The 56657-nt window shown below is 69.0% G+C and carries 51 protein-coding genes and 1 riboswitch (1 of these 52 only partly in view); of the genes, 20 read left to right on the forward strand and 31 right to left on the reverse strand.

Features of this window, described 5'->3' with window-relative positions:
* Window positions 1-96: 96 nt before the first annotated feature.
* Complete coding sequence (locus tag ABT313_RS29750) at window positions 97-2955, forward strand: ribonucleoside-diphosphate reductase subunit alpha (RefSeq protein ID WP_350860646.1); 2859 nt, start codon at window positions 97-99, stop codon at window positions 2953-2955.
* Window positions 2952-4004, forward strand: coding sequence for a ribonucleotide-diphosphate reductase subunit beta (locus ABT313_RS29755; protein ID WP_502884034.1), 1053 nt, complete (start codon window positions 2952-2954; stop codon window positions 4002-4004). The genes ABT313_RS29750 and ABT313_RS29755 overlap by 4 nt, the downstream gene beginning before the upstream one ends.
* Before the next feature lie 113 nt (window positions 4005-4117).
* On the opposite strand, the gene ABT313_RS29760 is transcribed toward ABT313_RS29755, so the two are convergent.
* The 4 genes from ABT313_RS29760 to ABT313_RS29775 all read right to left on the reverse strand — a co-directional run bounded on the left by ABT313_RS29760 (window position 4118) and on the right by ABT313_RS29775 (window position 8077).
* Complete coding sequence (locus tag ABT313_RS29760; RefSeq protein ID WP_350860648.1) at window positions 4118-4963, reverse strand: alpha/beta hydrolase; 846 nt, start codon at window positions 4961-4963, stop codon at window positions 4118-4120.
* A 79-nt stretch (window positions 4964-5042) separates the two neighbouring features.
* Complete coding sequence (locus ABT313_RS29765; protein ID WP_350860651.1) at window positions 5043-6230, reverse strand: alginate lyase family protein; 1188 nt, start codon at window positions 6228-6230, stop codon at window positions 5043-5045.
* A 75-nt stretch (window positions 6231-6305) separates the two neighbouring features.
* A complete protein-coding gene (locus ABT313_RS29770) occupies window positions 6306-7637 on the reverse strand; it encodes an MFS transporter (RefSeq protein WP_350860653.1) in 1332 nt (443 codons plus the stop codon).
* Window positions 7634-8077 (reverse strand): MarR family winged helix-turn-helix transcriptional regulator, encoded by a 444-nt coding sequence (locus tag ABT313_RS29775; protein ID WP_350860655.1) that lies wholly within the window; start codon window positions 8075-8077, stop codon window positions 7634-7636. Before ABT313_RS29775 ends, ABT313_RS29770 begins: the two co-directional genes overlap by 4 nt.
* A 112-nt stretch (window positions 8078-8189) precedes the next feature.
* On the opposite strand from ABT313_RS29775, the gene ABT313_RS29780 reads away from it, so the two are divergent.
* Genes ABT313_RS29780 through nagA form a run of 6 tightly spaced genes read left to right on the forward strand, consistent with a single transcriptional unit; the run spans window position 8190 to window position 15130 of the window.
* Window positions 8190-9407 carry an ROK family transcriptional regulator gene (locus tag ABT313_RS29780; RefSeq protein WP_350860657.1) on the forward strand — a complete coding sequence of 406 codons (1218 nt, stop codon included), beginning with the start codon at window positions 8190-8192 and terminating at the stop codon, window positions 9405-9407.
* A gap of 11 nt (window positions 9408-9418) precedes the next feature.
* Window positions 9419-10711, forward strand: a complete 1293-nt coding sequence (locus tag ABT313_RS29785; RefSeq protein WP_350860659.1) for an extracellular solute-binding protein — start codon at window positions 9419-9421, stop codon at window positions 10709-10711.
* 6 nt (window positions 10712-10717) lie between these two features.
* Window positions 10718-11698, forward strand: a complete 981-nt coding sequence (locus tag ABT313_RS29790) for a carbohydrate ABC transporter permease (RefSeq protein WP_350860661.1) — start codon at window positions 10718-10720, stop codon at window positions 11696-11698.
* Complete coding sequence (locus tag ABT313_RS29795; protein ID WP_350860663.1) at window positions 11695-12516, forward strand: carbohydrate ABC transporter permease; 822 nt, start codon at window positions 11695-11697, stop codon at window positions 12514-12516. The genes ABT313_RS29790 and ABT313_RS29795 overlap by 4 nt, the downstream gene beginning before the upstream one ends.
* 20 nt (window positions 12517-12536) lie before the next feature.
* Window positions 12537-14006 (forward strand): glycoside hydrolase family 3 protein, encoded by a 1470-nt coding sequence (locus tag ABT313_RS29800; protein WP_350860665.1) that lies wholly within the window; start codon window positions 12537-12539, stop codon window positions 14004-14006.
* Window positions 14003-15130 (forward strand): N-acetylglucosamine-6-phosphate deacetylase, encoded by a 1128-nt coding sequence (nagA, locus tag ABT313_RS29805; RefSeq protein ID WP_350860667.1) that lies wholly within the window; start codon window positions 14003-14005, stop codon window positions 15128-15130. Before ABT313_RS29800 ends, nagA begins: the two co-directional genes overlap by 4 nt.
* Here the strand turns inward: nagA and ABT313_RS29810 are convergent.
* The 3 genes from ABT313_RS29810 to ABT313_RS29820 all read right to left on the reverse strand — a co-directional run bounded on the left by ABT313_RS29810 (window position 15123) and on the right by ABT313_RS29820 (window position 17585).
* Window positions 15123-15359, reverse strand: coding sequence for a hypothetical protein (locus ABT313_RS29810; protein ID WP_350860669.1), 237 nt, complete (start codon window positions 15357-15359; stop codon window positions 15123-15125). The two genes, nagA and ABT313_RS29810, sit on opposite strands and share 8 nt — an antisense overlap.
* Window positions 15356-16945: a citramalate synthase gene (cimA, locus tag ABT313_RS29815; RefSeq protein ID WP_350860671.1), complete on the reverse strand. Its 1590-nt coding sequence runs from the start codon at window positions 16943-16945 to the stop codon at window positions 15356-15358. Before cimA ends, ABT313_RS29810 begins: the two co-directional genes overlap by 4 nt.
* A gap of 241 nt (window positions 16946-17186) precedes the next feature.
* Entirely contained in the window at window positions 17187-17585 is a 399-nt protein-coding gene (locus tag ABT313_RS29820; RefSeq protein WP_350860673.1) for a hypothetical protein, read from the reverse strand.
* A 107-nt stretch (window positions 17586-17692) separates the two neighbouring features.
* Here ABT313_RS29820 and ABT313_RS29825 point away from each other — a divergent pair, with 107 nt between their 5' ends.
* Window positions 17693-18184 (forward strand): hypothetical protein, encoded by a 492-nt coding sequence (locus tag ABT313_RS29825; RefSeq protein ID WP_350860675.1) that lies wholly within the window; start codon window positions 17693-17695, stop codon window positions 18182-18184.
* A 53-nt stretch (window positions 18185-18237) separates the two neighbouring features.
* Here the strand turns inward: ABT313_RS29825 and ABT313_RS29830 are convergent, their stop codons facing one another.
* The 3 genes from ABT313_RS29830 to ABT313_RS29840 form a co-directional block, all read right to left on the reverse strand.
* Window positions 18238-19326, reverse strand: a complete 1089-nt coding sequence (locus tag ABT313_RS29830) for a branched-chain amino acid aminotransferase (RefSeq protein WP_350860677.1) — start codon at window positions 19324-19326, stop codon at window positions 18238-18240.
* A gap of 80 nt (window positions 19327-19406) precedes the next feature.
* Window positions 19407-20456, reverse strand: coding sequence for a 3-isopropylmalate dehydrogenase (locus ABT313_RS29835; protein ID WP_350860679.1), 1050 nt, complete (start codon window positions 20454-20456; stop codon window positions 19407-19409).
* The gene (locus ABT313_RS29840) at window positions 20453-20608 is read right to left on the reverse strand and encodes a hypothetical protein (protein ID WP_350860681.1); all 156 of its coding nucleotides are present in this window, start codon (window positions 20606-20608) and stop codon (window positions 20453-20455) included. Before ABT313_RS29840 ends, ABT313_RS29835 begins: the two co-directional genes overlap by 4 nt.
* Before the next feature lie 146 nt (window positions 20609-20754).
* On the opposite strand from ABT313_RS29840, the gene ABT313_RS29845 reads away from it, so the two are divergent.
* Complete coding sequence (locus tag ABT313_RS29845; RefSeq protein ID WP_134111478.1) at window positions 20755-21321, forward strand: O-methyltransferase; 567 nt, start codon at window positions 20755-20757, stop codon at window positions 21319-21321.
* Window positions 21322-21434: 113 nt separating this feature from the next.
* On the opposite strand, the gene serA is transcribed toward ABT313_RS29845, so the two are convergent.
* From serA to ilvD, 6 genes are all read right to left on the reverse strand, one after another.
* Window positions 21435-23042 (reverse strand): phosphoglycerate dehydrogenase, encoded by a 1608-nt coding sequence (serA, locus tag ABT313_RS29850; RefSeq protein ID WP_350860683.1) that lies wholly within the window; start codon window positions 23040-23042, stop codon window positions 21435-21437.
* 127 nt (window positions 23043-23169) lie between these two features.
* Window positions 23170-24357 (reverse strand): S1 family peptidase, encoded by a 1188-nt coding sequence (locus tag ABT313_RS29855; protein ID WP_350860685.1) that lies wholly within the window; start codon window positions 24355-24357, stop codon window positions 23170-23172.
* Between the two features lie 115 nt (window positions 24358-24472).
* Window positions 24473-25492, reverse strand: coding sequence for a ketol-acid reductoisomerase (ilvC, locus tag ABT313_RS29860; protein WP_350861337.1), 1020 nt, complete (start codon window positions 25490-25492; stop codon window positions 24473-24475).
* Window positions 25493-25519: 27 nt separating this feature from the next.
* On the reverse strand, window positions 25520-26176 hold the full coding sequence (gene ilvN / locus ABT313_RS29865) for an acetolactate synthase small subunit (protein WP_502884035.1): 657 nt from the start codon (window positions 26174-26176) through the stop codon (window positions 25520-25522).
* On the reverse strand, window positions 26177-27928 hold the full coding sequence (locus ABT313_RS29870; RefSeq protein ID WP_350860687.1) for an acetolactate synthase large subunit: 1752 nt from the start codon (window positions 27926-27928) through the stop codon (window positions 26177-26179). It lies immediately after the preceding gene.
* Window positions 27929-28213: 285 nt separating this feature from the next.
* The gene (gene ilvD, locus ABT313_RS29875) at window positions 28214-29881 is read right to left on the reverse strand and encodes a dihydroxy-acid dehydratase (RefSeq protein ID WP_350860689.1); all 1668 of its coding nucleotides are present in this window, start codon (window positions 29879-29881) and stop codon (window positions 28214-28216) included.
* A gap of 124 nt (window positions 29882-30005) precedes the next feature.
* Here ilvD and ABT313_RS29880 point away from each other — a divergent pair, with 124 nt between their 5' ends.
* The 4 genes from ABT313_RS29880 (at window position 30006) to ABT313_RS29895 (ending at window position 32702) form a co-directional block, all read left to right on the forward strand.
* Entirely contained in the window at window positions 30006-30527 is a 522-nt protein-coding gene (locus ABT313_RS29880) for a CHAP domain-containing protein (protein ID WP_350860690.1), read from the forward strand.
* Window positions 30528-30567: 40 nt separating this feature from the next.
* The gene (locus tag ABT313_RS29885; protein ID WP_350860691.1) at window positions 30568-31305 is read left to right on the forward strand and encodes a class I SAM-dependent methyltransferase; all 738 of its coding nucleotides are present in this window, start codon (window positions 30568-30570) and stop codon (window positions 31303-31305) included.
* Window positions 31306-31323: 18 nt separating this feature from the next.
* Window positions 31324-31695 carry a nuclear transport factor 2 family protein gene (locus ABT313_RS29890; RefSeq protein ID WP_350860692.1) on the forward strand — a complete coding sequence of 124 codons (372 nt, stop codon included), beginning with the start codon at window positions 31324-31326 and terminating at the stop codon, window positions 31693-31695.
* Window positions 31696-31697: 2 nt separating this feature from the next.
* Window positions 31698-31774, forward strand: a riboswitch (ZMP/ZTP riboswitch).
* A 1-nt stretch (window position 31775) separates the two neighbouring features.
* A complete protein-coding gene (locus tag ABT313_RS29895) occupies window positions 31776-32702 on the forward strand; it encodes a 5-aminoimidazole-4-carboxamide ribonucleotide transformylase (protein WP_350861339.1) in 927 nt (308 codons plus the stop codon).
* On the opposite strand, the gene ABT313_RS29900 is transcribed toward ABT313_RS29895, so the two are convergent.
* The 5 genes from ABT313_RS29900 to ABT313_RS29920 all read right to left on the reverse strand — a co-directional run bounded on the left by ABT313_RS29900 (window position 32692) and on the right by ABT313_RS29920 (window position 38069).
* Entirely contained in the window at window positions 32692-33225 is a 534-nt protein-coding gene (locus tag ABT313_RS29900; protein WP_350860694.1) for a phosphotransferase-like protein, read from the reverse strand. The two genes, ABT313_RS29895 and ABT313_RS29900, sit on opposite strands and share 11 nt — an antisense overlap.
* A gap of 78 nt (window positions 33226-33303) precedes the next feature.
* Window positions 33304-35589 (reverse strand): MMPL family transporter, encoded by a 2286-nt coding sequence (locus ABT313_RS29905; RefSeq protein WP_350860696.1) that lies wholly within the window; start codon window positions 35587-35589, stop codon window positions 33304-33306.
* 174 nt (window positions 35590-35763) lie between these two features.
* Window positions 35764-36027, reverse strand: coding sequence for a MoaD/ThiS family protein (locus ABT313_RS29910; protein WP_350860698.1), 264 nt, complete (start codon window positions 36025-36027; stop codon window positions 35764-35766).
* A gap of 7 nt (window positions 36028-36034) precedes the next feature.
* A complete protein-coding gene (locus ABT313_RS29915) occupies window positions 36035-37129 on the reverse strand; it encodes a WD40/YVTN/BNR-like repeat-containing protein (RefSeq protein ID WP_350860700.1) in 1095 nt (364 codons plus the stop codon).
* A gap of 10 nt (window positions 37130-37139) precedes the next feature.
* Window positions 37140-38069, reverse strand: coding sequence for a 2-hydroxyacid dehydrogenase (locus ABT313_RS29920; RefSeq protein WP_350860702.1), 930 nt, complete (start codon window positions 38067-38069; stop codon window positions 37140-37142).
* A gap of 66 nt (window positions 38070-38135) precedes the next feature.
* Here ABT313_RS29920 and ABT313_RS29925 point away from each other — a divergent pair, with 66 nt between their 5' ends.
* From ABT313_RS29925 to ABT313_RS29940, 4 genes are read left to right on the forward strand one after another with little or no spacing between them, the layout of a single operon-like run.
* Window positions 38136-39515 (forward strand): FAD-binding oxidoreductase, encoded by a 1380-nt coding sequence (locus ABT313_RS29925; protein ID WP_350860704.1) that lies wholly within the window; start codon window positions 38136-38138, stop codon window positions 39513-39515.
* On the forward strand, window positions 39512-40798 hold the full coding sequence (locus ABT313_RS29930) for a class I SAM-dependent methyltransferase (RefSeq protein WP_350860706.1): 1287 nt from the start codon (window positions 39512-39514) through the stop codon (window positions 40796-40798). Before ABT313_RS29925 ends, ABT313_RS29930 begins: the two co-directional genes overlap by 4 nt.
* A gap of 55 nt (window positions 40799-40853) precedes the next feature.
* Window positions 40854-41972 (forward strand): PQQ-dependent sugar dehydrogenase, encoded by a 1119-nt coding sequence (locus ABT313_RS29935; protein WP_350860708.1) that lies wholly within the window; start codon window positions 40854-40856, stop codon window positions 41970-41972.
* Window positions 41973-42014: 42 nt separating this feature from the next.
* On the forward strand, window positions 42015-42569 hold the full coding sequence (locus ABT313_RS29940) for a hypothetical protein (protein ID WP_350860710.1): 555 nt from the start codon (window positions 42015-42017) through the stop codon (window positions 42567-42569).
* Window positions 42570-42759: 190 nt separating this feature from the next.
* Here ABT313_RS29940 and gatB read toward each other — a convergent pair whose 3' ends face one another.
* From gatB to gatC, 3 genes are read right to left on the reverse strand one after another with little or no spacing between them, the layout of a single operon-like run.
* The gene (gene gatB / locus ABT313_RS29945; protein WP_350860712.1) at window positions 42760-44262 is read right to left on the reverse strand and encodes an Asp-tRNA(Asn)/Glu-tRNA(Gln) amidotransferase subunit GatB; all 1503 of its coding nucleotides are present in this window, start codon (window positions 44260-44262) and stop codon (window positions 42760-42762) included.
* The gene (gene gatA / locus ABT313_RS29950; RefSeq protein WP_350860714.1) at window positions 44259-45764 is read right to left on the reverse strand and encodes an Asp-tRNA(Asn)/Glu-tRNA(Gln) amidotransferase subunit GatA; all 1506 of its coding nucleotides are present in this window, start codon (window positions 45762-45764) and stop codon (window positions 44259-44261) included. Before gatA ends, gatB begins: the two co-directional genes overlap by 4 nt.
* A gap of 1 nt (window position 45765) precedes the next feature.
* On the reverse strand, window positions 45766-46062 hold the full coding sequence (gene gatC / locus ABT313_RS29955; RefSeq protein ID WP_350860716.1) for an Asp-tRNA(Asn)/Glu-tRNA(Gln) amidotransferase subunit GatC: 297 nt from the start codon (window positions 46060-46062) through the stop codon (window positions 45766-45768).
* Window positions 46063-46272: 210 nt separating this feature from the next.
* On the opposite strand from gatC, the gene ABT313_RS29960 reads away from it, so the two are divergent.
* Entirely contained in the window at window positions 46273-46917 is a 645-nt protein-coding gene (locus ABT313_RS29960; RefSeq protein ID WP_350860718.1) for an ACT domain-containing protein, read from the forward strand.
* Window positions 46918-46982: 65 nt separating this feature from the next.
* On the opposite strand, the gene ABT313_RS29965 is transcribed toward ABT313_RS29960, so the two are convergent.
* The 7 genes from ABT313_RS29965 to ABT313_RS29995 all read right to left on the reverse strand — a co-directional run bounded on the left by ABT313_RS29965 (window position 46983) and on the right by ABT313_RS29995 (window position 55281).
* Window positions 46983-47207: a hypothetical protein gene (locus ABT313_RS29965; protein WP_350860720.1), complete on the reverse strand. Its 225-nt coding sequence runs from the start codon at window positions 47205-47207 to the stop codon at window positions 46983-46985.
* A gap of 28 nt (window positions 47208-47235) precedes the next feature.
* A complete protein-coding gene (locus ABT313_RS29970) occupies window positions 47236-48933 on the reverse strand; it encodes a proline-rich domain-containing protein (protein WP_350860722.1) in 1698 nt (565 codons plus the stop codon).
* Window positions 48934-49044: 111 nt separating this feature from the next.
* Window positions 49045-51153 (reverse strand): NAD-dependent DNA ligase LigA, encoded by a 2109-nt coding sequence (gene ligA / locus ABT313_RS29975; protein ID WP_350860724.1) that lies wholly within the window; start codon window positions 51151-51153, stop codon window positions 49045-49047.
* Window positions 51154-51304: 151 nt separating this feature from the next.
* A complete protein-coding gene (locus ABT313_RS29980; RefSeq protein ID WP_350860726.1) occupies window positions 51305-52282 on the reverse strand; it encodes a uroporphyrinogen decarboxylase/cobalamine-independent methonine synthase family protein in 978 nt (325 codons plus the stop codon).
* Window positions 52279-53367 carry a tRNA 2-thiouridine(34) synthase MnmA gene (gene mnmA / locus ABT313_RS29985; RefSeq protein ID WP_350860728.1) on the reverse strand — a complete coding sequence of 363 codons (1089 nt, stop codon included), beginning with the start codon at window positions 53365-53367 and terminating at the stop codon, window positions 52279-52281. The genes ABT313_RS29980 and mnmA overlap by 4 nt, the downstream gene beginning before the upstream one ends.
* Complete coding sequence (locus tag ABT313_RS29990) at window positions 53367-54569, reverse strand: cysteine desulfurase family protein (RefSeq protein WP_350860730.1); 1203 nt, start codon at window positions 54567-54569, stop codon at window positions 53367-53369. Before ABT313_RS29990 ends, mnmA begins: the two co-directional genes overlap by 1 nt.
* A gap of 73 nt (window positions 54570-54642) precedes the next feature.
* Complete coding sequence (locus ABT313_RS29995) at window positions 54643-55281, reverse strand: nucleotidyltransferase domain-containing protein (protein ID WP_350860732.1); 639 nt, start codon at window positions 55279-55281, stop codon at window positions 54643-54645.
* 106 nt (window positions 55282-55387) lie between these two features.
* On the opposite strand from ABT313_RS29995, the gene ABT313_RS30000 reads away from it, so the two are divergent.
* Window positions 55388-56657, forward strand: the 5' portion of a protein-coding gene (locus ABT313_RS30000; protein WP_350860734.1) for a serine hydrolase domain-containing protein. It continues 119 nt past the right edge of the window; 1270 of the gene's 1389 nt are visible here — the first part of the coding sequence; the start codon lies at window positions 55388-55390; its stop codon lies off the right edge, out of view.

The raw sequence follows: 56657 nt of genomic DNA on the forward strand, positions 1-56657 counted from the left end.
AGAGACCCTGGCCATGTTCCGGGCCGGTGCTGCCGGTCCCGTCGTGCGCCTGTCCGCCTCGCCGCGGGCTTCCGAACTCTTGTGGAGAGCACACCTGTGACTTTTGCTTCCTCAACGGCTTCCTCAACGGCTGCGGCCGCGTCTCCGTCCTCAGGGATCGCGGTCGACCAGCCGATCGAGCTCACCGTCATCCGTCGCGACGGCAGCAGCACGCCGTTCGACGCCACCAAGATCTCCGTCGCCGTGACGAAGGCCTTCCTTGCCGTCGAGGGCGCCGACGCCGGCGCCACCCACCGCGTCCGCGACCTGGTCACCGACCTGACCGGCCGGGTCGTCGGAGCCCTGACCAGCCGCGGTGATTCTCGCCGCAGCGTGCAGGTCGAGGACATCCAGGACCAGGTCGAGCTGGCGCTGATGCGCGCCGGCGAGCACCAGGTCGCCCGCGCGTACGTGCTGTACCGCGAGGAGCGGACCAAGGCGCGCACGCCTGCCGACGCTGCCGGCGTCACCGAGAAGCCGGCGCTGACCGTCCGCGCGGCCGACGGCAGCCGGTCCCCGCTCGACGTCGACCGGCTGCGGGTGATCGTCGCGGAGGCGGCGGCCGGGCTCGACGCGGTCGATCCCGAGCTGATCCTCAACGAAACCCTCGGCGCCTGCTACGACGGCATCGCCCAGCACGAGGTCGAGCTCGCGCTGGTGATGGCCGCACGCGGCTTCGTCGAGACCGAGCCGCAGTACAGCTTCACCGCGTCCCGGCTGCTGCTGGACCAGATCCGGCGTGAGGCGCTGGGGCGGGTCCATGGCGAGCCGCGGCAGGCCAGCCAGGCCGAGATGGCGCCCGCCTACGCGACGTACTTCCCGCAGTACATCCGGACCGGGATCGAGGCCGGCCAGCTCGACCCCGAGCTCGGCACCTTCGACCTCGAGCGGCTCGCCGCGGCCATCAGACCCGAGGCCGATCTGGACTTCACGTTCCTCAGCCTGCAGACGCTGTACGACCGGTATCTTCTGCACCTCGACAAGATTCGCTACGAGCTGCCGCAGGCCTTCTTCCTGCGGGTCGCGATGGGGATGGCGCTGCGCGAGGACGACCGCGAGGCGCGGGCGATCCAGTTCTACGAGTTGCTCAGCTCGTTCCGCTTCATGTCGTCGACGCCGACGCTGTTCAATTCCGGCACGACCCGCCCGCAGCTCTCGTCCTGCTTCCTGACCACGGTCGAGGACGACCTGGCCGGCATCTTCACCGGCATCCGCAACAACGCCCTCCTCGCCAAGTACTCCGGCGGCCTCGGCAACGATTGGACCCCCGTCCGCGGCATCGGCGCCAAGATCCGAGGCACCAACGGCGAATCCCAGGGCGTCGTCCCCTTCCTGAAGGTCGCGAACGACACGGCAGTAGCTGTGAATCAGGGTGGCCGTCGCAAAGGGGCGGTCTGTGCGTATCTGGAGAGCTGGCATATCGATGTCGAGGAGTTTCTCGAGCTTCGGAAGAACACCGGGGACGAGCGGCGGCGGACGCATGACATGAACACGGCGAACTGGGTGCCGGATCTGTTCCTGCAGCGGGTCGAGGCCGGGGGTGAGTGGACGTTGTTCTCGCCCAACGAGGTGACTGACCTGCACGACCTGTACGGCGCGGCGTTCGCGGAGGCGTATGTCTCGTACGAGGCGGCGGCGGATCGTGGTGAGATCCGGGTGTTCAAGCGGGTCAAGGCGGTCGACCTGTGGCGGCGGATGCTGACGGTGTTGTTCGAGACCGGGCACCCGTGGATCACGTTCAAGGACGCCTGCAACCTGCGTTCGCCGCAGCAGCACGACGGCGTCGTGCACTCGTCGAACCTGTGCACCGAGATCACCCTCAACACCACGGTCAACGAGACCGCGGTCTGCAACCTGGGCTCGGTCAACCTCGTCGCGCACCTGACCGAAGACGGTCTGGATGCCGACCTGCTCAGGGACACGGTGAAGACCGCGGTCCGGATGCTCGACAACGTGATCGACGTGAACTTCTACACGACCCCGGAGTCGGAGCGCGCCAATCAGCGTCACCGTCCGGTCGGCCTCGGGCTGATGGGGTTCGCGGACGCACTGTTCGCGCTGCGGATCCCGTACTCGTCGGACGCCGCGGTCGAGTTCGCGGACAGCTCGATGGAGCAGATCAGCTATCACGCAATCGAGGCGTCGAGCGACCTCGCCGCCGAGCGCGGGCGGTACTCGACGTACGACGGATCGCTGTGGAGCAAGGGGGTCCTGCCGATCGACTCGCTCGAGCTGCTGACGTCGGCCCGCGGCGGTGACGTGGTCGTCGACGAGAGTGAGCGGCTGGACTGGGACGCGCTGCGTGCGAAGGTGCTGCGCGACGGCATGCGGAACTCGAACGTCATGGCGATCGCGCCGACCGCGACGATCTCGAACATCTGCGGCGTGAGCCAGTCGATCGAGCCGACGTACAGCAACCTGTTCGTGAAGTCGAACATGTCCGGTGAGTTCACGGTCGCCAACCCGTACCTGGTCGCCGACCTGAAGGCACGCGGGCTGTGGGACCAGGTGATGGTGTCGGACCTGAAGTACCACGACGGCGTACTTACCGGCATCGAGCGTGTCCCGGCCGACCTGCGTGAGCTGTACGCGACGGCGTTCGAGATCGACCCGATGTGGCTGGTGAAGGCGGCGTCGCGCCGGCAGAAGTGGATCGACCAGGCGCAGTCGCTGAACCTCTACATGGCCCAGCCGTCCGGGCGCGCGCTGGACGAGCTTTACCGGTCAGCGTGGCGCTATGGACTCAAGACGACTTATTACCTGCGTTCCCAGTCGGCAACCCACGTGGAGAAGTCGACGTTGAAGGGAACCGACGGCCGACTCAACGCAGTACCAGTAGGAGTACCAGTAGCGATCCCAGAACCGACCGGAGCTGTCTGTTCCATCGAAGACCCCGACTGCGAGGCCTGCCAGTGAGCACCATTTCCGTTGGAGCAGCACGAGTCGAGGTCGCCGACAAGGCGATGATCAACTCACGGGCCGACGTCAACCAGCTGCTGCCGCTGAAGTACACGTGGGCCTGGGAGAAGTACCTTGCCGCCTGCAACAACCACTGGATGCCGACCGAGGTGTCCATGCAGGCGGACATCTCCCTGTGGCGGCGTCCACCTGGCGCCAAGGACGGCCTCACGGACGACGAGCGGCTGATGCTCAAGCGCAACCTCGGCTTCTTCGCCACCGCCGAGTCCCTGGTCGCGAACAACATCGTCCTCGCCGTCTACCGCCAGCTCAGCAACCCCGAATGCCGGCAGTACCTGCTGCGCCAGGCGTTCGAGGAGGCCGTGCACACGCACACCTTCCAGTACATCTGCACGTCGCTCGGGCTCGACGAGGGTGAGCTGTTCAACATGTACCGCGAGGTGCCGTCGATCTCCGACAAGGACGCGTGGGCGCTCAAGTACACCCAGCACCTCGAGGACCCGGACTTCCGCACCGGCACACCCGAGGCCGACACCGCGTTCCTGCGCGACCTGATCGCGTTCTACGTGGTGTTCGAGGGGATGTGGTTCTACACCGGGTTCGCGCAGATCCTGTCGCTCGGCCGGCGGAACAAGATGGTCGGCATCGCCGAGCAGTACCAGTACATCCTGCGCGACGAGTCGATCCACCTGAACTTCGGCATCGACTGCATCAACCAGATCAAACAGGAGAACCCGCACCTGTGGACGGCCGCGTTCCAGGCCGAGGTCCGCCAGATGCTGACCGAGGCGTGTGAGCTCGAGGTCGCCTACGGCCGGGCCACGATGCCGAACGGGATGCTCGGTCTCACGGCGGAGCTGTGCGAGCAGTACATGCACTTCATCACCGACCGCCGTGCAGAACAGATTGGTATCGATCCGATCTTCGGTGAAACGCGGAACCCCTTCGGCTGGATGTCAGAGGTGATGGATCTGAAGAAGGAGAAGAACTTCTTCGAGACCCGAGTGATCGAGTACCAGTCCTCCACCGGACTCAGCTGGGACTGAGCTCGGACTGAGCTGGAACTGAGCTGGAACTGGCACCGGATCACCCCGGATCGGGAGGCCCGCGGAGCTACTCGCCGCCCCGCGGGCCTTCCTTCAGCAGCCGGGCCGTGCGGTCACGCCGGACCGTGTTTGCCGATGAAGTCGAGCGCCGTCCGAGCCACCTCTTCCCACCCGTGGTCGATCACCAGCGAGTGCCCGCGCCCGGGGATCTCGACGAACTCGGTGACACCCGCGTTCTTCGTGTGCTGCTTGTACGCCGCGTGCGTGATCGCGTGCGGAACCGTGTGGTCCTTCTCGCCCGACACCAGCAGGATCGGCCCGCGGTCCTCCGCCTTGTACTCGACCTTGGTCTCGCTGAACGGGTTGAGGTTCGCGACCGCCGCCTGGAAGATCGGTACGCCGGACGCCGCCACGTGGAACTCGTCGTACAGCTGCCGGGCCTCGTCCTCGTCGAGGTTGTTCGCCCAGCCGTACTTGAACTCGTCGAATGTCAACGTGACCGCGCGCCGCGCGTTCGCCGGGTTGCCCAGCACCGGCGAGCCCGCCTTCAACGCCGACGCCGGCAGCGGCAGCACGCCACGCCCCGGCGCCGGATCGATCGCCACGGTCACCGCGGCCGCGCCCTCCCCCGCGATCTTCTGCGCGATCAGCCCGCCGAACGAGTGCCCGACAACGGCCGGCTTGCGGTCCAGTCCGCGGATCGCTTCGAGGTAGTGGTCCGTGACTGCCTGCACCATCTTGTGCGCGAACACCTCGGGGTGCTCCCGCGCCTCCGCCACGGTCTCCGGGTCGTCCGGCCAACCGGGCGCGATCGTGCTGTACCCGTTCTCCTCGAACAGCCGGCGCCACCGGTCCCAACTGCTCGACAGCAGCCACAACCCGTGGATGAACGCCACGGGTTGTTTGCCGGACGTGTTGGCCTGCTCGATCTCCGACTGTTCGCGGTCGGTCAGCGACATAAGTCCCCCTCCTCGGACTCGGATGCTCGCGATGCTATCCGCGCGACCTCGTCGGCAACCAGTGATCCGGGGAGATCGGTCAACGCCGGTTGTTGGCGTGGGTCAGGGTTTCCCAGGCGAAGAAGTAGTTCGCGCCGGCCGGACGTTTGGCCTCGGTGTAGGCGAGGGTTGTCGGCATCTGCTGGCCGAGGCGGTTGTGGTAGTGGTTGTAGACCACCTCGGTGACCGCGCCGAGCCCCTTCTTCACCGTGCCGCCGCAGAGGTTCGACGGGACCGCTGCGCCGTTCTCCAGGCGGGTGTGGAAGTAGTAGCCGTCGGTCAGCCGCTTGCCCGCTTCGGCGTACAGGTTGACGCCCTGGTGGTAGGCGGTCTCGGCGACGTGCGTCGCAGCGGTGAGGCCCCAGCCGGTGTGGCCGAAGTCGCGGCAGGTCTCCTGGGCGAGGCCGTTCGTGAAGGTCGACTGGCCTTGCCAGTAGTCGATGATCTCGTCCCGGGTGTCCTTCGAGGAGCAGGTCGACGGCGCCTTCGGGTACGCGCCGTCGGTCGTCTCGTAGACGTAGCCGGGCAGCCGACCGCGCCAAATGCTCAACGCCTTGTCAAATGCCGCGTGGTCGTCGAGGAACACCGCGATGCCGATCGCGGCGTCGGTCATGATCAGCTCCCAGTTGCCGTTCTTGCAGCCGGCGCCATTGCGTACTTCGGGCAGGTAGACGTCGCGGAGCATCTTCTCGAACCGCCCGCGCTGGGCCCACTGGCCGCCGTTCGTGTGCTTGATCAGTTCGCCGGCGCGTGAGAACGAGGCGCCCGACCAGCCGGTCTGTAACGGCGCGTTGGAGTTGGTGTGGTCCTTCAGTACGGCGGACCACGCATCCATGATCTGGATCGCCTTCTTGGCGTACCGGTCGTCGCGGGTGATGTACCAGAGCAAGGCGTGCGTGTACGCCGCGAGCGCGTCGTCACGCTCGTCCGAACACCCGTTGTTCGGGTTGGAGCTCGAGCCGCATTCGACGATCGCACGCGGCTTCGGGGTGTACGACAACGCGGCGTACGAGCTGGCCTTCATCGCGTCGTACGCCGCCTTCTGCGGCTGGGCTCCGGCGAGGACCTGCTGCCGGGCGAAGTCGAGCTGCGCCTTGTCGACAAGGACACCGGGATGCTGGAAGGCGGTGGGTGCGGCCTGGCTGGGACGTGCCGCGACGAGTACAGCGGAGGCCGCGACGAGGGTCATGGTCAGGATCAGAAACAGGGGGCGGTGCAGTCGGAGCATGGCTGTCTCCTGGGACGGGGGCGGAGACAGCAAGCTACCCGGTCCACCGACTATTAGTAAACCTTCCTAACCAAATTATCGAGGAAGTTTCCAGAGGGTGACCACGAGGTGCAGCCCGGCGACGACCAGCAGGAAGACCGCCAATTGGTGCAGGCCGGCCGTGGTCGCGCCGTGCCGGAAGAACCGGGCCTGCGCGGCCGCGGAGATCAGCGCGCCGACGTACACGCAGGTGCTCAGCAGCCCGGCGGACGCGCCGATGCGCGCGGGGTCGGCCTGCTGGTACAGCGCGGTCTGGTTGGCCAGTCCGTTGAGGCCCTGCGGCAGCCCGGCGATGACACCGAGCCCGGCGAGCATCCAGATCGGCGTACTGCGGCCGACCAGGAGCTGAGCGCCTGCGGCCACCAGCAACAAGATGCTGCCAGCAACCAGCTTGCCGCGGATCCGGGCGCTCCGGCCGGTCACGAGCGTGACCAGCACCGCCGCCAGCGACAACGGCAGCAGGAGTAGACCGGCGTGTGACGCGCTCAGGCCGCGGCCCTCTTCGAGCCACTGCGTGAAGCCGTAGAGGAACGAGTACGCACCGATGAAGGCGAGCACCTGACGGGTGTACGTCGCGATCAGCGCCCGGCTGCCGGCCAGGATCCGCAGGTCGATGAACGGCTCCAGAACGCGCAACTCCACGACGACGAACGCCGCACCGAGCAGCACCGCCAGGACCGGCAGGTACCACCGCGACACCTGCGGCGCCATCAGGAACAGCATCGACGCGACCAGCGTGCCGGTGAACAGCGCGATGCCGGGATAGTCCAGCCCGCCGGCGCCGCGGGTACGGCTGCTGCGGGGCAGCCAGAGCACCCCGAGAACGATGCAGATCAACGCCAGCGGCACGTTGATCGTGAAGATCAGGTGCCAGCCGCCGATCCCGATCAGCAATCCCCCGAGGGTCGGACCGATCACCGCAATCACCTGCCGCGACAGCGAGAGCCCGCTGAGGACACCTGCCGGGGTCTCCGTCCCGGTCCGATCGGCCTCGCTGCGGACGACGGACATCGCCGCGGGATACGCCGCCGACGTACCGATCCCGAGCAGGATCCGCGCCACCACGAGGACGCCCAGCGTCGGGGCGAACGCCGCCAGCAGGCCGGCGGCGCCGACCAGCGCGGCGCCCAGCAGGAAGAGGGTGCGCGGGCCGAAGATGTCGACCAGCCACCCGAGCACGGGCTGGCCGACGGCGGTCGCCAGGTACAACCCGGTGATCAGCCAGGCCGTCTGCGACGGCGGCACCCCGAAGGCGGTCCCGATCGGCACCAGCGCGACCGCCAGCATCGAGGAGTTGATCGGGTTCAGAGTCGAGCCGAGCAGCAGCGGCGTGATCAGCCGCCGGTCGAAGCGTTCAGGGCTGCTCAACGGGTCGTCGCCGCTTCGATCGCCTTGTCGAGAAGGGTGAGCGCCTCGAGGATGGTCCGCCGTTCGGCCTCGGTGCAGTGCTGGTCGAGGGCGTCGGCGAGCCACTCCTGGCGGGCCTTACGGTCTCCGTGGATCAGATGCCGGCCGGCGGTGGTCAGCGAGACCACCTGACGGCGGCCGTCGTCCGGGTCGGGGTGGCGCTCGATCAGGTCCGCCTCGCGGAGCGCGCCGAGGATCTTCGCCATCGACTGCGGGCGGACCCGCTCGGCGGTGGCCAGGTCGCTCGCCGAGGCCGGGCCGTCCTTGTCCAGACGGCTGATCACGACCGCCTGCGACGGCGTCAGATCGTGCCGGTCCGCCACCTCCCGCAGCCGGCGGGTGACCCGCCCGATGACCACCCGGACCTGACTCGCTGCCTGAACCGCCGACGCCGCAACCATATAGACAGCCTAGGCTGATCAGTTTCGGCTGTCCATCTCGGAATCCCTGGACATGGCCTGATGGCGTGGCTATTGTATGCAACTCAGCTAATTCTATTCACCGTGAGAATAAATGACGAAGCTGGTACGAGGCGGCACCCGTCCCGCGAACCGCGGTGCGGTCATCGCCGCCCTCCTGTCCGGACCCGAGAGCGACCGCAAACAGCTGGTCGAGCGGACCGGCCTGAGCTGGGCGACCGTCGCCCGGATCGTGGACGACCTGCTCGGCGACGGCCTGGTGCTCGAGCAACGCAAGATCGTCCGCGAGGGCCGCGGCCGCCAGGCCACCGCGCTCGGGTTCAACCCGCGGGCCGGCCTGGTCTGCGGGATCGACCTCGGCGGCAGCAACTGCCGGATGGTGGTTGCCGACGGCATCGGTTCGGCGGTCGTCCGGTGCCGGGACCGGACCCCGCGCACCCTCGACGCGCCGCAGCTCGCCCGCTGGATCGCCACCCGGGTCCGCGACCTGGTCGAGCGGTACGGCGACGGCGTACCGCTCACGTCCGTGGCGATCGGGCTGCCCGGTGTGGTTGCCTCCAGCAAGGACCGGGTGGTCGGCTCGGTCAACCTCCCGCAGATCCTCGGGACGACGTTCGCCGACGCGCTCCGCGCCGAGCTCGGCGTGCCGACGATCCTCGACAACGACTCGAACCTCGCCCTGCTCGGTGAGCTGCACTACGGCGCCTCACCGCAGGACGAGACCGTGGTCCTGCTCAGCCTCGGCACCGGCCTCGGCTCGGCGGTCGCGGTCAACCGGCAAGTGCTCGCCGGACCCGAGGGACTGCTCGGCGAGTTCGGCCGGCTCCGTCTGCCCGGCCGACCGGAGCGTCTCCGCGATCTGCTCTCCGGCGCCGGCCTGCTCGCGCTGGCCGCGGCGGCCGGGCATCAACTGGACTCGGCGGACGAAGTGTTCGCCGATCCGAAGCGGTTCGGCGCGCTCCTCGACGACATCCACGAGGCGCTGCTGCACCTGGTCTCTATCGTCGCGCTCGCCTACGAGCCCACCACAGTGGTCTTCACCGGCGGATTCTCCGGCGCGTTCAGCGACACCGTGCTGAAGTCCGCCGCCGAATCGACCTTCGAGACCGTCGGCGTCCGCAGCAACCTGCAACGCTCCGCCCTCGGCGACAACGGCGGTCTGCTCGGCGCCATGGCCGCCGCGCTCAGCGGCTATTACAGCTCGATCGGCGTGGCCCGCGACCAGGTCGCCTCGATCACGACGTCCACCCCCGGGGTCGCGGCTCAGCTGGACGGCTGCGCTGTCGACCCATCTACCGCTCCCATGAGATAAGGGGAACTGGCATGAAGCCCTGGAAGACCTTGGCTCTGCTCGCATCGCTGTCGCTCAGCCTGGCCGCCTGCGGCGGTTCCGGCCCGGGCAACAAGGCCGCGCCCACGAACAAACTGACGGTCTGGATGATGACCGGCGGTCCCGGTGACAACAAGATCATCGGCGACGTCACCAAGCAGTTCAACCAGAAGCACCCCGACGTGAAGGTGACCGTCGAGGTCCAGCAGTGGGACAACATCGTCACGAAGCTGACCACGGCGCTCGCCTCCGACAACCCGCCCGACATCGTCGAGATGGGCAACACCCAGACCCCGATGCTGACCGCCTCCGGCGCACTGGCCGAGCTCACCGACAAGAAGGGTGAGTTCGAGTCGTCCGACCAGTGGCTGGCCGGCCTGGCCGGACCGTCGACGTACCAGGACAAGCTCTACGCCACTCCCCTGTACGGCGGGACCAAGGTCGTCATGTACAGCAAGAAGATGTTCGCCGCCGCGGGCATCGCCAAGCCGCCGGCCACCGTCGACGACCTGATCGCGGACTGCGGGAAGCTCGCCAAGGCGCACACGGCGACGCCGAACTTCTCCGCGTTCTACATGCCCGGCCAGTACTGGTTCGCCGGGATGCCGTTCCTGTTCGGCAAGGGCGGAACCATCGCCACCAGCACGGACAACAAGTGGACCGCGCAGATGAGCAGCCCGGAGAACCAGGCCGGCCTGGCCGAGTGGAAGAAGTTCCAGAACGGCTGCTCGACCCCGTCATCGATCGGTGCCAACACCGACAGCCCCGACCAGGACCAGATCTTCGCCGACCAGAAGGCGGCGATGATCTACGTCAAGGCGTGGGAACCGGGCGCGGTCGCCGAGAAGAACGCCAAGGCCGCGGCGGACGCCGGGTACTTCATCATGCCCGGCTACGAGGCGGGCAAGCCGCTGCCGGTGATCGTGGCCGGCTCGACGATCGGTATCGCCCAGAACAGCCCGAACAAGGACATGGCCGTCGACTGGCTGAAGATCATCACCGGCAAGGCGTTCCAGCAGACGATGACCCGGACCATCCACCAGCTCCCCGTCGTGGCCGCGTTCCTGCCGACGGGCAACGTTCCCGAGGTGCTGAAGCTCGGCGCGCAGGCAGCCACTGTCAGCCAGGCGCTGCCGTCCACGCCGGGCGAGGCGACGCTGGAGACCGAGAGCTACAACGAGCAGTTCTTCTCGAAGATCGCCAAGGGCGCGGATATCGCCGGCGCCGCGAAGGACTACGACAAACACGCGACCGAGGCCTTCAACGCCCAGTCCGGACAGCGCTGACGGCCGATGACCTCGCTCACCCAGGCCCCGGGCACAACACCGGACACAACACCGGTCACGCCGCCGCGCACCGATCAGGCGGTGCGCGGGAACCGGCTTGCGCGGTTCACGCCGTACGGCTTGATCGGGCCGGCACTGGTCGCGTTCGCGGCCGTGCTCGGCTATCCGATCGTGCGGCTGATCTGGCTGTCGCTGCAGGACTTCGGGCCGCGGTCGCTGTTCACCGGCGAGGCGCCGTTCGTCGGGCTGGACAACTTCACCCGGGTGCTCGGCGACAGCGACTTCTGGTTCACGCTGCTGCGCACCCTGATCGTCAGCGTCGCCTGCGTGAGCAGCCTGATGGTGATCGGCTTCCTGCTGGCATCGCTGCTGATGCAGGTGTCGGCGTGGGCGCGGGTGATGCTGTCGGTCTGCCTGGTGCTGGTCTGGGCGATGCCGATGGTGTCGGCCACGATGATCTGGCGGTGGTTGTTCGAGCCGCAGTACGGCGTTCTGAACTGGGTGATCACGCAGCTCAAGGTGTTCGGGGACTTCTCGGCCCACGACTGGTTCTCGTCGCCGAGTCAGGCGTTGTTCCTGATCATCGCGCTGATCGTCTGGAAGGGCCTGCCGTTCGTGGCGCTCACGCTGTACGCCGCGATGGGCCAGATCCCGGGTGATCTGTACGAAGCGGCCGCGCTGGACGGCGCCGGGCGGTGGAACGTGGCGCGGCACGTCACGATGCCGATCCTCGCGCCGGTTCTCGCCGTACTCGTTCTGCTCGAAGTGATCTGGTCGGTCAACTCGTTCACGCCGATCTGGGTGCTGACACAAGGCGGTCCCGACGGCGGTACGACGACGCTCGGCGTCTACTCGTACCTCGAGGCGTTCACCCGCAACGACTACAGCGGCGGCGCGGCGATCGCGATCATCACGGTGCTGCTGCTCGCCGTTCTGTCCGTCCTGTACGTACGCCGCCTGTTCGCGCAGGACGAGGTGATCGCATGAGGAGGAAGCGCGCGGTCCCGAACACGATCGCCGTACTGGTCTCGCTGGTGGTGATCTTCCCCGTCTACTGGATGTTCGCGACCGCGCTGAAGCAGCCGGGCAAGATCCTCTCGGCGACACCCGAGTTCGTCCCGTGGCCGTTGAGCCTCGACAACTTCCGTACGGCGCTCACGCACGGGCCGTTCCTGCACTACGTCCGCAACTCGCTGCTGGTCTCGGTGTCGACCGTGCTGATCGCGTTGGTCGTTGCCCTGGGCGCCTCGATCGCGCTGGCGCGGTTCCGGTTCGTCGGCCGGCGGGCGTTCCTCGTCGGGCTGGTGCTGGTGCAGATGGTGCCCGGCTCGGCGATGGTGATCCCGCTGTACCTGATGCTGCGATCGGTCGGCGCGATCGACTTCGTCCCCGGACTGATCGTCACCTACATGACGTTCGTCCTGCCGTTCACGATCTGGACCTTGCGCGGGTTCGTCGCCGGGATCCCGCTCGAACTCGAAGAGGCCGCGATGGTCGACGGCTGCGGCCGGTTCGGCGCGTTCTGGCACATCCAGCTCCCGCTGCTCGCGCCGGGCATCGTCGCCACCTCGATCTTCGCCTTCATCAGCGCGTGGGACGACTACCTGTTCGCCTACGTGTTCCTGAAATCCCAGCACAACTACACGCTGCCGGTCTGGCTGGTCTCCTTCCAGACCTCCGACGGTATCGACAACGGCGCCACGATCGCGGCGTCGGCGATCTTCTCGCTCCCGGTGCTGATCGTCTTCCTGCTGATCCAGCGCCGGCTGGTCGGCGGGATGACGGCCGGCGCGGTCAAAGGCTGACATCTCTCCTGGAGGACTTAGTGAACGCAGAGCTCAATCGCCTGGCGCACGGTGTGTTGTTCCCGGCGCTCGGCCGGCCGACGGTGCCGAACTGGGTCCCGGCCCGGATCGAGGCCGGCCTCGGCGGCTTCGTGATCTTCGGCAAGGACATCGTCGACGGGCCGCAGTTCCAGGACTTGGCGGCGCAGCTGCACGGCCTGCGCGACCACGTGCTGCTCTCGATCGACGAGGAGGGCGGCGACGTCAGCCGGCTGGCGAGCCTCGGCGGCTTCTCGATGCCCGGCAACCGCGCGCTCGGTGAGCTGAACGACGTCGAGCTGACGCGGCAGGCGGCGTACCAGATCGGGCTTTCGCTGGTCGAGGCCGGTATCGACTGGGATCTCGCGCCGGCGGTCGACACGGCCGTCAATCCGCTCAGCCCGAACGGGATTCGCTGCTTCGGCGCGGACCGTTCGCTCGTCAGCCGGCATACGGCTGCTTGGGTCGAGGGGTTGCAGGCGGCTGGGGTGAGTGCGTGCGCCAAGCATTACCCCGGGCACGGTCTCAGCGGCACCGATGCTCACCTTGCGACACCGCTCGTCGACGTTTCGCGGGAGGAGTTGCTGGCGAGCTACCTCGATCCGTTCCGGGCGGCGATCGAGGCCGGCGTCGACAGCATCATGGTGTCGCACGACCTCGTGCCGCAGGTGGACGACGTGCCGGCGACGATCAGCAAGGTGCTGCTGACCGACATCCTGCGCGGGGAGCTCGGGTACGACGGGGTGGTGATCACCGACGCGCTCGAGATGTACGGGATCGCGGACGTGGCGCCGCTGCCGGAGGCCGCCGTACGGGCGATCGAGGCCGGGGCCGACGCGCTGTGTCTGGGATCGTGGGCGTTCCTGGACGACGTGGATGTGGCAGCCGCTGCTCTGGTCGAGGCGGTCGAGAGTGGACGGTTGCCGTTGGAGCGGCTGGAGAGTGCGAACGAGCGGCTGGCTCGACTCGGGACGCGGGCCAAGGCGGATGTGGCGGAGCGGGACAACGAGCTGGGGTCGCGGTTGGCCGAGCAGGTTGTCGTGACGCACGGGGATCCGCGGGTGCGGAGTGACGCCGTACTGATCATCCGGCTGGAGCCGACGCACTCGCCTGCTGCCGGGTCGTCGGGGTGGGGTGTGGAGGAGTTGCTGCGCGACGCCGGGAAGGTTGTCGAGAGCATCGGGTTGTCGGGGCAGACGTACAACGGGCCGGGGATGGCGCGGGCCGGGGTGGGCGAGTTCCGCTCGCAGTACGGCGCCGACAGCCAGGTGATCCTGCTGGTCCGTGGCGCGCATCGCTTCGACTGGCAGGAGAAACTGATCGGCGAACTGCAGACCCAGCATCCCGACATGATCGTCGTCGACATGGGCCTCCCCGGCGTCGACTACTCCGGCTTCGCCGGCTGGCTCCAAACCTTCGGCAGCGCCCGAGTCTGCGCGCAAGCAGCCGCCGCCCACCTACTCGCCCCGTGACCACCTTCGTCAACGCACACCTCTGCACACCAGAGCCGGTCCACGGCTGGCTCCGGGTCGAGCACGGCCGCATAGTCGCCCTAGGCCCCGGCACACCACCAGAAACCCCCGCCGGTCCGGCGGGGGTTGATGTTGGGGGGCGGTGGGTGGTGCCGGGGTTTGTGGATACGCATTGTCATGGGGGTGGTGGAGCGGCGCTTTACTCGGGTGAGCCGGATGATGTGCTTCGGGCCGCACGTAGTCATCTGGAGCATGGGACGACCAGCCTGGTGGCTTCGGTGGCGACCATGCGGCTGGATCGGATGGTTCGGGCTGCGGAAGCGATTGTTGCGGCGGGAGCGCCCAACATCCGCGGGATTCACTTCGAGGGGCCGTTTCTGTCGGAGCGGCGGCGCGGGGCTCAGACGGCGGATGCGTTGCTCAGGCCTGATGAGGGAGTGTTCGAGGAACTGATCGCAGCTGCCGGCGGGCTCGCGATGGCTATGACGATTGCGCCTGAGTTGCCGGGGGCGATCGAGCTGATCGAGCGGCACGGGGGTGAGATCACGTTTGCCGTCGGGCATACCGACGATGACGGGACCTGGACGCGGCGCGCTTTCGACGCGGGCGCGCGTACGGCGACCCACCTGTTCAACGCGATGCCCGCGATGACCCACCGTCAACCCGGACCGGTCGGGGTAGCCCTGACGGACGACCGTGTCGCGTGTGAACTGATTGCCGACGGCATCCACCTGTCACCGGAGGCGCTGACCGTCGCGACCCGTACGGCGGGACTCGACCGCTCGATCCTCGTCACCGACGCGATGGCGGCGACCGGGCTCGGCGACGGCGAGTACTCGTTCGCCGACCGTCACGTCCACGTCCACGACCGCGTCGCCACCCTGCGCGGCACGGACACGCTGGCCGGCTCGGTCCACTTCCTCGCCGACGCGCTGGCAACTGCCGTACGCGTCCTCGGCGTACCACTCCCCCAGGCCGTCCAGCTGGTGGCGAGCAACGCAGCCCGCCACTACGGCTGGCAGGACCGCGGGACGCTTGCCGTTGGCAACGTCGCCGACCTGGTCCTGCTCTCGCCCGACCTGACCGTGGATGCGGTCTACCTGGCCGGCACCCAGGTCAGCTGATCGCGACCTCGAGCACCCCGATCACCTTCTCGAGTCGCGCCGCGACCCGGCCGGCGTCAAACCCGTTGCCCTCTACAACGATCCGCAGCTCGCCCCGGTCCAGCGACAGCTCGAGCTCACGGACGTCGTACGGATTCAGCAGTACGGCGATCCGCGCGAGCATCCCGCCCGTCTCGACCACCTCGGCAGTGAACACCGTCGTCGTACGCTCAACGGCAAGCAGGCTCATCGCGCGACCTCCTTGTGGCGCAGCAGACCGAAAGTGACACCGTCGACCAGCGCCTCCCAGGAGGCCTCGACGATGTTGTGCCCGACCCCGACCGTCACCCACGAGCCCTCGCCGTCCGCGGTCTCGATCAGAACTCTGATAACGGCATCCGTGCCGTGTCCCGAGTCGAGGATGCGGACCTTGTAGTCGACCAGCTCGAACTTGTTCACCACCGGGTACGCGCGCTCGATCGCGGTCCGCAGCGCATGATCCAGCGCGTTCACCGGACCGTTGCCCTCGCCGGTGACGATCTCCCGCTCGCCGCCCGCGACCAGCTTCACCGTCGACTCCGACACCGCCTCGCCGTCGGCCCGCGACTCGGTGATCACCCGCCACGACTCGACGTCGAAGAACGACGCCCGCTTCCCGGTCACCTCTTCGGTCAGCAGCAGCGAGAACGACGCGTCCGCGGCCTCGAACGTGTAGCCGCGCGACTCCATCTCCTTCACCCGTTCGGTGACCCGGCTGACCACGTCGCGGTCGTTACCGAGGTCGAACCCGAGCTCGCGGCCCTTCAGCTCGACACTCGCCCGGCCGGCCATCTCCGACACCAGCATCCGCATGTCGTTGCCGACCAGCGCCGGATCCGTGTGCTGGTAGAGATCCGGGTCCACCTTGATCGCGCTGGCATGCAGGCCCGCCTTGTGGGCGAACGCGGACAGGCCCACGTACGGCTGCCGGGTCGACGGCGGCACGTTCGTGACTTCGGCGATCGCGTGCGCGATCCGGAACGACTCGGCCAGGTTCCCCGGCGGCAGCAGTTCGTGCTGACGCTTCAGCTCGAGGTTCGCGACGATCGCCAGCAGGTCGGCGTTACCGGTGCGCTCGCCGTACCCGTTGATCGTGCCCTGGACGTGCGTGACGCCGGCCTCGACGGCGGCGATCGAGTTCGCCACCGCGCAGCCGGCGTCGTTGTGACAGTGGATGCCGAGCCGGGCCCCGGTCGAATCCAGGACATCGCGTACGACGTCCTGCAACTCCCGCGGCAGGGTCCCGCCGTTGGTGTCGCAGAGCGCGACCACGTCCGCCCCGGCCTCGACGGCTACCCGGACCACTTCCAGTGCGTACGCGCGGTTGGCGCGGTACCCGTCGAAGAAGTGCTCGGTGTCGAGGAAGACCCGCTGACCGTGCTCGCGAAGATGCCTGACGGTGTCGGCGACCATCCGCAGGTTCTCGTCGAGCGTCGTCCGCAGTGCCCGCTCGACGTGCGCATCGTGGCTCTTGGCAACGAGTGTGACGACGCCGGCGCCGGACTCGCGCAGCGCGGCGACCTGCGGGTCGTCGGCGGCCGCGGTGTCGGGCTTGCGGGTCGCGCCGAAGGCCGCGAACGTCGCGTGCTTCAGGTGCAGCTCGGTCTTGGCGCGCTCGAAGAACTCGGTGTCCTTGGGCACCGCACCCGGCCACCCGCCCTCGATGAAGCCGACCCCCAGCTCGTCCAGGTACTGCGCGATCACGATCTTGTCGGCCACGGACAGCGCCAGCCCCTCCTGCTGCGCGCCATCGCGAAGAGTCGTGTCGTAGACGTGGAAATCGTCCGAGATGCTCATGGGGGTCGGCCTTCCGAGAAGGAGGGGTTGGGCAAACAAAAAACCTCCCGCAAGGTGCGAGAGGTCTGCGCGCTCGGGTACAGCTTGGCGAGCGCGCCTAGGTAATAATGCCCTGGTAGTTCTTCATGACGTTTTGCAGTCTGCCACACAATGTCCGAACGATGACGTAACTGTCTCGCATCACGAACATTCAGTACTCCGGCGGGTACTGGAGTTCAGGCCGCCAGTTCATGCGGTCAGTTCATGCCGTCAGGGACCAGCCCGGGTCGTCCCACGCGGTATAGAAGTCTTCGCGTGACAAAGGCCGCAATCCCCACTCCTCGCGGTCGAGCGCCCGGTCGGTGAGCATGCCCTCGTCGTCCTCGAGCCGCTGCCACCAGTACCGCGTGACCTCGCCGTCCTCACCGGAGCCGAGCTGGCGGATCACGACCCACTCACGCTCGTGCCACACCGCCTCGTACAGCCAGTCGGTCCCGTGGTCGTCGACCACCGCGCCGTACGTCCGCGGGGCCGTGCCGCGGTCCAGGTCCCGGATCAGCTCGACGGTGGAGCGGATCGCGGCGGTGGTCTGCGCCGACCAGCCGCGGCGTACGGCGAGCTCGGCGTAGTAGGCCTCGACGTCGTCCGGGAAGCTGCTCATGCCGCCAGACCCTACCCAACCTGCCTGTCCGGCAGCGACCGCCGGTCCGACCCTCAGACCTGAAAAGATCCTGTGAAACGACCGCTGGAGCGAAGGAGATCATCGCAGTGAGCGAGCCAGGCGACCAGGCTGCCGGGGCCGACCTGAACGTCCTGAAGGCTCCGCTGCCGTCGCGGCACGAGCAGGACCGCTTCCGTCAGCTGCGGTACCAACTGCTCGGGTACGCGACCGCGCTCGGGGTGCTGATCACGTTGACGCCGACCTGGCTGATCCGCGAGTACAGCCGCGGCTACCTGCAGCTGCACAGCGGGTTCGGCATGATGCGCGAGGCCCGGATTCTCGGCAGCGCCGCCAACTGGCTGTTCATCCTGTACCTCGTGGTGTGCCTGGTCGCGCTGGCCGCGCCGGCGACCATCGCCGCCTTCGCCTGTGCGTACGCCGGGCTCGTGGACACGGTCGTGATCGTGCTGCTGAAGCCGGGTGGGGACGAGGGCACCGACATCGGCTGGACCGGCGCGCCGTTCCTCGCGATCGGGCTGTGGCTCGTCCTCGCGGTCGTCAACCACGTCGGCTGGTACGACCTCAACCGCCGGGGATGACGAACGGCCCGGCGGATGACGTCGTACCAGCCGGGCCGTTCGAAAAGGGTGGATCAGGAGATGCGGGTCATCCAGCCGTGCGGGTCGGCCGCGCGGCCGTACTGCACGTCGAGGAGCGCGCTGCGGACGGCTGCCGTGACCGGGCCGCCGTTGCCGTCGCCGATCTGGACCTCGCCGTCCTTCCACTTCAGCGAGGCGACCGGGGTGATCACCGCGGCTGTGCCGCAGGCGAAGACCTCGCGGATCTTGCCGGCGGCCGCGCCCTCGCGCCACTCGTCGACCGAGACCTTCCGCTCGGTGACGGTGTGGCCGAGGTCGGTGACGAGCTTCAGGATCGAGTCCCGGGTGACGCCCTCGAGGATCGTGCCGGACAGCTCCGGCGTCACCACCGAGTTGTCGTCGAGGACGAAGTACAGGTTCATCCCGCCGAGCTCTTCGACCCACTTCTTCTCGACCGCGTCGAGGAACGCGACCTGGTCGCAGCCTTCCTCGATCGCCTCGGCCTGGGCCAGCAGCGAGGACGCGTAGTTGCCGCCGGTCTTCGCCGCGCCGGTGCCGCCGGGGGCCGCTCGCGTGTACTCCTCGCTCAGCCAGATCCGGACCGGCTTCACGCCCTTGGCGAAGTACGAGCCGGCCGGCGACGCGATCAGGCAGTAGGTCACGTGGCTGGACGGCCGGACGCCGAGGAACGGGTCGGAGCCGAACATGAACGGGCGCAGGTACAGCGAGGTCTCGCCGCCGCCCGGCACCCAGGCCTTGTCGAGCTCGACCAGCTTGGACAGCGAGTCGAGGAAGACGTCGGTCGGCAGCTCCGGCAGCGCCAGGCGCTTCGCGGACCGCTGGAACCGGGCCGCGTTGGCCTCGGGGCGGAACAGGTGGATCGAGTCGTCGGGATGCCGGTAGGCCTTCATCCCTTCGAAGATGGTCTGGGCGTAGTGGAACACCGCGGTCGCGGGAGACAGCTCCAGCGGTCCGAAGGCGGTGATCCGCGCGTCGTGCCAGCCCTTCTCGGCCGTCCAGGTGGCGATCGCCATGTGGTCGGAGAAGTACTGCCCGAATCCCGGGTTCGCCAGGATCTGGGCGCGCTGGTCGTCGCCGGCCAAGTGGGTGTTCGGCTCAACGGTGAACTCTAAGGCGCTCATAGCCGCACCGTACCTCTCGACCAACTGGTCATGCGAGCGTCGGCCCCGGCCACGGCGGGAGCCTGACCTGCCGGCACCGGTCAGCCCGCCGCGCGCTTGGCGATGGCATCGCCGATCTCGGCGGTGGTCCGCGCGGCGCCGGTGCGCTCCTCGATGTCCGAGGTGACGGCCGCCTCGATCGCGGCCGCGGCTTCGGTCAGACCGAGGTGGTCGAGGAGGAGGGCCGCCGAGAGGATTGCCGCAGTGGGGTCGGCCTTCTGCTGGCCGGCGATGTCCGGGGCGGAGCCGTGTACGGGCTCGAACATGCTCGGGGCGGTCCGGTCCGGGTTGATGTTGCCGCTCGCGGCCAGCCCGATGCCGCCGCTGATCGCGGCCGCCAGGTCGGTGATGATGTCGCCGAACAGGTTGTCGGTGACGATCACGTCGAAGCGGGCCGGGTCGGTGACCAGGAAGATCGTCGCCGCGTCCACGTGCAGGTAGTCGACCGTGATCTCCGGGAACTCCTGGGCGACCTTGTCGACGGTGCGCTTCCACAGGTGGCCGGCGTGCACGAGCACGTTGTTCTTGTGTACCAGCGTGAGCTTCTTCCGCGGCCGCGCCTGGGCCCGGGCGAACGCGTCGCGGACGACCCGCTCGACGCCGTACGCCGTGTTGACCGAGACCTCGGTGGCGATCTCGGCCGGCGTACCGACCCGGAGCGCACCGCCGTTGCCGACGTACGGACCCTCGGTGCCCTCGCGGACGACAACGAAGTCGACGTCGCCCGGGTTCGCCAGCGGGGAGCCGACGGACGGGTAGATCTTCGAGGGGCGCAGGTTCACGTAGTGGTCGAGGGTGAAGCGGAGCTTGAGCAGCAGACCGCGCTCGAGGACGCCGGACGGAACGCTCGGGTCGCCGACCGCACCGAGCAGGATCGCGTCGTGCTTGCGAATCTCCTCGAGCTCGGCGTCCGGCAGCGTCTCACCGGTGGCGTGCCAGCGCTTCGCGCCGAGATCGTACTCGGTCCGCTCGAACGTCACGCCGTGCTGCGCGGCCACCGCGTCGAGGACCTTGAGCGCCTCGGTGGTGACCTCCGGTCCGATCCCGTCACCGGGAACGACGGCCAGCGTGAAGTTCTTTTTCTCGCTCACTTCTTGGGTTCTCCCCCATTGTCACGGCGGTTCATGGCCTCTTGGACAGCCTTGACCTCGTCACCGGCCGGGCGGGCGGTACGGCGACGCCGGGCCGCCTTCCGCTCCCGGGCGTCGATCGCGGGCCAGTTGGCTGGATACATGTCGTACATGCTGCTGCTCCCAAATATGTCGTGGGCGGCAGGATGCGCACGAATTTACTCGCACGTCCGACTATTTCACCACTATGCGGGCAGCTTGTCCCGGAATGTGAGATCCCAGTGCTGGTTCTGGGCCGGACCTGTGCAACTCTCAGCCGGTGAGTGCTCCTCCAGAACTGCCGCCGCTGGTGTCGGCGGCCCTCAGCCTGTCCGGCCGGCGCGGATTCGTCAGCTCCACGCGCAACGAGACCGGCCGGCTGCTCGCCGCGCTCGCCGCCTCGAAGACCGGCCTGCTCGGTGAGCTCGGGACGGGCTGCGGCGTCGGCTCGGCCTGGTTGCGCAGCGGCGCCGGGGAGTCGACGAACATCGTCACCGCGGAGAGCGATCCGCAGCTGGCGCAGGCGGTCGCGGAGCTGTTCGCCGCCGACGAGCGGATCGAGGTCGTCTCGGCCGACTGGACGGCACTGATCGAGCGCGGGCCGTTCGCCCTGCTGTTCGTGGACGCGCGCGAGGCCAAGCTCTCGGCCCGCGACGTGATCGCGGACGTGGTCGAGCCCGGCGGCTTCGTCGTACTGGACGACTTCACGCCGTCGGCGGTGTGGCCGCCGATGTACGAGGGGCGCGTCGACACGCTCCGGCAGGAATGGCTGATGGACAAGCGCTTCACGACCGTCGAGGTGATGGTCGCGCCGGACGCCGCCGTACTGCTTGCCACTCGGCACTGAGAACCAGGCACCAGGAACTAGAGCGGGCCCGGGCTATTGAGCCCGGGCCCTTGCCGGCCGCCATGCGCCTGCGGGCGGCTGGCCGTCTCCAGTAAATCAGTCGTTCGTGTGACTCAGGCCTCGAGGTCCACGGTGCGGGCCGTGTCGGCCTGGACCGCGGCGGCGATGTCGTCGAGGACGTTCGGGGCGATCTTCGAGTCGACCGACAGCGCGACCAGGGCCTTGCCGCCCTTGCGGTCGCGGCTGACCTGCATACCGGCGATGTTCACGTCGGCGTCGCCGAGGATGCGGCCGATCTGCCCGACGATGCCCGGCCGGTCCTCGTAGGTGAGGAAGGCCAGGTGGGCGGCCAGCTCGACCTCGAGGTCGAACCCGTCGATCTCGACCAGCCGCTCCGACTGCCGGACGCCGACCAGCGTGCCGGACACCGAGACCTGGGCACCGTCGGCGAGCGTGCCGCGCAGCGTGATCAGGTTGCGGTGCTCGGGGCTGTCGTGGTCGGTGACGAGCCGGACCTCGAGGCCCCGCTCGGCCGCCAGCAGCGGCGCGTTCACGTACGAGACGTTGTCCTCGACGACATCCGCGAAGACGCCCTTCAGCGCGGCGAGCTCCAGCACCTTGACGTCGTACTGCGTGATCTCGCCGCGGACCTCGACGTCGAGCTGCTGCGCGACGCCGCCGGCCAGCGCGGTGAAGATCCGGCCGAGCTTCTCGGTCAGGCCGATGCCCGGGCGGACGTCCTCGGCGATCACGCCGCCCTGGACGTTGACCGCGTCCGGGACCAGCTCGCCCGACAGCGCCAGCCGGACCGACTTCGCGACCGCGATACCGGCCTTCTCCTGCGCCTCGTCGGTGGACGCGCCGAGGTGCGGGGTGACGACGACGTTCTCGAACTCGAACAGCGGCGAGTCCGTGCACGGCTCGGACGCGAACACGTCCAGGCCGGCGCCGGCGACCCGGCCCTCCTTGAGCGCGCTGTACAGCGCCTGCTCGTCGACGATGCCGCCGCGGGCCGCGTTCACGATGATGACCTCGGGCTTGACCTTGTGCAGCTGCTCGTCGCCGATCAGGCCGATGGTCTCCGGGGTCTTCGGCAGGTGCACCGAGATGAAGTCACTGGTCGCCAGCAGCTCGTCCAGGGTGGCGAGCCGGACGCCCATCTGCGCGGCCCGGCCGGCCTGCACGTACGGGTCGTAGGCGATCACGTTCATGCCGAAGGCGGCCAGCCGCTGCGCGACCAGGACGCCGATCTTGCCGAGGCCGACGATGCCGACGGTCTTCTCGAACAGCTCGACGCCGGAGTACTTGCTGCGCTTCCACTCGCCCTTCTTCAGCGACTCGTTCGCGGCCGCGACTCGCCGCGCGGAGGCGAGCAGCAGGGCGACGGCGAGCTCGGCGGCGCTGGTGATGTTGGAGGTCGGCGCGTTGACGACCATCACGCCCGCCTGGGTGGCGGCCTTCACGTCCACGTTGTCGAGGCCGACGCCGGCGCGGGCGACGACCTTCAGCTTCTTCGCGGCGGCGAGCGCCTCGGCGTCCACCTTGGTGGCGCTGCGGATCAGGATGGCGTCGACGTCGGCGATGGCCGGGATCAGCTCGGCGCGGTCGGCGCCGTTCGCGTGCCGGATCTCGAAGTCGGGGCCGAGAGCCTCGACGGTGGCCGGGCTGAGCTCTTCGGCGATCAGGACGACGGGCCGGGTTACGTCAGTCAGGGAAGACATGGAGGAATCTCCTGCAGAAGCGGTAGGGGCTCATGATGAACAGAGCACCGCGCTGTGCCCGCTGACCCGATGGTACCGCGTCCACACCCGGGCCCTGTGGAGGGCCCGGATAACGGTCAGTCACGGGTCAGTCGGTGTCGCAACTGACCGCGTCCGCCATCGGCACGGTCCGGTCGATCAGCAGCTTGCCGCCCACCCGGACCAGCTGGAAGCGCACGTCGAGCCGGTTGCAGTTCTGGCCGCCCGCGCCGGTCGCGGTCGGCGCGAACAGGATGTCGTACGACATCCGGGCGTACGAGCCGTCCGGGGCCACGTCGGTGATCTTCGGGTTGAAGAAGTACGACGTGCGGTGGTTGTGCAGGTCCTTGGCCTCGGTCATGCCCTCGGCGAACCGCGCGGAGTACAGCGACTGCAGCGAGCGGAAGTCCTGCTGGTTCTCCAGCGTGACGTAGTTGCCGAACAGTTGCTGCACCTCCACGTTCAAGGGTGTCCCGGCGACCTGCAGCGCGGGAACGACCGCGGCCTGCGGACCGCGCGACTGGTCGCAACTCCCGGCCGTCGCGACGGTCACGCCCGACGGCGAGACGGCGACGTACCCCCGGAGGTTCTCGAGTGGGACGATCGCGCTTGCCTGAACCGTGGCGCCGGTGACGAGCCCGATCAGGCTGCCGGACTTGTCGACGACCGGGCCGCCGAGCTTGGCGGTGTTCATGACCTCGCTCAAGGCCCTCGGGTCGGCCGTCGAGCCGATCTCGTTGATCGTCTGCTTGCCCGCGGCGGTGTAACCGATCAGGGCCCGCTGTGCCTTCGGGTCGGGGTCGGCCGCGGCGACCTGCATCGGCGTACCGGCCAGGCCGATCGACTGCAGTACGGCGACACCGTCGGCAGTGGTGCCGAGCAGGTTGGCCCGGCGGATCCGGCCGTCCTGGGTGACGATCACGATCGACCTCGGGTTGGCCACCGCCGACGCCGCGGTCAGGACCCGGCCGTTGTCGATCAGTACGCCGGATGCCTCGCCGGTCGAGCCGCACGTCGTCGCCAGCACCCGGACCACGGCCGGACCGGCCGACTTCAGCACCTCGTCGGTGTTGATCCCCAGCCGACGCTCATGGACGAACCAGCCCGCACCGGCGCCGCCGGCGGCGATTACCAGGAGGGCGATGAAGCCGGCCAGGATTCGGCCGAAGATCCATGGGCGGCGGGGTGGCGGTTGTGGGGCGGTGAGCCGGCTGGGGACCTCGAGTTGGGTCAGCGAGCCGGCGTTCGCGGGGATACGCCGAGGCGGGCGCGGCAGCCCGTTCCTGCCGTCCTCCACCGCCGGTCACCTCCCCCCGCACTCCCTTGCCCGAGCCCCTTCCGTCACACATTGTGTCAAAAGAAGGGGCCCGGACCATCCACCTGGACGGTCCGGGCCTCTCTGATCCTGCCGGTCAGCGGGCGGACGTGCCCTCGACGTAGTCGTCGTCGTGGGACTTGACCCACGCCATCAGGCCACGCAGTTCCTTGCCGACCGCCTCGATCGGGTGCGACTCGCTCTGCTTGCGGAACTCGGCGAACTCCGGCGCGCCGGCGTCCTGGTCGGCGATGAAGCGGGCCGCAAAGGTGCCGTCGGTGATGTCGCCGAGGACCTCCTTCATCCGCTGCTTCACCGACGCGTCGATGATCCGCGGGCCGGACACGTAGTCGCCGTACTCGGCGGTGTCGGAGACCGACCAGCGCTGCTTGGCGATACCGCCTTCGTAGATCAGGTCGACGATCAGCTTGAGCTCGTGCAGGCACTCGAAGTACGCGACCTCGGGCTGGTAGCCGGCCTCGGTCAGTACCTCGAAGCCGTTCTGGATCAGCGCGGACACGCCACCGCAGAGGACGGCCTGCTCACCGAACAGGTCGGTCTCGGTCTCCTCGGTGAAGGTGGTCTTGATACCGCCGGCCCGCAGACCGCCGATGCCCTTCGCGTACGACAGCGCCAGGTCCCACGCCTTGCCGGTCGCGTCCTGCTCGACCGCTACCAGCACGGGTACGCCGCGACCCTCGGAGTACTCGCGACGAACCAGGTGTCCGGGACCCTTGGGGGCGACCATGAACACGTCCACGCCCGCCGGCGGCTTGATGTAACCGAACCGGATGTTGAAGCCGTGACCGAAGACGAGCGCGTCGCCATCGACCAGGTTCGGCTCGATCGCCTCGGCGTACAGCTTGCGCTGCGCGGGGTCCGGCGCCAGCACGACGATCACGTCGGCCTCTTCACACGCCTCGGCCGGAGTGAGCACCCGCAGGCCCTGGGCCTCGGCCTTGGCCCGGCTCTTCGAGCCCTCCGGCAGACCGACCCGGACGTCGACGCCGGAGTCGCGCAGCGAGAGCGCGTGGGCGTGGCCCTGGGAGCCGTAGCCGAGGACGGCCACGTGGCGGCCCTGGATCACCGACAGGTCGGCGTTGTCGTCGTAGAACATTTCAGCTGCCACTTGCGGCACTTCTCCTTAGTTTTGATTCGGTACGGCGGCGGCGGTCCGGCCTGGCGGCGGGCCCGGCACCGGGTGGTTCGCGTGGTTCGGGTGGCTCGCGCGTTCGGCGGGTCGTGCCTGCACGGTCGGCGGACCGGACTGGACGTGCGGCGGAGGCACCGGGACCGGCCGCAGCGTGCGGTCGGAGATGGAGCGGCTGCCCCGGCCGATCGCCACCATGCCGGACTGCACCAGCTCGCGGACGCCGAAGGGTTCCAGCACCCGGAGCATGGCTTCGAGTTTCTCGGGATTGCCGGTCGCCTCGATCGTGATCGCGTCCGGTGCCACGTCCACCACCTTCGCACGGAACAGCTGGACGGTCTCCAGCACCTGTCCGCGGGTCAGGGTGTCCGCCTTGACCTTCACCAGCAGCAGTTCACGCTGAACCGTCTGGCTGGGCTCGAGCTCGACGATCTTGATCACGTTCACCAGCTTGTTCAGCTGCTTGGTGATCTGCTCCAAAGGCTGCTCGTCCACGCTGACCGCGATGGTCATCCGGGAAACCTCGGGGTGCTCGGTCGGACCGACCGCGAGCGAATCGATGTTGAAGCCCCGCCGCGAGATCAACGCGGCCACCCGGGCCAGCACACCGTGCTTGTTCTCCACCAGGATCGACAATGTGTGCTTGGACATCTACAGCTCCTCCCCGTCCCACTTCGGCGCCATGTCGCGGGCGATCTGGATGTCGTCGTTGCTGGTGCCGGCCGCGACCATCGGCCACACCATCGCGTCGCGGTGCACGACGAAGTCCACGACGACCGGCTGGTCGGTGACCGACATCGCCTTGTCGATGGTGGCGTCGACGGAGTCCTTGTCCGAGCAGCGCAGCCCGACGCCGCCCATCGCCTCGGCCAGCTTGGCGAAGTCAGGGATCCGGGCCGAATGCAGGTCGGTGTTCGAGTACCGCTTGTCGTAGAACAGCGTCTGCCACTGCCGGACCATGCCCAGCGACTGGTTGTTGATCACGGCAACCTTGATCGGGATGCCCTCGAGCGCGCAGGTGACGAGCTCCTGGTTGGTCATCTGGAAGCAGCCGTCGCCGTCGATCGCCCACACGGTCTTGTCCGGACGCGCGACCTTGGCGCCCATCGCGGCCGGTACGGCGTACCCCATCGTGCCGAGGCCGCCGGAGTTCAGCCAGTGGCGGGGCTTCTCGAACGGCAGGTAGTGCGCGGACCACATCTGGTGCTGGCCGACGCCTGCGGTGTACACGGCGTCCGGTCCGGCGATCTTGCCGATCCGCTCGATCACGTACTGCGGAGAGAGCGTGCCGTCCTCGGGCTCGTCGTACGCCACCGGGTACTTCGCGCGGACCGCTTCCAGCTGTCCGCGCCAGGCGTCGTACGACGGGGTGCGGCCGGTGCTCGCGATCTCGGTCCGCAGCGCCGCGATCAGGTCGGTGATGACCTCCTTGCAGTCACCCACGATCGGGACGTCGGCGGCGCGGTTCTTGCCGATCTCGGCCGGGTCGATGTCGGCGTGGATGACCTTCGCCTCGGGGGCGAACGAGTCGAGCTTGCCGGTCACCCGGTCGTCGAACCGGGCGCCCAGCGTGATCAGCAGGTCGGAGCGCTGCAGTGCGCCGACCGCGGACACCGAGCCGTGCATACCGGGCATCCCGAAGTGCAGCTCGTGGGTGTCCGGCAGCGCGCCGCGGGCCATCAGCGTGGTGACCACGGGGATGCCGAGCAGCTCGGCGAGCTCCTTCAGCTCGGCGCTGGCCTGGGCGCGGATCACGCCGCCTCCGACGTACAGCACCGGCTTCTCGGCCGCGGCGATCAGGCGGGCCGCCTCACGCACCTGCTTGGGGTGCGGGCGGGTCACCGGCCGGTAGCCGGGCAGCGCGAGCTCGGTCGGCCACTGGAAGTCGACGCCGGTGGTCTGCATCGCGTCCTTGGTCACGTCGACCAGCACCGGGCCGGGCCGGCCGGTCGAGGCGATGTGGAATGCCTCCGCGATCGTGGTGGCGATCTCGCTCGGGTCGGTGACCAGGAAGTTGTGCTTGGTGATCGGCATCGTGATGCCGCGGATGTCCGCCTCCTGGAAGGCGTCCGTGCCGATCGCGGCACCGGCCACCTGACCGGTGATCGCGACCATCGGCACCGAGTCCATGTACGCGTCGGCGATCGGCGTCACCAGGTTGGTCGCGCCCGGGCCCGAGGTCGCCATACACACGCCGGTCTTGCCCGACGCGGCGGCGTACCCCTGGGCGGCGTGGCCGGCGCCCTGCTCGTGACGTACCAGGATGTGGCGGATCTGGGTCGAGTCGAGCATCGGGTCGTACGCCGGGAGGATCGCGCCACCCGGGATGCCGAAGACGGTGTCGACCCCGGCATGTTCCAGTGCGCGGATCAGAGCCTGTGCCCCGGTCAGCTGCTCACTCATGAGTGCCTTCCCTCAGTCCTGTCACGATGGTTGTACTTTTCGCGACCGATCCATCCTCGCTTGTGGCTGTCGACGCTGCGCTTCCGGGTCTCGGATAGTCGCATTGGCAACAAAAAACCCCTTCGGCCGGGTTGGCTGAAGGGGCGCGCTCGACTCGGTGGTCGCGTCAGTCGGCGCGCCGCACAAGTACGAGGAGAATCGATCGCATGTAGGCATTATTCGCCCGCGGACCGCGACCGGGTCAAGTTGGGCACCTCGGTGTCTCATATCCTGATACGGCCGTCCCTAGATGCAGACAGCTCCCTCCGACGCGGACCGGACCAGCCGGGTGTACTTCCCGAGCACGCCCTTGGTGATCGCCGGGGCGTTCGGGGTCCAGCCCTCCTTGCGGCGCTCGAGTTCCGCGGCGTCGACGTGCAGGTCGAGGGTGCGGTTCGCGACATCCAGGGTGATCCGGTCACCGTCGCGGACGAACGCGATCGGCCCGCCGTCGACGGCCTCGGGCGCGACGTGGCCGACGCAGAGCCCCGTCGTACCGCCGGAGAAGCGGCCGTCGGTGAGCAGCAGCACGTCCTTGCCGAGACCCGCGCCCTTGATCGCGCCGGTGACCGCGAGCATCTCGCGCATCCCCGGGCCGCCCTTCGGTCCTTCGTACCGGATCACGACGACATCGCCGGGGTTGAGATCCGGTACGGCGTCCATCGCGGCGCGCTCGCCGTCGAAGACCCGGGCGGTCCCTTCGAACACGTCGGAGTCGAAGCCGGCGCTCTTCACGACCGCGCCCTCGGGGGCGAGTGAGCCGTGCAGGATCGTGATGCCGCCGGTGTGGTGGATCGGCTTGTCGAGCGCGCGGATGATCGTGCCGTCGATGTCCGGCGGGGCGATGTCGGCGAGGTTCTCCGCCATCGTCTTGCCGGTCACGGACAGGCAGTCGCCGTGCAGCAGGCCGGCGTCGAGCAGCGCCCGCATCACGACCGGGATCCCGCCCACCCGGTCCACATCCGTCATGACGTACCTGCCGAACGGCTTCAGGTCGCCGAGGTGCGGGACCTTGGCGCCGACCCGGTTGAAGTCGGCCAGCGTCAGCTCGACCTCCGCCTCCCGGGCGATGGCCAGCAGGTGCAGGACAGCGTTGGTCGAACCGCCGAGAGCCATCACCACGGCGATCGCGTTCTCGAACGCTTCCTTGGTGAGGATCTGGCGGGCGGTGATGCCGTTGCGCAGCAGGCCGACAACGGCCTCTCCGGACTTGCGCGCATACCCGTCGCGACGACGGTCGACAGCCGGCGGAGCAGCTGAGCCCGGCAGCGACATACCGAGGGCTTCGGCGGACGCGGCCATCGTGTTCGCGGTGTACATGCCGCCACAGGCGCCTTCGCCCGGGCAGATCGCACGCTCGACCGCGTCGACCTCGTCGCGCGTGATCAGGCCGCGAACGCAGGCGCCGACCGCCTCGAACGCGTCGATGATCGTGACGTCCTTGTCGCCGAGCTTGCCTGGCATGATCGAACCGGCGTACAGGAACACGCTCGCCAGGTCGAGGCGCGCGGCGGCCATCAGCATGCCGGGCAGCGACTTGTCGCAGCCGGCCAGCAGCACCGAGCCGTCGAGCCGCTCGGCCTCCATCACGGTCTCGACCGAGTCCGCGATGATCTCCCGGCTGACCAGCGAGTAGTGCATACCGACGTGGCCCATCGAGATGCCGTCGGAGACGCTGATCGTGCCGAACTCGAGCGGATACCCGCCGGCCGCGTGGACGCCTTCCTTGACGGCCTTGGCGAGCCGGTCCAGGGACAGGTTGCACGGGGTGATCTCGTTCCAGCTGGAGGCGACCCCGACCTGCGGCTTGGCCCAGTCGTCGTCACCCATCCCGACCGCGCGGAGCATCCCGCGGCTGGCGGTGGCCTCCAGTCCGTCGGTCACTGTCCGGCTGCGGGGCTTCACATCGACCATGCGGCTCACTCTATGCCTTCGTAACTTAACAACGCTGTGATTGCATTGTGTTGTTAGTTAATTACATACTGACGTTGCTGGCCGCCTGGGGGAATGTGTCCCAACCATCGAACGGAGCAAGCTGATGCGCCCCACATTGCGACTCCTGCTGACCGCGGTTGTGCTGTCCCTGGTGGGTTCGCTGCCCCTGACCGCCACGGCGGCGGATACCCGGACGAAGATCGTGAACGCCGCCAACGGCGAGGTCGGGCAAGGCGAGACGCCGCCCGGCAGCAACTGCAATCCGTACGGCGCCTGCGAGTCCTGGTGCGCGCACTTCGCCACCTGGACCTGGCGCAAGGCCGGGAGCGACATCCCGAACTACGGCTTCACCGGTGATATCTACACCTGGGGCCAACGGAAGGGCCGCGCCCACTCCGGCAATACCGGCATGAAGCCCGGCGACATCGTGCTCTACGGCACCGGCCCGCAGAACACGAGCACCAGCCTGCACACCGGCGTGGTGGTTGCTACCGGCAACGGCAAGATCACCACGGTGGAAGGCAACTCGCACGACCAGGTCCAGAAGCTCGGCCCGTTCGACCCGAAACACGCGAAGAACGCCGGCCGCCCCGGCAACATCTACGGCTGGGTGTCCGCGGAATAGTCGAGTGCGATCCGGCCGCAATGTCTTTAGCATTCCGCGGGTGACCGACGATCCGTACGGCGACGAAGAACTGGTGGGGTTGTACGACCTCGACAACCCCGCCGGTGCGGACCACGCCTACTACCGTGCTCTGGCTGCCCGTGCTCGCAAAGTTCTGGACTTCGGTTGCGGCACGGGCCTGCTCACCCGCTCTCTCGTCGCGCCCGGCCGTGCGGTGATCGGCGTGGACCCGAGCCCCACGATGCTCGGGTACGCGCGCCGGCAGCCGGGCGCCGATGCGATCACCTGGATCGAAGGGGACTTCCGCGCCGTCGAGCAGACCGCCGACGCCGACCTCGTTGTCAGCACCGGCAACACGATCATGCACATCGGCAACCAGGCCGAGGTATTCACAGCACTCGCGGGCGCGTTAAGCCCAGGCGGCGTGATCAGCTTCGAGTCCCGCAACCCCGCGGCGCGCGCGTGGGAGCAGTGGACCCGCGAGTCGACGTACGGCGAACGCGACACACCCGTCGGGCACCTCGTCGAGTGGCTCGACCTGCTCGAAGTCGCCGACGGCCGGGTCGTGTTCGACGCCCACAACGTCTTCCCCGACGGCCACGACGCCGTCTACCGAAACACCCTCCACTTCCGCTCCCCCGAAGCCATCAGCACCGACCTGTCCGAGGCCGGCTTCACAGACATCACCGTGTCCGGCGGCTGGCACCAGGAACCGGTGACCGACGAGTCCCGCCTCCTCGTCTTCCACGCCACCAAACTTCCGGGCCACCAACCGTGACCGACCTACGCTGAGCCAGTGGACTTACTCGAGGCCTACATCGACGGCTGGCGACGGCACGACAACGCGGCCGTGCTCGACACCCTGACCGACGACTGCGTCGTGATCGAGTGCTACGGGCCGGTCTACCGCGGTAAGCCGCGGGTCGCGCAGTGGATGGACGCCTGGTTCGGTGCGGGCGGCACCGTCGACACGTGGGAGATCACGTCGCGCGCCGCGACCGGTGAGGTGCTGGTCGCCGAGTGGCACTTCGAGTGCACGTGGAAGGGCGATCCCGGTGCGTTCGACGGTGCGACGATCGCGCGGCTCGACCGGGGGCGCATCGCATACCTGCGCGAGTACGCCACCACGGCCCCGCTGTACGACTGGACCGGCGCGTGGCGGGACTAAGCTAGCCGTACCGCGACTGGCGAGGGTGGGGTACCACCGGGGAGCGAAGAGTAAGGCGTCGTCCGCCTGGGCGCCTCCGACTGACCTCGGAGGTCCTTGTGCGTTATGGGATGAATCCACACCAGGCGGCCCGGATGGCGCCGGTCGAGCGGGCGCCGTTCACGGTGGTTGCGGGCGAGCCGTCGTACATCAATGTGCTGGATGCGCTGACCGGTTGGCAGCTGGTGCGGAAGGCGGCGGCGACGTTCGGCGTGCCGGCGGCTGCGTCGTACAAGCATGTGTCGCCGGCCGGCGCGGCGCTCGGCGGGAGCGTGGTCGAGGCTTATACGCGGGCGCGGGACGCTGATCCGAAGTCGTCGTACGGCGATTTCGTGGCGGTCTCGCATCCGGTCGACGCGGAGCTGGCGGCGGTGTTGAAACGGGTCGTGTCGGACGGGATCATCGCGCCCGGGTACGACGAGGGCGTGGTCGAGCTCCTGGCCGCGAAGAAGCGCGGGACGTACCTGGTGCTGGAAGCGGATCCTGCCTTCGAGCCGCCGGCCGAGGAGGTGCGCGAGATCTACGGCCTGCGGTTGACGCAGGAGCGGGACGCGCTGCCGTTGACGCGCGAGCTGCTGGACGACTCCGTGCCGGACGACGCGGCCCAGGACCTGCTACTGGGGATGATCGTTGCCCGGTACACCCAATCCAACACCGTCGTGATGGTGAAGGACGGGATGGCGATCGGCATCGGCGCCGGGCAGCAGTCCCGGGTGGACTGCACGCGGCTGGCCGGCGCGAAGGCGCAGCTGTGGTGGTCGCGCCGGTCGGACGAGCCGCTGACCGGTGTCTCGATGGTGTCCGACGGCGCGCTCCCCTTCACCGACAACGTCGAGGAGGCGCATCGCCACGGCGTCACCCACATCGCCGAGCCGGGCGGCTCGATCCGCTCACCCGAGGTCGCCGCCGCCTGCGCCGACCTCGGGATCACCTGGTCGGCAACCGGAGTACGCCTGTTCAGGCACTGAGCAGGTAGTCGCCTGAGGCAACAGCTTTGCGGACCGCGGCGGCCGTGGCGGCGGGATCGAGTGTCGAGGTGTCGATCGCGTGCGACTCGAGTTCGCCGAGGTCCGCGAACACCCCGTGCATACCGGTGAGCGCATCCACATCCGTCAGCTCCACCCCGCCCCGTGCCTGACCTCGCCGCAGCGTGGTGTGCAGATCCGGCCGCAGGACGACGTACGACATCCGCCAGTCCCCCGCGACCGCGCGGAACGGGGCGAGGAACCACGGGCCGATGACGCCGTCCACCACCACGTCGTACCCGCCGTCGGCGTAGGCACCCACGGCGGCGACGATCACGTCCATGACCACTTCGTTCTGGTGCTGCGCCTCGGCCAGCCAGGGTGCGACGAAGCCGGTGCGGATCGCGCGGTAGAACTCGTCGGTCGTCACATGGACCGTCGGCCGCGGCGCATCGGTCGCCACGAGCCGGGCGACGGTGGTCTTGCCGGAGCCCGGCGGGCCGGTCAGCAGGAGGACGTTGCTCATAACGCCCGACGCTAACCAAACCCACCAGCAAACTGCAGTCTTTTCTTTTCCGGCGGTGTCAGCCGGTGTCAGCCGCTGTCAGCCGGTGACGTCGATCTTCTCGCGTTCCGGCTCCGGCGGTTCTTGCGGGGCGGGCGGCGGGCCGCCCTCGAGCTGGATGTCGGGAACGATCCGGTCGAGCCAGCGCGGCAGCCACCAGGCCCGGTCGCCGAGCAGCGTCATCACCGACGGCACCAGGATCATCCGGACCACGCTGGCGTCGATCAGCACGGCGACCGCCATCCCGACGGCCAGCATCTTCACCGTCGGGTCGTCGTCCAGCACGAAGCTCAGGAAGACCACGATCATGATCGCGGCCGCGGTGGTGATCACCCGGGCCGTCGCGCCGATCCCGATCGCCACCGCGCGATGACTGTCCTTCGTCGCGATCCACGCCTCGTGCACCCGGGACAGCAGGAACACCTCGTAGTCCATCGACAATCCGAACACGATCGCGAACATCAGCATCGGCACGAACGACGGGATCGGCACGTTCTCGTCGATCCCGACCAGCGACGATCCCCAGCCCCACTGGAAGACCGCCACGATCACGCCGTACGCCGCTCCGACCGACAGCAGGTTCAGCACCGCCGCCTTCACCCCGATCAGCAGCGAGCGGAACGCGACCGTGAGCAGCAGGAACGCGAGCAGGACCACAGCCCCGATCAGCCACAGCATCCGGCTACCGACCTTCTCGGTGAAGTCGACGTACCCGGCCGTGGTGCCGACGACGTACGTCGGTTCCTGCTGGCCGGACAGCACGTCGTCGCGGATCCGGTTGACCAGGTCCTCGGTCTCCTTCGACGACGGTGAGGTGGTCGGGATGACGTTGATGACGGCCGTCGTACCCGCGCTGTTCGTGTTCGGCGGCTGGACCGCCGCCACGCCGGGAGTCTTCTGCAACGTGGCCGAGAGCCCGCTCAGCAAGGTCTGCTTGTCACCCGAGGACGGCAGCTGTACGACGACCGTCAGCGGCCCGTTGGCGCCCGGTCCGAACCCGGTGGCGACCAGGTCGTACGCCTTCCGGCTGGAGTCGCCGGCCGGGTCGGTGCCGGCGTCGAGCTGGCCGAGGTTCATCGACAGCAGCGGGATCGCGAGGATGAGGAGCACCAGGGTCGCGGCGATGCCGTACGGCCAGGGCCGGTCGCTCACCTTGCGGCCCCACCGCGCGAACGCGCTCTGCTCGTGCTTGGCGTCGCGGCGTTCGCGTTCCTCCGCGCGGTGCTCGGCGATCGCGGCGTCGTCGCCCAGCCCGGCCTCGAGCTCGCGCTCCTCGGCGAGGTGATGGCGGTCCTTGCGGTTGAGCACAGTGAACTTCGCCAGACCGAGCAGCGCCGGAATCAGCGTCAGCGCGGCCAGCACCGTCACCGCAACCACGATCGCCGACGACAGACCGAGCGCGCCGACGAACGGTACGCCGGACACGTACAACCCGAGGATCGCGATCACGACGGTGCCACCGGCAACCAAGATCGCAGCGCCCGACGTGGACTCGGCCCGGCCCGCCGACTCGACGACGCCCATGCCGTCGTCGAGCTGTTCTCGGTGCCGCGAGACCAGGAACAGGCCGTAGTCGATCGCGACGCCCAGCCCGAGCAGGGTCGCCACCGTCGGTGCCGAGACCGGGAAGTCCTTGACGGCGGCAAGCAGCCCGAGCACCGCCAGCCCGCCGCCGACGCTGAAGACCGCAGCCACCAACGGCAGCCCGGACGCGACCACCGACCGGAACATCAGGAACAGCAGCAACAGCGCGAGCGCGAGACCGATCGCCTCCGACGGGCCGTCGTTCGCCTGCTTCCCGATCTGCCCGGTGCCGCCGCCGTACTCGACCTGCAGCCCGGCCGCCCGGGCCGGCTGGACGGCCGCGTCCAGCTTGTCGACGTACGACTTGTCGAGCGAGGCCGGCACGACCGAGAACGAGACCGGCGCGTTGACGATGCTGCCGTCCTTCGAGATGTACGGCGACGGCGAACTCGCGGAGCCCTGGGAGCTCTGTGCCAGCGGATCGACGGCGGACACGACATCGGGCAGCTTGCCGACGGCCTCCATCGACGACTTGACCGCGTCGGCGTGCTCGGCGACCGTGCCGGACTTGGCGTGGAACACGATCGAGCCCGAGTAGCCGCCGGCGGTGGCGAAGTCCTTGTTCAGGATGTTCAAACCAGCGGACGATTCACTGCCCGGAACCGTGTAGTTGTTGACGTACGTGCCGCCGAACGCGGACCGCAGGACGAACAACCCCACGACCACGACCAGCCAGCCGGCGATCACGAACCAGTGGAAACGTGCCGCTCCCCGGCCGAGCCGGTCCAGAAACGCATGCATCAGGGCGCCCCCTCCCCAAGGCACCCCCCAGACGACGGCCCAGCCGCCGGCCCCATCTGGCGAATCTAGATCGAGGCTGACCGGGGTCACAACCCCTCGACACCCAGTGTCACCGCCCTGAGACCGCCTGATAACGGTGAGTTCTCAGGGCAATTCAGGGTGTTGCTTGGTGTTTCAGCCGCCGGCGACGCTCGGCAGGACGAGGAGTTCGTCGCCGTCGGTGAGCGGGGTGTCGAGACCGTCGAGGTCGCGGATGTTGTCGTCGCGGAGATAGACGTTGACGTGCCGCCGTACGCCGCCCTGCTCGTCGGTGAGCCGGCGGCGCAACGACGGGTCCAGCGCCGCGAACGCCTCGGCGACGGTCGTACCTTCGACCTCGACCCGCTCGGCGCCGCCCGCGAACGGGCGGAGCACGGTGGGCAGGCGGACGGCGATCATGACGCCGTCACCCGAAGACCGCGGCGCGCACCGTGAGTACGTCGGGAAGGTGCCGGGCGACCTCGGCCCAGCTGTCGCCGGCGTCGGCGCTCGCGTAGACGCAGCCGTCCCGCGTGCCGACGTACACGCCGGCCGGATCCGCGGTGTCGGTCGTCATCGCGTCCCGCAGCACCGGCACGTACGACACGTCCGGCAGCCCGGCCGACAACGGCTCCCAGGTCGAGCCCGCGTCGCGGGACCGGTAGACGCGGCACTTCGCCCCGGTCGGGATCCTGTTGCCGTCCGCAACCAATGGGAATACGTATACAGTCTCGGGCTCGTGCGGGTGCACCGCGATCGGGAACCCGAAGTCCGACGGCAGCCCGTCCGCGATCGACTTCCAGATCGCGCCGCCGTCGTCGGACCGGTACACGCCGTGGTGGTTCTGCGCGAACATCCGCTCTGGTACGTCGGGGTGCGCGGCGAGCTTGTGCACACACTGACCGAACTCGGGGTACCGGTCGGGCATGAACGTGGCTTGGATTCCCTGGTTGGCCGGGGACCAGGTCTTCCCGCCGTCGGCCGTCCGGTAGACACCACCGGTCGACATCGCGACGCTGACCTTGTCGGGGTCCGTCGGGTGCGGCAGGACGGTGTGCACGGCCTGGCCGCCGAATCCGGCCTCCCACTTGGTCCGGTGGGGATGGTCCCACAGCCCGCGGACGAGTTCGAACGTCACTCCCCCGTCGGTCGACCTCCACAGCGCCGACGGCTGCGAACCTGCGTACACGACGCCAGGCTGACCGGGCGGGGCCGGCTGGATCTGCCAGACCCGCTCGAGCGAGGCCTCGGTGTCGGTGGGGAATCCGATCGAGCCCTCCGGCGGCTCGACCCAGGTCGCGCCGAGGTCGTCGGAGTGGAAGACCGCCGGACCCCAGTGCTCGCTGGTGCCGCCGACGAACAGCCGCGGCCGGTCACCACGGGTGTCGATGCCCACGCCGTACACGCCTTGCATCTCGAACTCCGGGACCGGGCCGTCGAGTCGCCAGTGCGTGCGAGCAGCGTCGCTCCGGCCGATCCAGAGACCCTTCTTGGTTCCGATCAGCAGTACGGCCTCGGACATCGTGCTCCTCCTAGCGCTGCGGTCCTGCCACTACGTTGATGAGTGGTACCCCGGACGCGTAGCGCTCAAGCTGCGCACGCACGAGCCGGGCCACGCGCGGCGCGAACGCCGTCGAGGCACCGCCGCGGTGCGGATTGATCAGTACGTTCGGAGCAGACCACAGCGGATGTCCGGTGGGCAACGGCTCGGGGTCGGTGACGTCGAGGGCGGCGCTGATCCGGCGCGTGCGGAGCTCGGTCAGCAGCGCGTCCGTGTCGACGACGACACCGCGTGCGACGTTCACCAGCAGGGCGCCGTCCTTTATGCTCGCCAGGAACTTGGCATCCACCATCCGGGTCGTCTCCGGCGTGGCCGGCGTCAGCAGTACGACGACGTCGGCGCGCGGCAGCAGCTCCGGCAGCTCGTCGGTGGAGTGCACGCCGTCCCGCGGCCGTCGCGCGACCCGGATCACCTCGCACTCGAATCCGGTCAGCCGTCGCTCGAGCGCTTCGCCGATCGCGCCGTACCCGAGGATCAGCACGGTCCGGTCCGCCAGCGAGTCGTCGACCTCGTCGTACGAATCCGGCCAGATCTCCCGCTCCTGGTTGCGGACGGCCCGCGGCAGCCGCCGGTACGTCGCCAGGATCAGCCCGACCGCGAGCTCGGCCGTCGACGCGTCGTGGACGCCGCGCGCGTTACACAACGTGACGCCCTCGGCGAGCCGCGACTGGACGTGCTCGAAACCGGCGGTCTGCAGCTGCACGACCTTCAGCGCCGGCATCTCGCGGACGATGTCCAGCACGTCGCCGCCGCCCATGTAGCTCGGCACGTAGAACTCCACCTGGTCCAGCGACGCCGGCCGCTCGCCGCCCGCGTAGAAGTCCACGTCGTACCCCGCGGGCATGCCACGGAGGAAATCGCCGGGGTTCTCCCAGGGCAGCCAAGCCCGCACGTCAGCCATGTGACGAACCTACTATCCGGTGACTTTTCCGGTGCCGGAGCGGGTGCATCGTCGTACTCTGGATCGGTGCCTTCGACATCGGATCTGGCGGCGACGCTCGCCCACGATCAGGCCGTCGGGCGGCTGCGGGAGTCGTACGAACGGATTCCGCAGGGCGACCCGGTCCGGCTCGCGAAGCGCTCCTCGAACCTCTTCCGGCCGCGAACCGAGCTCGACCGGCCCGGTCTCGACGTCTCCAAACTGACCGGCGTGATCGGCGTCGACCCGGCCGCCCGGACGGCCGACGTCCAGGGCATGTGCACCTACGAGGACCTGGTCGCGGCGACCCTGCCGTACGGGCTGACGCCGATGGTCGTGCCACAGCTGAAGACGATCACACTCGGCGGCGCGGTGACCGGTCTCGGCATCGAGTCGTCGTCGTTCCGCGCCGGGCTGCCGCACGAGTCGGTGCTCGAGCTCGACATCCTCACCGGCGCCGGCGACCTCGTCACCGCGCGTCCGGACGGTGAGCACGCGGACCTGTTCCGGATGTTCCCGAACTCGTACGGCACGCTCGGGTACGCGACCCGGTTGCGGATCGAGCTCGACAAGATCTCGCCGTACGTCGCATTGCGGCACGTGCGGCTCGGCCTCGACGAGCTGGCTCCGGCGATCAACGAGATCGTTGCCTCAAGCACGTATGACGGGGAGCCGGTGCACTTCGTCGACGGAGTCGTGTTCAGCCCGACCGAGGCGTACCTGACGCTCGGCCGCAACAGTGACGCCGCGACCAGGACGAGCGACTACACCGGGCAGCAGATCTACTACCGCTCGATCCAGCAGCGGCAGCAGGACTTCCTCACCGCACACGACTACCTGTGGCGGTGGGACACCGACTGGTTCTGGTGTTCGGCGGCCTTCGGCGCGCAGCAGCCCGTCGTACGGCGGCTGTGGCCTCGCCGGTGGCGGCGCAGCGACGTGTTCCACAAGATCGTCGGCTTCGAGAACCGGCACCATGTGGCCGCGCGGCTTGCCCGGCGCCGGGGCCAGCCGGATCGTGAGCGAGTCGTCCAGGATGTGGAGATCCCGGTCGAGCGGCTGGCGGACTTCCTGCGCTGGTTCGACCTGAATGTCGGCATGCGGCCGGTCTGGCTCTGCCCGCTACGACTGCGCGGCACGTCGGACTGGCCCTTGTATCCGCTCAAGCCCGGCGAGACCTATGTGAACGTCGGCTTCTGGGGCACCGTGCCGATCGCGCCCGGCGCCGCCGACGGCGACGTCAACCGGCGGATCGAGGCGGCGGTCACCGACTTCGGCGGCCACAAGTCGCTGTACTCCGACGCCTACTACGACCGGGAGACGTTCGACCGGCTCTACAACGTGCCGGCCCTGACCGAGGTGAAGAAACGCTACGACCCGAACGCCCGGCTCACCGGGCTCTACGAGAAGGCGGTGACGCGCCGATGACGACGCTAGCGACCCAGGTATCGATCGCCGAGGCCCTCACGACGGTGATGCCGGACGGGCTCCCGTTCCGGTTCACGGCGTACGACGGCAGCGCGGCCGGCCCGGAGGACTCGGCGATCCACCTGCACCTGGCCACCGAGCGCGGGCTGTCGTACATCCTGACCGCGCCCGGCGACCTCGGCATGGTGCGCGCGTACGTGATGGGCGACCTGGAGATCACCGGCGTCCACCCCGGCAACCCGTACGAGCTGATGCGGCTGATCCTCGACAGCTTCCACTTCCAGCGGCCGTCGGCCGCAGAGGCGCTGCGGATCGTCCGCAGTCTCGGCTGGAGCCACCTGAAGCCGCCGCCTCCCCCGCCGCAGGAGCACCTGCCGAAGTGGCGGCGTACGTTCGAGGGACTGCGGCACTCGAAGGCGCGGGACAAGGCGGCGATCCACCACCACTACGACGTGTCGAACACGTTCTACGAGTGGGTGCTCGGGCCGTCGATGACGTACACATGCGCCGTCTACCCGACGCCCGACGCGACGCTGGAGGAGGCGCAGTACGAGAAGTACGACCTGGTCGCGCGGAAGCTCGACCTGAAGCCGGGCATGCGGCTGCTCGACGTCGGCTGCGGCTGGGGCGGGATGGTCCGGCACGCGGCCCGCGAGTACGGCGTACAGGCCCTCGGGGTGACGCTGTCGGCCGCGCAGGCCGAGTGGGCGGCACAGGCGATCAAGCGCGAAGGGCTCGAGGACCGCGCCGAGGTGCGGTACCTGGACTACCGCGACGTACCCGAGCGGGACTTCGACGTGATCAGCTCGATCGGGCTGACCGAGCACATCGGCGTCCGCAACTACCCGTCGTACTTCGGGTTCCTGCTCGACCGGCTGAAGCCGGGCGGCCGGCTGCTCAACCACTGCATCACCCGGCCGGACAACCACTTCCGCCACACCGGCGCGTTCATCGACCGCTACATCTTCCCCGACGGCGAACTGATCGGCTCCGGCCGCATCATCGCCGAAGCCCAGGACGCCGGCTTCGAGGTCCGCCACGAGGAGAACCTCCGCGAGCACTACGCCCTCACCCTGGCCGCCTGGAACGAGAACCTCGTCGCCCACTGGGACGAGGCCGTCGCCGAAGTCGGCCCCGCCACCGCCAAGATCTGGGGCCTCTACCTGGCTGCCAGCCGGGCCGGCTTCGAACACAACACCATCCAGCTCCACCAGGTCCTCGCCGTAAAGCCCGACGCCCGCGGCAACTCCCACTTCCCCCTCCGCCCCACCTGGGGAAGCTGAACCAAACGTTGACCTGCGGTGTAGTAAGTAGGGCAGGTCTAGCGGAGGAGACGGTGTGAGTGGTGTGAGGGTCGGGCGGCGGGGGCGGGCTGCGGTGGTGGTTGCGGCGTTGGCGTTGGCCGGCGGGTGTTCGGAGGCGACGCCGAGTAGTTCGGGATCTGCGTCGGCGCCGACCACTGCTTCGACCGTGGGCGGACCGGCTGCGGTGAAGTTGACGGTGGCTTCGACTGTGGCGACGGGGATCGAGGTGCCCTGGGGGTTGGCGTTCCTGCCGGACAAGAGTGCGCTGGTGGCGGAGCGGGACTCAGGGAAGGTCAAGCGCATCGCCGGCGGGCAGGTGTCGGATGTCGGCACGGTCGAGGACGTGAAGTCCTCGTCCGAGGGCGGGCTGCTGGGGCTGGCGGTGGATCCGGGGTACCCGGGGCAGCCGTACATCTACGCGTACTACTCGGGCAGCGACGACAACCGGATCGCGCGGATCACGTACCAGGACGGGAAGCTGTCCGACCAGCAGGTGATCCTCGAGGGGATTCCGAAGGCGGCGATCCACAACGGCGGGCGGCTGCGGTTCGGGCCGGACGGATTCCTGTACGCCGGGACCGGGGACGGCTCGGACCGGCCGAACTCGCAGGACGACAACTCGCTCGGCGGCAAGATCCTGCGGATCACCACCGATGGGAAGGCCGCGCCGGGGAACCCGGACGGGCGGGTGTGGATCACCAAGGGGCACCGGAACGTGCAGGGGCTCGCGTTCGACGGGAACCAGCTGTACGCCGCGGAGTTCGGGCAGAACACCTGGGACGAGCTGAACGCGATCACGCCCGGCTCGAACTACGGGTGGCCGGCCGCTGAGGGCATCAGCCAGCTGGACGGGATGACCGATCCGATCGCGCAGTGGCACACCGCCGACGCGTCGCCGTCGGGGATCGCGTTTGCGCAGGGACACATCTTCATGGCGTCGCTGCGCGGTCAGCGGCTGTGGGCGATACCAGTTGCCGACGGCAAGCGAGTCGGCGAGCCGCAGGCGTTCTTCACCAACAAGTACGGGCGTTTGCGTACGGTCGAGGTGGCGCCGGACGGGTCGTTGTGGGTGACGACGTCGAACACCGACGGGCGCGGCCAGCCGCACGACGGCGACGACCGCATTCTTCGCGTGACCATCAGCACGTCTTGAGCGTCAACCGTTTGAAGCCTTGGGTCGTCTGGTACTTGTGAAGTGAGCAGACGACCTGAGGAGGAGATCGGTATGCGGACCGGCCAGGGGCCCGGCGTTCCCAGCAGTGTGATCGCTGCGGTGAGCACCTACGAGGATGCTCAGCAGACAGTGGACTACCTGCGAAGTTACGGGATGGACGCAGGACGCCTGGAGGTGGTCGGCGCCGGACTCCGCCAAGCAACCAGACACAAGATCGTCCCGGTCGCACGCCTCACCGGCGTCAGCGCGCTACAGGGCGCGGCACTCGGCGTACTCGCCGCCGTCTTCGTCACCCTGGTCGCCGAGACCACCCTCAACGGCCTGGCCGTCGTCGTCTGGGGCTTCGTGTACGGCGCCATCGTCGGCACCCTCTGGGGCCTGTTCCGCGGCCTCATCCGCAACCGCCCCGACGCCGTCATCACCCAAACCCTCCCCACCACCTACGAAGTCCGCTGCCCCACAGACGAACTAGCCGTAGCCCAAACCCTCCTCGCCGACGCCACCGACGTAGAAGACGGCCGGGTAGAACGCGAAGTCGTCGCAGACGCACCCGGAGCACACAAGAACGCCGCCTAAGAACCACCCGCCCCTCGCTCCGCTCGGGGCGGGGATTGGGTGCCGAGCCCGCACCGCTCGGGCGGGGTTGGGTGCTGACCCCCGCGCCGCTTGGGGCGGGGGTTGGTGCTGAGCCGCGCCGGGCGTGGGTACGCACGCTGAGCGCAGGGCTAGTGCGGGGTTGCCGGAGGCGCAACCCCGCAGAGGCTCGTTAGATGCCCAGCTTTTCGTTCAGCAGCTGCCGGACTTTGGCTGCGTCGGCTTGGCCTCGCATGTCTTTCATGACGGCGCCGATCAGGGCGCCGGCGGCGGCCGGCTTGCCGGAGTTGACCTTTTCTACGACGTCGGGGTTGGCGGCGATGGCGCGGTCGATGGCTTCGAGTAGCGGGCCGTCGTCGGAGACGAGGGCCAGGCCGCGCTTCTCGATGACCTCGGCGGGTGTGCCCTCGCCGGCCAGCAGGCCCTCGAAGACCTGGCGGGCCAGCTTGTCGTTCAGCGTGCCGTCGTCGACCAGCTTCTGGACCTCGGCGACCTGCTCCGGGCCGACGCCCAGCGCATCCAGCTCCTGGCCCGACTCGTTGGCCGAGCGAGCCAGCTCACCCAGCCACCACTTCTTGGCGGCCGCCGGCGTCACACCGAGCTCGACCGTCGCGACGATCGGCTCGAGTGCGTTGCCGTTGATGACGTCGCGCATCTCGAGGTCGGTGAAACCCCACCCCTCCTGCAACCGCGCCCGCCGCACCGACGGAGCCTCGGGCAGCGTCGCGCGCAGCTCCTCGACCCACTCGCGGGACGGCGCGACCGGCACCAGGTCAGGCTCCGGGAAGTACCGGTAGTCGTCGGCGTCCGACTTCTCCCGGCCGGACGTCGTGACGCCGGTGTCCTCGTGCCAGTGCCGCGTCTCCTGCAGCACCTTGCCGCCGGACGACAGCACCGCCGCCTGCCGGGTGATCTCGTAGGTGATCGCGCGCTCGACCGAGCGGAACGAGTTCACGTTCTTGGTCTCGGTCCGGGTGCCCAGCTCGGACGACCCGTGCGGCTTGAGCGAAACGTTCGCGTCGCAGCGCAGCGAGCCCTGGTCCATCCGGACGTCGGAGACGTCCAGCGACAGCAGCAGGTCGCGCAGCATGCTCACATACGCCCGGGCCACCGCCGCGGCCTTCGCCGGCGGCACCTCGATCGTCTTGGTGACGATCTCGATCAGCGGGATACCGGCCCGGTTGTAGTCGACCAGCGAGTGCGAGGCGCCGTGGATCCGGCCGGTCGCGCCGCCGATGTGGGTGGACTTGCCGGTGTCCTCCTCCATGTGCGCGCGCTCGATCTCGATCCGGTACGTCTCGCCGTCGACGACGACCTCGGTCCAGCCGTTGTACGCGATCGGCTCGTCGTACTGCGAGGTCTGGAAGTTCTTCGGCATGTCCGGGTAGAAGTAGTTCTTCCGGGCGAACCGGCACCACTCGGCGATCTCGCAGTTCAGCGCCAGGCCGATCTTGATCGCCGACTCGACACCGCGCGCGTTGACGACCGGCAGCGCACCCGGCAGACCGAGGCAGACCGGGCAGGTCTGCGTGTTCGGCGGCGCACCGAACACGGTCGGGCAGCCGCAGAACATCTTCGACTTCGTGTTCAGCTCGACGTGGACCTCGAGGCCCATCACCGGGTCGTACTGCGCCAGCGCGTCGTCGATCTCGAGAACATCTGCAGCAACAGTCATCGGGTCACCTCCAGCTCCGGAGCCTTGGTCATCAGTACGCCGCCCCACTGCTCGGCCAGCGCGGACTCCAGCGCGGCGCCGACCTGGTAGCACAGGTCGTCGCGCAGCACCGGCGCCATCACGTGGAAGCCGACCGGCATGCCGTCCTCGTCGGCGAGGCCGCACGGGAACGACGCGGCCGCGTTGCCGGCCAGGTTGGACGGGATCGTGCAGAGGTCGTTCTTGTACATGGCGATCGGGTCGTCGATCCGGTCACCGATCGCGAACGCGGTCGTCGGCGTCGCCGGCGAGACCAGGACGTCGACCTGCTCGTAGGCCTTGGCGAAGTCGCGGGCGATCAGCGTCCGCACCTTCTGCGCCTGGCCGTAGTACGCGTCGTAGTACCCGCTGGAGAGCGCGTGCGTGCCGAGGATGATGCGGCGCTTCACCTCCGCGCCGAAGCCGGCCTCGCGGGTCAGCGAGGTCACCTTCTCCGCGCTGTTCTCGCCGTCGTCGCCGACGCGCAGGCCGTACCGCATCGCGTCGAACTTGGCCAGGTTGGACGAGGCCTCGCTCGGCAGGATCAGGTAGTACGCCGGCAGCGCGTACTCGAAGTGCGGGCAGGAGACCTCGACCACCTCGGCGCCGAGCTTGGTGAGCAGCTCGACCGCCTCGTGGAAGCGGGCCTCGACACCCGGCTGGTACCCCTCGCCGCCGAGCTCCTTGACGACGCCGATCCGCAGACCGGCGACGTCACCGTTGCGCGCGGCCTCGACGACCGGCGGAACCGGCTGGTTGATCGACGTCGAGTCCATCGGGTCGTACCCGGCGATCGCCTCGTGCAGCAGCGCCGCGTCGAGCGTCGTCCGCGCACACGGACCGGGCGTGTCCAGCGAGGACGCCAGCGCGATCAGCCCGTACCGCGAGGTGCCGCCGTACGTCGGCTTGACGCCGACCGTGCCGGTGAACGCACCGGGCTGACGGATCGAGCCGCCGGTGTCGGTGCCGATCGCGAGCGGCGCCTCGTACGCCGAGATGGCCGCGGAGGAACCGCCGCCGGAGCCGCCCGGGATCCGGCGCAGGTCCCACGGGTTGTGGGTCGTGCCGTACGCCGAGTTCTCCGTGGAGGAGCCCATCGCGAACTCGTCCATGTTGGTCTTGCCGAGGATCACGATCCCGGCCGCCTTCAACCGCTTGACGACGGTCGAGTCGTACGGCGGCTTCCAGCCCTCGAGGATCTTCGAACCGGCCGTGGTCGGCACACCCTCCTGGGTGAGCACGTCCTTCAGCGCCAGCGGCACGCCGGCCAGCGGAGCCAGCTGCTCGCCCGCGGCGCGCTTGGTGTCGACCGCCTTGGCCTGCGCCAGCGCGCCCTCGGTGTCGACGTGCAGGAACGCGCGCACGTCACCGTCGACGGCGGCGATCCGGTCCAGGTGGGCCTGGGTCACCTCGACCGAGCTGGCCTGCCCGGACGTCATCAGCTCCGCGAGCTCGGCCGCGGTCTTCCTGGTGAGGTCACTCATCTCAATCCTCCTCCAGGATCCGCGGCACCCGGAAGCGCTGCTCCTCCTGCGCGGGCGCACCGGAGAGCGCCTGCTCGGGCGTGAGACACGGAACGTTCTCGTCCGCGCGCATCACGTTGGTCAGCGGCAGGGCGTGCGAGGTCGGCGGGATGTCGTCCGCCGCCACCTGGCTGACCTGCCCGACCAGTCCGATGATCTGGTCGAGCTGCGGCGCGAGGTGGTCGAGCTCGTCGTCGGTGAGCTCGATCCGCGCCAGTCGCGCCAGGTGCGCGACCTCTTCGCGGGTAATCGATGGCATGAACTATCCAATGGTTCGCAGGACTTCCGGGCGAAATCCTCCCGGCCCGTGCCATCCTAGTGGGCAGCTGTGACGGTCGCGTTTCCTCGTCCCCGGACCTGTGGACAAGACCTCGATGAGATGGGCGCGCGTGTTTGTGGCTACCGCTCTGTAACATGGGCGGCGACAGGGCGTTACGCGCTTGGTGATCGGCTGGGAGATGATCGTTCGGTGTTTCTGCTGCGCTTGATCATCCCCGACCGGCCCGGTTCGCTGGGCACCGTGTCGACCGCCCTCGGCGAGGTGAACGCCGACATCCACGCCATCGAGATCGTCGAGCACCGCCGCGAGAACGGCACGGCCGTCGACGACATCGTGGTCGACCTGCCGCCCGGCGTACTGCCCGACCGCCTCGTGTCGGCGTGCAACAGCGTGCCCGACGTCGAGGTCATCTGGTTCTCGCGGTACGGCGCCGGCGGCGGCCTGCACATGGACCTCGAAGCGGTCGAACAGATGACGTCCGCGCCCGCCGACGCGATCGACATCCTGGTCGAGCAGTCCCCCGCCGTACTACACGCGGACTGGGCGGCGCTGCTCGACGGCACCGGCAGCGAGGTCAAGGTCGCGCTGGAGACGAGTGCGACGCCGCAGTTCGGCGACGTGGCCGGCCGGTGGCTCCCGATGGAGAAGGCGACCACTCTGGAAGCTCCTGACCACAAGGGCCTCGCGGAGTCCGTGCTGGTCGCGGCGCCGCTGGAGTCCGACCGCCGCGTCCTCGTCATCGGCCGCCGCGGCGGCCCCGAGTTCCTCGGCTCCGAAGTAGCGCGCCTGTCCTACCTGGCCTCACTGGCCGTCACCATCCGCGCCAGCGCCTAGTCCACAGACAGACCGAAGCCCCCGCCGGCTTGAACCGCTCGGCGAGGGCTTCGCTGTGTGTGCGGTCAGGTGAACTGGAAGTAAGCGAACGCCCAGAGCGCCGCGATGATCAGCAGCACCACCACGCCGACCAGCGCGACGATCAGGATCGCCTGGCTGTTGCTGCCGTTCTGATCCGGGAGGTCGAACTGCGTGGGGCCCCAGGCGCCGCCGCCGTCGACGCGCCGGCCCGCCTCGGGCGGTGGGGCGACCACCGTCCGAGACTCCCGCTTCTCCCGGGGGAACTTCATCCGGCCTCCGAACAGCTGACGACGACTGTCACACGTAGAACGACTCGTACGTGATCTCGACCTGCTGCGAGGAATAGCTGTCCGAGCTGTTCCCGCGGATCTCGACCCGCCAACCGGCTACATAAGAAGCGTACGACTTCCCGTCACTGTGCGCCTGGATGTAAGACTTCAGCGCCGCGGTATCGCCGCCCTTGAGTACACCGAACGCGTCGTTGAGCGCGGTCGGCAGCGCCTTCTTCACGTCCGCGGTGTCGCCGGAGGCGCTGACCTGGATGTCCTTGATGCCTTCGCCGTCGCTGGCGTAGAAGTACACCCGCTGCTGGCCGTACTTGCCGATCTCCTTGGTGCAGGAGCTCGTGCACACGTACGCCTTCGTCTTCAGCGCGGCGATCATCTGCGGCTTCGTGGTGTCGAAGGTCTTGTCCGGGATGTCGAGCGACTCCTCGCCGTCCTTCGCGCCGGTCAGCTCGTAGGTGTCGCCGTCGTTGCGGAGCTGGAACTCGCCCCAGCTGCTGTCGATCTTCTCCGACTTCTGCCCCTGCTTGACCGCGTCCTGGACCTTCTTCACCTGGTCGCCGCCGAACGTGTCGTTGCCGACCGCCTGCAGCACCTGGTCGAACACGACCGCGGCGTTGTTGTTGTTGTCCTCGTTCACCGACTCGAACTCGATCGCGATGATCGTGCCGTCCGGCTTGAACTGGAACAGCGCCTCGGCCTGCGAGCGGTCCTCGTACTTGAAGCAGCCGCGGTGCGCGCCCTGGGCGGTGTTGAACAGGTCACTGCACCCGAAACCGTTGCTCTGCAGCTTCTCGGTGGCGTTCTTCGCCTGGCCGGTCGCGTTGCCGAGCTCACCGTTGTCGCCGCCGGTGGACTGGCCGCCGGTCGGCTGCGCGGTGGTGGTCGGGTTCGACTCCGGGGTGTCGTCGCCGCCGAACTGGTGGATGCCGAGGAAGACGAGCAGCGCGATCACGACGATGCCGACCACGCCGCCGCCGATCACGAACGGCAGCTTGTCCTTGCTGATGCCGAACGGGCCCTTCTCGCGCCCGCCACCACCGAGAGAGCCGCCCTGACCAGGCTGCCACGGCGACTGGCCCTGTTGCTGCTGCCACCCGCCTTGCTGCTGCCCCGGCTGCTGAGTCCGCTGGCCCCAGGACTGCTGCTGGTACGGACCTCCCTGCTGCGGCTGCTGTCCCCACCCCTGCTGCGGCTGGCTTTGCTGACCACCCTGACCCGGCTGCGGCCCCCAACCACCCTGCTGCGGCTGACCGTGCGGCGGCTGCCCCTGAGGAGGCTGACCGTGCGGCGGCTGGCCCTGCGGCGGGTAGCCCTGGTGAGGAGGCTGTCCCCATCCGCCGCCCTGCGGCGCGGGCTGCTGCCCCCAACCACCCTGCTGCGGCGCTGCCTGCTGGCCACCCCGCTGAGGCGCCTGCTGGCCGCCGCCCTGGGGTGTCTGCTGCCCACCCTGGTGGGGAGCCTGCCCGCCCTGGTGAGGGGCCTGCGGCCCCCAGCCGCCTTGCTGGTCACCCGGCTGCTGCGGGTGCTCGCCGCCCTGCTGCGGCGGCTGCTGGCCACCCTGCTGGGATGCCTGCTGGCTGCCCTGCTGCGGCGGCGGACCGCTCGGTCCGCTCTGGCCGGCAGGGCCGTCCTGTTGTCCCCCGTGCTGCCCGCCTGGCTGGCCCCCCGGCTGCCCAGGACCCCATGGTCCTTGCGGCGGCGTCGTCATATCTGCTCCTTCTGACCCACGTCTCGACGTGCAAAGTTAACAGTCCGACGGCTCAGCACCGCCGCCGGATCCGTCCCGCACAGAGCCGATCTCAGGGGCAGGTGTGAATCGTTATCCCGCGTCGGGTGACCCCGTCGTCGCGACCTCGCTCGCCGCCTCGGCGCCGTCGGCCAGCAGGACCTCGAACCCGGCCGCGTCCAGGATCGGTACGCCGAGCTGCACCGCCTTGTCGTACTTCGATCCCGGCGAATCGCCGACCACCACGAACGACGTCTTCTTCGACACCGAGCTCGCGACCTTCCCGCCGCGCGCCACGATCGCCTCGGTCGCCTCGTCCCGGCTGAACCCCTCGACGGTGCCGGTCACCACGACCGACAGCCCGGTCAGGATCTGCGGCAGGCTCGGCCCGGTGCGCTCCTCGCGCATGACGACGCCGGCCGCGAGCCAGTTGTCGACGATCTCCTGATGCCACGGCACCTGGAACCACTCGATCATCGCCTGGGCGATGGTCGGCCCGACGCCCTCGATCTCGGCCAGCTGCTCCTCACTCGCCGACCGGATGTCCTCGATGTTGTCGAACACCTCGGTCAGCGCGGCGGCCGCGGTCGGCCCGACGTGCCGGATCGACAGCGCGACCAGGGCGCGCGACAACGGCTTGGTCTTGGCCTCTTCGAGATTCGCCAGCAGCTTGCGTGCGTTCGCCGACAAGGCGCCCGCCTTCGTGGTGAAGAACGGGCTCTCGGCGAGCTTCTCCTCGGTCAGCGCGAACAGGTCGGCCTCGTTGACGATCAGGCCGCCGGTGATCAACGCGTCGGCAGCCTTGAACCCGAGCCCCTCGATGTCGAACGCGGACCGCCCGGCCAGGTAGAACAGCCGCTCACGCAACTGCCCCTGGCAGTACTGCGAGTTCGGACAGCGGATGTCGACGTCCGACTCCTTGGCCGGCGCAAGCACCGTGTCGCACCACGGGCAGCGCGTCGGCATCTCCCACGCCGGCAGGTCCTTCGGACGCAGGTCGACCACCGGTCCGAGCACCTCGGGGATCACGTCGCCCGCTTTCCGCAGTACGACGGTGTCGCCGGGGCGGACGTCCTTGCGGGCGACCTCCTTGGCGTTGTGGAGAGTCGCGTACTCCACGGTGGATCCGGCAACGCGGACCGGCTCCATGTGCGCGAACGGGGTGACGCGGCCGGTGCGTCCGACGTTCACCTCGATCTCGATCAGCTTGGTGTTGACCTCTTCCGGCGGGTACTTGAACGCGATCGCCCAGCGCGGCGCGCTCGACGTGGATCCGAGCGCGCGCTGCAGATCGACCTCGTCGACCTTCACCACGACGCCGTCGATCTCGTGGTCGACCGAGTGCCGGTTCTCGCCGTAGTACGCGATGAACTCGTTGACTTCCTTGAGCGTGCCGACCCGGCGGGCGCGGTCGCTGACCGGCAGGCCCCACGCGTGCAGCTGCTCGTATGCCTCCGAGAGGCGGCCGATGTGGTGGCCCTCGACCTTGCCGAGGCCGTGGACGACGAAGCGCAGCGGGCGGCCGGCGGAGACGCGCGGGTCCTTCTGGCGCAGCGATCCGGCGGCGCTGTTGCGCGGGTTCGAGAAGACGTCCTTGCCCGCCTCGACCAGCTGCGCGTTGAGCTCCTCGAAGTCCTCGACGCGGAAGTAGACCTCGCCGCGGACCTCCAGGAAGGACGGCAGGTCCTTGCCCTGCAGCTGGTTCGGGATGCTCTTGATCGTGCGGACGTTGGGCGTGACGTCCTCGCCGGTGCGGCCGTCGCCGCGGGTGGCGCCGGTGACGAGCTTGCCGTTCTCGTACACCAGGTCGAGGGCGAGGCCGTCGACCTTGAGCTCGCAGATGAACCCGCTGTCGTGGATCTGCTGGAGCGTGACCTCGCGCTCCAGCCGCTTCGCCCAGGCCTCCATCTGCTCGGCGGAGAACGCGTTCGCGAGGCTCTCCATCCGCATCGGGTGCTCGACCGGGGAGAACAGCGTGGAGATCGGGATGCCGACCTTCTGCGTGGGCGAGTCCGGGGTCCGCAGCTCCGGGAACTGCTCCTCGAGGTCCTGCAGCTCGTGCATCAGCGCGTCGAAATCCGCGTCCGAGATGATCGGGCTGGCCAGGTAGTACCGCGCCCGGTGGTCGTCGATCTCCGTGCTCAGCTCCGCGTGCCGCACCCGCGCCTCAGGCGTCGCAGCGCCCTTCTCCTCCGTGGCCATGAGCTGAACCTACAGCGACCCACCGACGTTTTCGCCGACCGAATGCGCCGTAGGTGAGCCCGTGCCTTGGCGGGTTCCCCGCCGGTATGCGCTGGGGGGAACCCACCACACGGTGGGGTAACCCATCGTGTGGCAGGGCGGGCGGGGCGGGTCAGGCGTCGGCGGCTTCTCCGACCACGTCGACGATTCGGCGGAGCAGTTGCAGGCGCGCTCTCGCGTCTGCTGGTGACGGAGCGGAGGCGAGGCCGCACGCGGGGGTGATTACCGCGCGTTTGAGCAGATCCGGGTCGAGGCCTAGTTCGCGCCAGCGGCGTATGAGGGGTTCGGCGGCTTTGTCGGGCTCGGGGATGGGGCCGGTGGTGGGGACGAGGCCGGCGTACAGGGTCGTGCCGGCTTCGGCGGCCGTGGCGACCTGTTCCCAGCCGGGCTCGCCGAGCAGGGAGATGTCTACGGCCACCCCGGTGGCGCCGGACTTGGTGAAGACCTCGATCGGCGGACGGGCCGCGCAGCAGTGCACGATGGTCGGCGCAGCCGTGGTGAAGAGACTCAGAAGCTCCACAGCGCCTGGACCGTCGACCGAGCGGTGCTTGCTCCAGCCGGACGCCGTCGGCACGGCTCCAGCGAGTACGGCGGGCAGTCCGGGCTCGTCCACCTGCAGCACGACCTCAGCGCCCGGCACCCGCTTCCGTACGTCGGCCAGGTGCTGCTGTACTCCGTCAGCCAGCGCCTGCGCCAGATCTCGCCGAGCACCGTAGTCCGCCAGCACCTTGTCACCACGCGGCCGTTCCAGCGTCGCAGCCAGCGTCCACGGCCCGGTGACCTGCACCTTCAGCGGACCCTCATAGCCGTCGGCGTACTCCTCCAGCACGTCCAGGTCTTCCTGCAGCAACGCCCGCGCCCGCCGCTGGTCCAGACTCGCCCGCGCGTCCCCACCACCGGTCAGCCGCCACCCAGCCGGCTGCAGGTCAGCAGCCAACTCGGTCAGTACGGCGACAGTCCGGCTGAGCATGTCGCCGTACGGCCGGGCCGGCAGCTCCGGCAGGAACGGGATGTCCACCAGCTCCAGTACGGCGCGCATCCACTCGCGTACGTCGTCACCCGGGACCGACCCGAGCCCGGTAGTCGTCATACAGAGGACGTGGCGCGCTGGACGGTGTCGATGGTCGCGGATCCGATCACCCGGGTGCCGTCGTACAGCACGACCGCCTGGCCGGGTGCGACGGCCGACGTCGGCTCGGTGAACTCGACCTGCACCTGGTCGTCGTCCAGCCAGGCCGTGACGGACACCTCGTCGCCGTGCGCCCGGAGCTGAGCCTTCGCAGTCATCCGGTCGGTCGGAGCCGGACCGCACCAGCGGGGCTTCGACGCGGTCAGCCGCTCCACCGCGAGCTCCTCGCGCGATCCGACCGTCACAGTGCGGTCGACAGGGCTGATGTCCAGCACGAACCGCGGCTTGCCGTCCGCCGCCGGAGTGCCGATCTTCAGGCCCTTGCGCTGGCCGATGGTGAAACCGTGCGTGCCCTGGTGTGAGCCGAGCTTGTTGCCCTGCGCATCCACGATGTCCCCGGGCGCCTCGCCCAGCTGTGCGCTGAGGAAGCCGGGCGTGTTGCCGTCGGCAATGAAGCAGATGTCGTGGCTGTCCGGCTTCGCGGCCACCGACAGCCCACGCCGCTCTGCCTCCGCCCGCACCTCGGTCTTCACGGTGTCGCCGAGCGGGAAGAACGCATGCGCGAGCTGCTCCTGCGTCAGCACGCCGAGCACGTACGACTGGTCCTTGGCCGGATCCACCGCACGGTGCAGCTCACGGCCGGTGGCTGTGTCGACGATCCGCGCGTAGTGACCGGTTGCGACCGCGTCGAAGCCCAGTGCGAGCGCCCGCTCCAGTACGGCGCTGAACTTGACCTTCTCATTGCAGCGCAGACACGGGTTCGGCGTCCGGCCCGCGGCGTACTCGTTGACGAAGTCCTCGACCACGTCGGCGTGGAACCGCTCGGCCAGGTCCCAGACGTAGAACGGGATGCCGATCACGTCGGCTGCCCGGCGGGCGTCGCGGGAGTCCTCGATCGTGCAGCAGCCGCGGGCGCCGCTGCGGTACGACTGCGGGTTCCGACTGAGTGCCAGGTGTACTCCGGTCACGTCGTGCCCGGCCTCGGCCATCCGCGCCGCCGCGACCGCGGAGTCCACTCCGCCGGACATGGCTGCGAGTACCCGCATCAGGTGTTCCTTCCCACGTTCTGCAGGCCGGCGGACTTCGCCCGCTCCACGACCGGTCCGATGTTGTCCAGGACGGCGTCGATGTCGGCCTGGGTCGAAGTGTGCCCGAGGGTGAACCGGAGCGAGCCGCGGGCCCGCTGGTCGTCGTACCCCATCGCCAGCAGGACGTGGCTCGGCTCGGCGACCCCGGCGTTGCACGCGGACCCCGTCGACACCTCGATCCCGCGTGCGTCGAGCAGCAGCAACAGCGAGTCACCCTCGCAGTCGCTGAAGGACAAGTGTGCGTTACCGGGCAAGCGGCCCACCGGGTCACCCGACAGCTGCGCGCCCTCGACGGTGCTGGTGATGCCCCCGACCAGCGCGTCCCGCAGCTCGATCAGTCGGCTCGCCTCGTCGGCCTGGTGCTTGATCGCGTGCTCCATCGCCACCGCGAACCCGGCGGTCGCAGGCACGTCGAGCGTGCCGGAGCGTACGTCGCGCTCCTGTCCCCCGCCGTGCAGGATCGGCGTCAGCTTCGTCTCCTTGTGGACGACGAGCGCACCGATCCCGTACGGGCCGCCGAGCTTGTGCGCCGACACCGTCATCGCGTCCACGCCCAGCCGGCTGAAGTCCACCGGCACCTGCCCGATCGCCTGGACCGCGTCGGTGTGCACGGGTACGCCGTACTGCTGGGCGAGCTCCGCGATCTCCCGGACCGGCTGGAGCGTGCCCACCTCGTTGTTCGCCATCATCAACGTGATGAACGACACGGACTCCGGATCGCTCTCCACCGCCCGCCGTACGTCGTCCGGGCTGACCCGGCCGAGCTCGTCGACCGGCAGCCACTCGATCTCGGCCTGCTCGTGCTGACCCAGCCAGATGGCCGGATCGAGCACGGCGTGGTGCTCGATACCGCTCAGCAGGATCCGGCGGCGGCGCGGGTCCTCGGCCAGGCGGGACCACCACAGGCCCTTCAGCGCGAGGTTGTCCGCCTCGGTGCCGCCGGAGGTGAACACCACCTCGCTGGGCTGCGCACCGAGCGCGGCGGCGATCGACTCGCGCGACTCCTCGACGGTCCGCCGGGCGCAGCGGCCGGAGCCGTGCAGGGACGACGCGTTGCCGGTGCGGGCGAGGTGATGGGTCATCGCCTCGATCGCAGCCGGGAGCATCGGAGTCGTCGCCGCGTGGTCCAGGTACACGGTGCGGCGGTCGGAGGTAGCCATAACGGTTTCAAGAGTATGTCCGCCACGGATGTTCCCGCCTGTTGGGCCTGTCCGGTGGACAGCAGGCGAATAGTTACCCGCGGAGGCGGCCCGGCCAGGCGTGACCGGGGTGGAGGTGGTCGATCATGTCGGCCAGCCAGGTCCGCTGGGCCGCGGTGAGGAGCGGGAGGGCCGCCGCGAGGTCCTGCTCGTCCTTCGGCCGGGCCTGCTTGGCCTTGTACGCGAGCGCCAGCTCCGGGTTCAGGTAGCGGATCCCGTCCGGCGCCACCCAGGTGATCTCGTCCAGCGGATAGTCGAGGGAGGGGTCGCGGCGGAAGACCCAGCGGCCGTCCCGGTCCGGGTTGACGACCACGTCGAACTCCCAGGGCGACAGCGCGTGCTGCCGGAGCCAGATCTGGTCGGCGTCGTCGGGCTGCTCCGGACGCCGGTCGGTCAGCGGCCGGAGGCTGCCGCCGGCGTTCGACCACAGGTCGTAGGAGCCCTTGAGATGCTGCCGGAGCGCGTCGATGTCCCGGCGCCACAGCGACAGGTCGACGTCCTCGTGCTCCCGCCGTACGCCGGTGAACGCCTCGATCGCCCAGCCGCCGGCGATCCACCAGTCGCCGTCGTACCCGTGCAGGATGCGCTGGGCGTCGGACGGCGTCGACTGCTTCCAGGGGCCGTACAGGCGCTGGAAGGCAAGCTCCTCGGGGTCCAGTCCGTCGGGGTACATCGGCTGATCATGGCACGAGCTGCTTCGTCGGATCGGACGAATTCCGGGCAGCCCGTCGTACGCCGGCACCAATACCGGGAGGTGGCCGCCAGCCTAGCGTCGGCGCATGGCGACTCTGAGCGAGATCGAGACGTGGCTACAAGACCGGCTGGCGACACTGCTCGCCGAGCATGAGGTCCCCGGTGCAGCGGTCGACGTACTCCTGGGCGGCGAGGTGATCGACCACGCGGCCGGCGTACTGAGTAAATCGACCGGTGTGGAGACGACAGCCGACTCGGTGTTCCAGATCGGGTCGATCACCAAGGTTTGGACGACCACGCTGGTCATGCAGCTGGTCGACGAGGGGAAGCTGGACCTCGACCAGCCGGTCCGCTCGTACCTGCCCGAGTTCGTCATCGCGGACGAGACGGCCGCCGCCGCGATCACCACGCGGCAACTGCTGTGCCACACCGCCGGGTTCGAGGGCGACATCTTCAACGAGACCGGCAAGGGCGACGACGCGGTCGAGAAGTTCGTCGCCTCGCTGGCCACGACCACGCAGCTCTTCCCGCCGGGCGAGATGTTCTCGTACAACAACGCGGGCTTCGCCGTACTCGGCCGCCTGATCGAGGTACTGCGCGGCACGCCGTACGACGCTGCCCTGCGCGAACGCGTGTTCACGCCGCTCGGCCTGGCCCACGCGGCGACCGATCCGTACGAGGCGATCCTGCACCGGGCCGCCGTCGGGCACATCAAGCCCGAGGCCGACGCCGCACCGGTACCCGCACCCATCTGGGCCATGACCCGCGGTATGGCGCCGGCCGGCGCGATGCTCGCGATGAGCGCCCGTGACCTGCTTGCCTTCGCCAAGCTCCACCTCGACTCGGGCACCGCGGCCGACGGCAAGGCCGTCCTGAGCGCCGCGAGCGTCAAGGCGATGCAGGAACCGCAGGTCAAGCTGCCCGCGCTCGGGATGATGGGCGAGTCGTGGGGTCTCGGTTGGGAGCTGTTCGACTGGGACGGCACCACGGTCATCGGCCACGACGGCGGCACGATCGGCCAGAACGCCTTCCTGCGCGTCGTTCCCGAGCACGGGCTCGCGGTCGCGCTGCTGACCAACGGCGGCGAGACGATCGAGGTCTACAAGAAGGTCTTCGGTCACCTCGTCCAGGAGCTCGCCGGGCTGACCCTGCCGCCGTTCCCGGCCCCGCCGGCCGAGCCTGCCCCGGTGGACGTGGACCGGATCCTCGGCACCTACAGCTGCGAGGTCGCCGACATCACGGTGCGCCAGGACGACGACGGGAAGATCTGGCTCGAGCAGACGCCGAAGGGCATCTTCACCGAGCTCGGTCCGAAGCCGGATCCGGTCGAGCTCGTCGGCCGCGACGAGCAGAGCC

It is taken from the genome of Kribbella sp. NPDC000426, from assembly GCF_040300265.1.
Classification (GTDB): domain Bacteria; phylum Actinomycetota; class Actinomycetes; order Propionibacteriales; family Kribbellaceae; genus Kribbella.

What these genes read in the sequence shown, in the direction of transcription:
- serA (WP_350860683.1), bottom strand. Translation starts at nt 23,042, where the DNA reads ATGTCTTCCCTGACTGACGTAACCCGGCCCGTCGTCCTGATCGCCGAA.
- ilvN (WP_502884035.1), bottom strand. Translation starts at nt 26,176, where the DNA reads ATGTCCAAGCACACATTGTCGATCCTGGTGGAGAACAAGCACGGTGTG.
- ABT313_RS29920 (WP_350860702.1), bottom strand. Translation starts at nt 38,069, where the DNA reads ATGGCTGACGTGCGGGCTTGGCTGCCCTGGGAGAACCCCGGCGATTTC.
- ABT313_RS29990 (WP_350860730.1), bottom strand. Translation starts at nt 54,569, where the DNA reads ATGGCTACCTCCGACCGCCGCACCGTGTACCTGGACCACGCGGCGACG.
- ABT313_RS29765 (WP_350860651.1), bottom strand. Translation starts at nt 6,230, where the DNA reads ATGCTCCGACTGCACCGCCCCCTGTTTCTGATCCTGACCATGACCCTC.
- ilvC (WP_350861337.1), bottom strand. Translation starts at nt 25,492, where the DNA reads ATGTTCTACGACGACAACGCCGACCTGTCGGTGATCCAGGGCCGCCAC.
- gatC (WP_350860716.1), bottom strand. Translation starts at nt 46,062, where the DNA reads ATGCCATCGATTACCCGCGAAGAGGTCGCGCACCTGGCGCGACTGGCG.
- ilvD (WP_350860689.1), bottom strand. Translation starts at nt 29,881, where the DNA reads ATGGTCGATGTGAAGCCCCGCAGCCGGACAGTGACCGACGGACTGGAG.
- ABT313_RS29910 (WP_350860698.1), bottom strand. Translation starts at nt 36,027, where the DNA reads ATGATCGCCGTCCGCCTGCCCACCGTGCTCCGCCCGTTCGCGGGCGGC.
- ABT313_RS29915 (WP_350860700.1), bottom strand. Translation starts at nt 37,129, where the DNA reads ATGTCCGAGGCCGTACTGCTGATCGGAACCAAGAAGGGTCTCTGGATC.
- ABT313_RS29810 (WP_350860669.1), bottom strand. Translation starts at nt 15,359, where the DNA reads ATGAGCCTGCTTGCCGTTGAGCGTACGACGACGGTGTTCACTGCCGAG.
- ABT313_RS29970 (WP_350860722.1), bottom strand. Translation starts at nt 48,933, where the DNA reads ATGACGACGCCGCCGCAAGGACCATGGGGTCCTGGGCAGCCGGGGGGC.
- ABT313_RS29965 (WP_350860720.1), bottom strand. Translation starts at nt 47,207, where the DNA reads ATGAAGTTCCCCCGGGAGAAGCGGGAGTCTCGGACGGTGGTCGCCCCA.
- ABT313_RS29900 (WP_350860694.1), bottom strand. Translation starts at nt 33,225, where the DNA reads ATGAGCAACGTCCTCCTGCTGACCGGCCCGCCGGGCTCCGGCAAGACC.
- ABT313_RS29785 (WP_350860659.1), top strand. Translation starts at nt 9,419, where the DNA reads ATGAAGCCCTGGAAGACCTTGGCTCTGCTCGCATCGCTGTCGCTCAGC.
- ligA (WP_350860724.1), bottom strand. Translation starts at nt 51,153, where the DNA reads ATGGCCACGGAGGAGAAGGGCGCTGCGACGCCTGAGGCGCGGGTGCGG.
- cimA (WP_350860671.1), bottom strand. Translation starts at nt 16,945, where the DNA reads ATGAGCATCTCGGACGATTTCCACGTCTACGACACGACTCTTCGCGAT.
- ABT313_RS29780 (WP_350860657.1), top strand. Translation starts at nt 8,190, where the DNA reads ATGACGAAGCTGGTACGAGGCGGCACCCGTCCCGCGAACCGCGGTGCG.
- ABT313_RS29880 (WP_350860690.1), top strand. Translation starts at nt 30,006, where the DNA reads ATGCGCCCCACATTGCGACTCCTGCTGACCGCGGTTGTGCTGTCCCTG.
- ABT313_RS29795 (WP_350860663.1), top strand. Translation starts at nt 11,695, where the DNA reads ATGAGGAGGAAGCGCGCGGTCCCGAACACGATCGCCGTACTGGTCTCG.
- ABT313_RS29830 (WP_350860677.1), bottom strand. Translation starts at nt 19,326, where the DNA reads ATGAGCGCCTTAGAGTTCACCGTTGAGCCGAACACCCACTTGGCCGGC.
- ABT313_RS29870 (WP_350860687.1), bottom strand. Translation starts at nt 27,928, where the DNA reads ATGAGTGAGCAGCTGACCGGGGCACAGGCTCTGATCCGCGCACTGGAA.
- ABT313_RS29760 (WP_350860648.1), bottom strand. Translation starts at nt 4,963, where the DNA reads ATGTCGCTGACCGACCGCGAACAGTCGGAGATCGAGCAGGCCAACACG.
- gatA (WP_350860714.1), bottom strand. Translation starts at nt 45,764, where the DNA reads ATGAGTGACCTCACCAGGAAGACCGCGGCCGAGCTCGCGGAGCTGATG.
- gatB (WP_350860712.1), bottom strand. Translation starts at nt 44,262, where the DNA reads ATGACTGTTGCTGCAGATGTTCTCGAGATCGACGACGCGCTGGCGCAG.
- ABT313_RS29775 (WP_350860655.1), bottom strand. Translation starts at nt 8,077, where the DNA reads ATGGTTGCGGCGTCGGCGGTTCAGGCAGCGAGTCAGGTCCGGGTGGTC.
- ABT313_RS29905 (WP_350860696.1), bottom strand. Translation starts at nt 35,589, where the DNA reads ATGCATGCGTTTCTGGACCGGCTCGGCCGGGGAGCGGCACGTTTCCAC.
- ABT313_RS29980 (WP_350860726.1), bottom strand. Translation starts at nt 52,282, where the DNA reads ATGACGACTACCGGGCTCGGGTCGGTCCCGGGTGACGACGTACGCGAG.
- ABT313_RS29995 (WP_350860732.1), bottom strand. Translation starts at nt 55,281, where the DNA reads ATGTACCCCGACGGACTGGACCCCGAGGAGCTTGCCTTCCAGCGCCTG.
- ABT313_RS29820 (WP_350860673.1), bottom strand. Translation starts at nt 17,585, where the DNA reads ATGAGCAGCTTCCCGGACGACGTCGAGGCCTACTACGCCGAGCTCGCC.
- ABT313_RS29840 (WP_350860681.1), bottom strand. Translation starts at nt 20,608, where the DNA reads ATGTACGACATGTATCCAGCCAACTGGCCCGCGATCGACGCCCGGGAG.
- ABT313_RS29930 (WP_350860706.1), top strand. Translation starts at nt 39,512, where the DNA reads ATGACGACGCTAGCGACCCAGGTATCGATCGCCGAGGCCCTCACGACG.
- mnmA (WP_350860728.1), bottom strand. Translation starts at nt 53,367, where the DNA reads ATGCGGGTACTCGCAGCCATGTCCGGCGGAGTGGACTCCGCGGTCGCG.
- ABT313_RS29790 (WP_350860661.1), top strand. Translation starts at nt 10,718, where the DNA reads ATGACCTCGCTCACCCAGGCCCCGGGCACAACACCGGACACAACACCG.